Below are 57671 nucleotides of genomic sequence, written 5' to 3' on the forward strand. Positions count from 1 at the left end.
CACTCACATTAGTGCTCCAGGTCAAGGTGAAAAAGTATTTATGCGGCTGACCTATAAAGGAAAGCTCAAGCTATACTGGGACGAGTTTCGTGATTTAGATGGTGGATATGAAGTCCAAGTCCCCTATTTTAAAAAAGTAGATTCTGAAGAGATGGTTCGTGTTACACAGGGGATTTTTGGCTTCAAAAAGAAAAGGCTAGCTGAATTCTTTGTAGACTGTCCTGACTTGGTTGAGCGTTTATATGATGGTTTTTTTGACGGGCCAGACGAATTAGCGGAGTTTTACGATTCACATTGTTATTAAATCTTCCTTTTGATCCTAGCACCATTTTAAAATTTCAAATCTGAAAAGACCTTCTTACCTTTGATAAAAAACTGTTTAATCAGCGAATTAGGGTAAATCTCAGCATGTCTTAAGCCTGATACCTGGGCTTGTGTGTAAAGCTTTTTCATATGTTTAAAGTCCCGATGAGCTTTTAAAATAGCCTTGGCATTTCCTCTTTTCCCTTTCGCAATAAATTGCATGACCGCTAAAAGATCTAATCGCTTTCTTCTTTTTCTTATGCTTTTAAATTCTTCTTTGCTTAGGTTCTTATACATCAAGAGCCAATTATTCCTGAAATTAAGATAAGTCTTAAATGGACTCTCTGCTTTTAAAGTCCCTCCTCCTACATGATAAACGGTACTTTCGCCACAGTAAAAAACTTCCTTACCGCTATTTTTTGCTCTCCAACAGAAATCGATCTCTTCCATGTGAGCAAAGAAACGATCATCTAAGCCCCCTAACTTATGAAAACCATCAGCTCTCACGAACAAACAGGCACCTGTTGCCCAGAAAACGGACCTGTTATCATTGTATTGACCTAGATCTTTTTCTAAATGGGAGAATATTCTTCCGCGACAAAAGGGATAACCTAAATGATCAATAAAACCACCGGCTGCTCCTGCATATTCGAAGAATTCTTTATCATGATAAGACTTAATCTTCGGCTGGCAAGCAACAATATTTTCATTTTGCTGCATTAATTTAATGACTGGTGCTATCCAATTTGGTGTTGTTTCTACGTCAGAGTTGAGCAAAACGTAATAGTCAAACTGAATTTGCTTCAGCGCAAAATTATAACCTCCGGCATAGCCTAAATTTTCAGGGATTTCAATAAGTTGTATTTGAGGGAAATGAGTTTTAAGGTAGTCAACGGACTCATCGGTTGAAGCATTATCAGCCACTATGACCTGAGTGGGGTTAGAATTTTGAATTACATTAGGCAGGAATTTCTCTAGAAAATTCCTGCCGTTAAAATTAAGTATGACTACTGCTACGCTATCAGCCATTGAACATATTGCCTAAATCCATTCCTGGAATATTAGGAAGGACTCCATCAGTAGCTTTTCTCATTTCTTCCTTAGCCAAAACATCTACTTCCGCCATTGCCTTATTAACGGCAGCAACTGTTAAGTCTTGGATCATCTCTTTATCATTCTCATTCACTAATGAATCATCTATTTCAATGCTCACTAATTGCTTTTTACCGTTTACCTTAGCCTTCACCATTCCTGCTCCGGCTTCACCTTCTGCTGTGATGTGAACTAAATTTTCCTGAGCTTCTTTAACTTTGCCCTGTACTTCTTTAATCTGCCCCATCATTTTCATCATGTCAAACATATCTACCTTATTAAATTAAAAACACCACTTTTATAATATTCTTCTCCGTATTTATCTTTTACACGCACAGTGTAACTGTAAGTTCCTTCAGGAGCTGGACGAGTTGTTAAATAACCATCCCATCCTGCATCTAGTGATGTGCTTCTAAAAATTAAGGTCCCCCATCTGTTGTATACGCTAAATTCAACATCTTGAATAAATTTCCCCAAGACTTTGATTTCTTCATTTTGACCATCCTCGTTTGGGGTAAAGCCAGTTGGCACAAAGAAACTTGACGGAATTTTATATCTTATAAGGTTGGAAGAAGCCACTAGACCGTTTTCAGAAATTGCCTCAAGCTGATAAAAAGTTAATTGATTATCGCTTTCTGCAATATTTTCACTGTAAAATGCTGTGGTATCTACGTTATTCTCACTTAGCAAATTCATGTTATCATCATACTTTTTCAGTACATAACCCCTTAAGAGAGGACCAAAACCAGTAAACGAATTCCATTTAAAACTAATTACTGATTCTTGTTGGCTTAAGGTTAAGAGAATGTTTGGAGCAACTGTTTGAACGGGCGAAATACCACCGCAAAGATTCAAGTAAGCAACTGAATAATAATAAACTCTTTCATTGAGCGCGGGTGATTCATCAATATATGAAGTAGTGCTAGTCGTGTCCAACCTAAAAAAATCTTCATCTTCATTTCTCTTTTTGTAAATAAGAAATCGATCTGGTTGTAATCCTGCCGGGAGATCCCAAGTGATTTCCACCTCAGTATCAGATAACACCCTAGTGGCAATTTGGCCAATCGGAACGGTAGGACCGGCTGTATTTGCCGCAAGATTTCGAGCTAAAGAAACGACTTCTACTCCACTTGCATCCGTTGCGATTATTTGATATTCATCGACTTGTCCGCAAAAGACGTTCTCATCTAAATAAGGTGCATTTCCTGAAAATATAAGCTCCCCATTCTTCAAAACATCAGAATTCTGAAAATTAGCATGATTCCAGTCAAGTAAATTACCACCTAATTCTACGGTAGCCGATAACCTTATTGTACATACCTCATTTGAAATCAATTGTTGACCATTGCACCTGCTAGTGCTAATTAATCGAGCGCAATAAAAATCAGCATCTAGATCTATATTTTGAAAAGTGTACGAACCACTTTCAGTAGCTACAAATGTAGTGATGCTTTGGAAATCGCCATCTTCATTCTGCTTTAATTGCAGTTGATATGTTTGATTAACATTGAGTTCATAATCAATCTCAAAGCTGTTACTTGACAACATATCAAGCCGAGTTATTGAAGCCGGCTCTTCCGTTTGATTAGCTGGTATAAAAGTTTTAGAAAATTGATTGTTACTGCAATTATTGTTTCCACTAGTATCAAATGAGCCATTTACAGTTAATGTACTCTCCTGCGTAGGATTAGCGTATTGATACGAGAATGGAAAATCGTCAATGGAATATTCTTGTACAGCACTTCCATCTCCAAAATCAACTGTATATATATCAAAACTCTCCTGTTCTGAATTTACATCTAAAACTAATCCCTGATCACATGAAGACAGTGCTACGAAAGGAGTAGCAGGATTTAGAATTTCAATGCTAATGCTATCGTAGACCTGAGAATTGGTTAATTGTCTTAAAAACAATATGTCATAAACTCCGGGTTCTGTATAAGTAAATCTAAAATCATCAGCTGATTGTGCTGGCTGTCCGAAACATGCATTATTTACACCTATATCCGATAAATCAGCATCAAAGCATAGGAATGGTGTTCCAGTGCCGTTTTCTGGTGTAACTTCAATTTGAGTTCCTGAGCAACCTTTTAAATAATTCACAGTAAATAAGCCATTCTCACTAGGAAAACTTCCTTGTGCTGAAAGGATATATGAACTACCAAAAAGTAATAATATGAGTATTGATCTTATCAAGCTTTTTGCGTTTTAATAAAATGTACCGCTTTGACTATATCCTTATGCAGAATTCTGTCTTCCTCTATTAACGGTACTTGTTGTCTAAAATTACGAATTATTTCTTCTAAATGTGAACTTGTCTTTAACGGCCTTCTAAATTTTATAGCTTGTGAAGCATTTATCAACTCTATAGCTAGCACTTGATAGGTATTCTCTACTATTTTGTACAGTTTGGTAGCTGCATTTGCTCCCATGCTCACATGATCTTCTTGCCCATTGGATGAAACTATGCTATCCACTGAAGCCGGAGTACACAACTGCTTACTTTGACTCACTAAACTTGCTGCGCTGTATTGGGGGATCATCAAGCCAGAATTTAATCCAGGATTCATCACCAAAAAATCCGGTAATCCACGACTTCCTGAAATTAGCTGATAAGTCCTTCTTTCCGAAATATTACCTAATTCTGCTAAGGCAATAGCTAGAAAATCTAATGAAATCGCTAGCGGTTGCCCATGAAAATTACCTCCAGAGATAATCTCACCTTCATCAGGGAATATGTTTGGATTATCTGTTACTCCAGCAAGTTCCTTTCCTACAATAGTTTTTACATAATCAATGGCATCGTAGCTTGCTCCGTGCACCTGCGGAATACAACGAAAACTATAGGGATCTTGCACATGAACTTTGCTTTGACTAATAATTTCAGATCCATCAAGCAATTCCAAAATCTTCTTTGCTACTAACTTTTGTCCATGCTGATTTCTAATCAAGTGGATTTTAGAATCAAAAGGCTCCGGACGGCCATCAAAAGCATCTAATGATAAAGCACTGATTGTATTGGCCCAACTAAACAGATCTTCTGCAGCCAATACTGCATGCACCCCAAATGCATTCATGAATTGTGTTCCGTTCAATAAAGCCAATCCTTCCTTTGCCTTTAAATGAATTGGCTCCCACTGCTTTTTGACTAATAAGTTTTCTCCGGTCATCTGCTCACCTTGGTAGTAGACTTCTCCCTTTCCTAGTAAAGGCAAGGAGAGATGTGCTAAGGGTGCTAAATCTCCTGATGCTCCCAAAGAGCCGGTTTCGTAAATTACTGGAAGAATATCCTCATTAAAAAAATCTAATAAGCGCTCCGCTGTTGCCAACTGGACGCCACTATGACCATAGGCCAGAGATTGAATTTTCAATAAAAGCATAATCTTTACAATACGACTGCTAATCTCAGGTCCGGTACCACAGGCATGAGACATCACCAAATTAGATTGTAATTGCTCAAGATCAGCTTTTGAAATATTGCGACTATATAAGGACCCAAAACCAGTATTTATCCCATAAATAGGAGCTTCGGAAGACTGAATGTGTTCGTCTAAAAATTTCCGACAATTTACAATGGCGCTTATGGCCTTATCTGCCAACTTTAGCTTCTTATTATCCGCTAAAATTATTCTGATTTCAGCTAGACTAAGGTCATGTTCGCCAAGTACAAAAAAATTACTCATATCCTAAAAATCGTTTTAAAATGCTCTCAGCATTTAAATGTTCCTGCGTCCCTTCTTTCATATTCTTGAAAGTTAGATCACCAGTTTTCATTTCTTCTGAACCCACTAAAATAACGTATGGAATTTGCTTATCATTAGCATATTTCATTTGCTTTTTCAATTTAACAGGTTCAGGGTAAAGCTCGGCTTTTACGTTTGCAGTTCTTAACCTATGCAACACTTTCAAACAGTATTTCCAACTTTCCTCATCAAAGCTCACCATCAATACTTCAGTAGTGCTCTCAGCATTATCAGGATACAGTTCCAACTCCTCCAAAACATCATAAATCCTGTCAACACCAAAAGAAATTCCAACGCCCGACACATCCGGCAAACCAAAAGTATCAGTCAAGCCGTCATATCTTCCACCCCCACATATACTACCCATCTGTACATTTTTGGGCTTCACCTCGAAGATTGCGCCTGTATAATATGAGAGGCCGCGAGCTAATGTCACATCCAATTCTAATTGAGGAACTTTGGCACCAAAAGACTCCAAAATCTCCAATACCTCGGTAAGCTCTGTTATTCCTTTCTGACCTACTTCAGAATCTTTTAGAAAATCTTTCAAAAAAGCTATCTGATTATAATTATCTCCAGTCAATGAAAATAATGGCGATAATTTATCAATCGCAGACTGAGCAAAACCTCTTTCTGACAGTTCCTCTTTAACTTTTTCTTCCCCTATTTTATCCAATTTATCGATTGCTACTGCAAAATCAGTTTCCTTTCCTTCTGCCCCCAGCACTTCCACAATACCCGATAGAATCTTGCGATTGTTAATTTTGATAGCGTAATCCAAACTGTTAGCTTTCTTTGCTTGCAAGTTTTTGAAAACTTCATGAATCATCAAGACTATTTCAGCCTCACAAAGCATAGAATTAGTACCAATTGCATCGGCATCGCACTGATAGAATTCTCTATACCTGCCCCTCTGCGGACGATCCGCTCTCCAAACCGGCTGTATTTGATATCGTCTGAAAGGGAAGGTTAGTTTGTGTTGATTCATAACCACAAATCGAGCAAATGGAACTGTAAGGTCATAACGCAGTCCTTTTTCAGAGATCTTTGGCTGTAAAACCTTAGAATCATTCCGATCTACTTCCTGGGTTTTAGAAAGAAAATCTCCCGAATTCAATATTTTAAAAAGCAGTTGATCACCTTCATCCCCATATTTCCCTTGCAATACGCTTAAGTTTTCCATTGCAGGGGTTTCTACAGGTTCATACCCATATTTTTGATAGACCTTTTTGATGGTATCCAGAATAAAATGTCTTTTGGCCATTTCAGCTGGTCCAAAGTCACGTGTTCCTTTAGGGATAGAAGGTTTCTGTTTGCTCATTTTTTACTATTTATTTTGGGGCAAATCTACAAATTTTTATGGATAGGTCGGCAAATTGAAAGCTTTACATCTTACCAAGTTGATGTAAGCCTAAAATGAAATAATGGTGCATTTAAAAATTAATATTAATAGAGAAATATCAGAATCGAGATCCTTAAACTACTACTAGAAATTCTTACTATTTCCAATATATGATTCTCTTTTCTATGTTCTATACTCTAGATTCTAAGATCTAGAATAGACTAAAGGTACTTAGCTGATCTATAAAATGCATAATCACACCCGGCCAGATAGCTATGGTTATGATGACGCCATAGAGCGCTCCAAACAAATGGGCATCATGGTTCACATTATCTCCCTGCTGTTTACCTTTATAATAAGAGTAGATTACATAGATAGCTCCGAAAATAAAACCAGGTAAACACAATAATCCATACAAACATAAATCTGTCATAGGATTAAAGAGAATACTACTGAAAACTACTGCTGAAACCGCTCCTGAAGCTCCTAATGCGTTATAATTAGGGTTTCCCTTATGCTTTAAAAGGCTAGGAATATCGGAAACTACAATCGCTGATAAATAAAGACCCACGTAGAGAAAAGTACCGTAGTTAGTTAACTGGTTAAAATAATACTCTACTGCATCTCCAAAGAAATAGAGTGTGAGCATATTGAATATTAGGTGCACATAGTCTGCATGCAAAAAACCAGAAGTAATCATTCTGTAGTATTGCTTTCGATGTAAAATCTGATAGGGATTGAACATCCAAGCATACATTCTGGAAGGATTGTTGAAAGCAGGAATACTTACAATACAAGTGACGATAATAATGATTATGGTAGTACTCATTACTGCTCTCTATTAATAAGGTAATTGAAAAAATCTTTTATCATGACCTTCTTTTCTGAAGGGGCATCTAAGTCAGCTAGATTCTTAAATGCTTTATCGAAATACTCATTCATTTTAGTTTCCGTGAGCTGCTTTATGTTGAGATCATCATAAATGGCTTTTACAGCCGCTACTTTTTCATTTTTATCAAAATTCTTGGCTTTCAGCCAGTGATTAAGTTTGCTAGCGTTTTCGCCAGAAGCCAATTCATTCGCTTTTATCAGTAAGTAAGTCTTTTTGTTGGCCAAGATATCTCCTCCCACCTGCTTTCCAAATTTATCTTGATCAGCATAAACATCTAGTAAATCATCCATCAACTGAAAGCCGATACCCGCATTTACACCCATTTGATATAACAAGGCTTGATCTGCTTCATTATCCATCGCTAAAATCCCTCCGAACTCAAGGCTAAAACCTAACAATACTGCTGTTTTCAAACGGATCATTTCAATATAATCATCTTCATGCACCTGCTCCTGCTCCTCAAAATTCATGTCAATTTGCTGTCCTTCGCAAACCTCAATTGCACATTGATTAAATTTCTGCAGAATTTCTGTGAGCTTTTCTTTAGGGCAGTGTGCAATTACCTGCTGATATGCTTTGACTAGCATCACATCTCCTGAAAGAATAGCCACGGGATTATTCCATTTTTCATGTACTGTTTTCTGACCTCTTCTTAAGGGTGCATTGTCCATTATGTCATCGTGCATCAGGGTGAAATTATGGAAGATTTCCATAGCCAAAGAAGCGGGAATCACATCTTTATAATTCTCTTTGTATAGCTGATAAGATAATAAACTTAAAAGTGGACGCATCCTTTTTCCCCCTAGTGACATAATGTATCGGATAGGTTCATAAAGTTCCTGAGGATTCTCTCCAAAATGTTCCTTTTCAACAGCGGAATTAATGGCAACTATATACTCTTTAATGGATTGATTCATTATAAAATTAAATTAGATGCTTAAAGATATGGCTTTAAAAAGGGATATAAAAAGTAATTTTTAAAAGTGGGCAAGCAAGATCCCTAAGGCGCATTGCAAATAGATAATATTGATATCACTATTGCAAATATCAATGGAAACTTTCACGCTCACCGTTGCTAATAAAACTTATGAAACTTACCTTTGCAGTTTAGTTACAGTTGATGAGACAATTTGTCCAAAAAACAACCATCGGGGCATCTTTTGGAAGTTTCTCATAACTTTTAGGTATGAGCGAAATTAATTCGTGTACGAAAAACATCAATTGTATTTATACGTTATATAAAGTAGGATCGAAGAGAAGTTAAATAAATTTCAATTAATAATTAAAAAATAAAATATGTCTTTAGTAGGAAAAAAAGCACCATTATTCAAAACAGGAGCAGTAATAAACGGAGAAGAGATTGTAGATGAGTTCTCTTTAGAACAATACATCGGGAAAAAAGATGTGATGTTCTTCTTTTACCCAAAAGATTTCACTTTCGTTTGCCCAACTGAGATATTGGCTTTCCAAGAAAAATTAGCTGAGTTTGAAAAAAGAGGTGTCGCTGTAATAGGTGCATCTACTGACACAGAAGAAACTCACTTAGCATGGTTAATGACTCCACAAGAAGAAGGTGGAATTGAAGGCGTGATATACCCTTTAGTTGCTGATGCTTCTAAAACTATTGCCAACAACTTTGGCGTATTAGCAGGTGACTGGAACTATAACGAAGAAGGTGAATTAATCTTCGAAGGAACACCAGTAGCATATAGAGGCACTTTCTTAATCGATAAAGAAGGTGTTGTTCGTCATGAAACGATCAACGACTTACCATTAGGTAGAAATATCGATGAAATGTTAAGAGTTGTTGATGCATGGCAGCACGTTGAAAAATTCGGTGAAGTTTGTCCTGCAAACTGGGAAGAAGGAAAAGAAGCAATGGAAGAATCAAGAGAAAGCGTTTCTTCTTACTTAGCAAAAAACAAGAAGTAAGCACAAACAAACGTGCATTTTAAAAACCTGCCCAGGAAATTGAGCAGGTTTTTTTTATGTAAAGCATTATAACCACGAAATTTTGTAATCGTCAAATTCATCTCCACCAGCAACTGATTTGATGTATTCTACTTTAGGGCTAACTACTTTCGTTTTTCTTATAAGTTCATCAAGTAAGCCAAATTGCAGAGTGCTATTGAATGTCTGCGTTCTACGCATGACAATATGCTTTGGTCCCGATTCTACTATTTCCCAACCTCTTTTTTCTGGATCTTTAATCATCATAGAAGCTACTTTCGCTAGGCCTTCCATCATCTGTTTCGGATTGGCATCACTTGTTATAAGCCCATTTGCAAGCATGCCAGAATAAGCTGTCGCCCCAATTCGCCTACCTAACCTTTTGGTGTTCACTTGACCGATTTGAGACTCAATCCAGTTGCACATTGAATTGTAAATATCCATTGGCACAAATTTCATAGCACTAGTTAGATCGAGCCCATCTGCCATTCTTTTCAGTTCCTTTTGAAATGACTCTTTTCCTTCGTATAAATCAATTACATCTTTAACAAATGCTGATGACAACGTTACCCCTTGTGTTGAATTATTCATAACATTTCTTTTTTTAATTTAAAATTGAAGTAATAATTTAAATTAATAAAAAAATAATTACGTATTTTAGGTAAGTAATTTTACTTATTTTAAGCTTTTGTATAACTATTTTGCAAAAAAACATAATTTAAGTTAAACAAAAAAAGGAAGCTCCTAAGAACTTCCTTTCCTTTTTGATTGTAAAATTCAGTTTAAAGTCTGTTCATTTCCTGCTTGACAAAAAGCATCAATTCACTAATATTCTTCTTGCTAAAATCAAATTTGATATCTGCTGCAGCATACACTTCAGGGATCGATTTGGTATAACCCATCTTCAATGCTTTCATATAGGATTCCAATCCCTTTTTAGGGTTCTCTTTATAGTTCTTCCAGACTGCAACTGCTCCAAGTTGGGCCATTCCATATTCAATATAATAGAATGGGACCTCATATAGATGCAGCTGCTTTTGCCACATATTATCTTTGAAATCCTCAAGGCCTGACCAATCAGTAATAGAATCTGAAAAATCCTCTAGTATATCATTCCATGCTTTGGTTCTATCTGCTACTGTATGCTTAGGATTTTCATAAATCCAATGTTGAAATTTATCGATTGTTGCTACCCAAGGAAGCGTTTCAATAATTCCTTGTAAATGCTCAGTTTTAGCCCTTTTTAAGTCCTCCTCATTATCAAAAAAGATATCCCAGTGATCTAGAGTAATTAACTCCATACTCATGGAAGCCAATTCTGCTACTTCAGAAGGCGGATTCTTAAAATCATTCAATTCTAAGTCATTCATTAAAAATGAATGCACTGCGTGACCGCCTTCATGTAGTAATGTCACCATATCTCGTAAAGTAGAGGTTGCATTCATAAAAATAAATGGAACTCCTGTTTCGGATAGTGGATAATTATATCCTCCTGGAGATTTACCTTTTCTGGAATCTAGATCCAGATGCTTCATCTCAACCATTTTGCTAAGGCAACTTCCTAAAAAAGGATCCAGTTTGTTGAATACTTTAATAGTTTTATTGGTTAAATCTTCTGCTCCTTCAAAAGGTGCGAGTGCTTCTTTACCTGAAATATCTACTGCTTTATCCCATGGCCGTAGGGTATTTAAGCCAAGCTTTTCCTTTCTTTCTTTGGCAATTTCGTTTTCCAAAGGAACTACCTCAGTTTTAACGGATTCATGGAAATCAAAACAGTCCTGAGGAGAGTAGTCGAATCGGCCCATAGAGGTAAACATATAATCTCTATAATTATCAAAGCCAGCATTCTTTGCTACTTTCGTCCTCAATTTCACTAATTCAGTGAATAAATCATCAAGTTTCTTTTTATCCTCTAATCTTCTAGATGATATTTTGCGATATATTTCTTCTCGGAGCTGTCGATCAGTAGATTGTAATTTGACTGCGGCTTGTTGTAGTGTAAGCTCTTTCCCTTCGTGCTCAATGTCCATAGCACCTGAAATGCTACCATATCGCTGCGAAAGACTTGCAATTTCAGTTTCTAAGGGGATATTCTCCTCTCTGAATATCTTCACATCTTTCTCCATTTCACGAATCATGATATCATATCCTTCCTTCTCTTTTATACTTGCTAGATAAGGAGATGCTAGCGCCTTTCTATTGAGTTTATCACTATATGGAGCAATATGAGGTTGAATATTGCGCACAAAATCCTCAAAAGATTCAGCTAATTGCTCATCTGTGGTGTCGCAAGTCATTTTGATGTAGCGCCATGCCATATCCTCAGACACTACAGCCTCTAATTCACTTAATTTCGCAAACCAATTTTTTAAATCCCCTGCTGAATTGAATTCCTCACTTAATAGTTTTTCAAAATAAGGCTTTAAGGTTTCCCAATCCTTTACTTTAAAATCTTGAGGTAAAAACTGTCTTTCTTTTATTTCAAATTCCATAATTTCTAATTATTCCAATAAAAAAGGAGGACCACGTCCTCCTCTTACTTTACTGATTTAAAGAATGATTGTTACCCAATTTCAATCTTCACATCTGAAGAAGTAGGATGACCTACGCAGTTTAGAACAAAACCTTCCTCTTTTTCTGCATCTGATAAGCCCTCATCTTCATCCATATGTACAGATCCTGATAATAGCTTACCTCTACAGGCCGTGCATAAACCACTTTGACATGAAAAAGGTAAATCAATATCTAGATCTAGGGCTGTCTCCAATATGGTTTTCTCAGCAGGAACGGGGAATTTATGCTCTTCTCCATCAAAAAGGATTGTAACTTCATATTCTTCTCCTTGGGCCTCTGCTCCAACATTCTTTTCTGCTTTATCGATAGTTCCCTGAACAAAGCTCTCTTTATAAACGCTTGATTTATCAACACCAAAATTCTCTAAGTACTGCTCTACATTTTTCATCATTCCTTCGGGACCGCACATCAAATATTGTGTTTGATCTTTTCCCCAATTAGGAATTCTATCTAATATCTTTTTGAGCATCTCCTCATTCAGCAGTCCTGACTCCCCTTGCCAATTGATAGGAGCATCATCCAATACATGAATCAGATGCATTCTACCTTCATATTCATCTTCTAACTTATCGAACTCTTGTTTGAAGATTACTGAATCTAAATTTCTATTTGTATAAATTAAAGAAATAATGCTATCCGGCTCAGCATGTAGGATGGATTTTGAAATCCCCATCATTGGTGTAATTCCACTACCACCGGCAAACATAATCAAATGACGTTTATTATTGGCCTCCACTGTAGTAGTGAAATTCCCCATTGGCTCTAGGACCTGTAATTTGTCCCCAGCCTTAAGATTATCATTCAAATGATTAGACATTCTGCCGTTTTCCACTCTTTTGACTGTAACCGCAGGATATTCGTCCACGAGAGGGGAAGTGCATAAAGAATAAGCTCTTCTTACACTTTCACCATTGATATCTGTAATTAGCGTCAGGAATTGTCCAGCAGTGTACTTGATTTCCCAATCAGGCTTCTCAAATTCAATCACAATAGCATCTGCTGTTGCATTGATCACTTGACGAACTGTCAATTCTTTATATCGACTAGACTTTTTTTCTTCTTTGTTCTCTTTCTTTTTGAAAAAATTAAATGCCATGCTTCTTAAATTTTTTATTTGAGATAACTCAACGTTTCCATAATAGTTAAGCAAAATTAACAAGCTTTAACAATTTATGCTCATTAATTCCGAAAATGCTTCTAAATTCCATCCATAAAGTAAACTTTCATAGGGAATAGATAGTTACAAAAAGAAAAGATAATTATGGCAAGACCCAATATTAAACTCATTAAAGCAATTAAAACGGCCGCCAGAAAGATTCAAGAGGGAACTCATTATCAATGGGGCCATATGGGCGGATGTAATTGTGGACATTTAGCTCAGGAATTAACTCCTTATAGTAAAAGAGAAATTCATGAATATGCTATGAGAAAATCAGGTGATTGGACTGATCAAGTAGAAGATTACTGTAGCACCAGCGCAATGCCCATGGATGAAATTATATCTAGCATGATGGATTCAGGCTTAGAAAGAAAAGATATGATGGAGCTGGAACGATTGAGAAACCAAGAAGTGAGAAGGTGTATGGGAAAAGCAGGTATGACACTATCTCACAATAGCAAAGAAGATGTGGTAGATTATATGTTCGCTTGGGCTGAATTATTGGAAGAAAAACTTTTGGCTGACATTAAGCTTCCTGAAAATATGGAGTTGGAAGCAGAAATTGTACTTAAATAGTACACACTCGATAAATAGTTCGTAAGTACTTTAAGCAAAAATAATAAAGGCTATCTTAAAATTAAGATAGCCTATTTTAATTTAGTCTTTTTCAAGTAGCTTATTAGGCCATTTGAGCATCAATTTTATCAGCTAACACTTGTTTCGGGACTGCACCTATTTGTTTATCCACTACTTCTCCTCCTTTAAATACTAATAAAGTCGGGATGCTTCTGATACCAAATTTAGCCGATACGTTGGGGTTTTCATCAACATTTACTTTTCCGATCACCGCTTTTCCATCGTAATCACCTGCTAATTCTTCTACTAATGGGCCAATCATTTTACATGGTCCACACCATTCTGCCCAGAAGTCAACCAAAACTGGTTGGTCTGATTTTAATATTTCTTCAAAATTGCTGTCAGTTATTTCTACAGTACTTGCCATCTTATTTTTCTATTTAATTAATTTCTTATTCTGTGTTTGAAAACGTAAAGATAGAAAAAATTGTTGCTACACACATTTCTATTTCAGTAACAAATGTCACATCTACGACTTATCTCCAGAAGATTCAGTCTTTTATCGTAAGAAAAGCCATTTCTAAAGCCAAAAAGCGATAATTCTTACATAATCAATTGATAAATTTGATTTACAGATCACTAAATTCTATTTATTTATAGCTCTTCTTGAACTTTACCACATTTTAGCATTTTATCACCAAAATAAGGATTTCGGATTTCTTTCTCGCTACTCAACCAAAAAGCACCTTCATTATTAAATGCCATCGGACAGAACTGTTTATATACTTTTTGCTCTTTGCTATGCTTATTCTCTTTAACTAAAATATAAACCTCCTGACTTAAGTCATCAAAACCAGATCGAATTTCTTCCACATCTTCTTTGTCATGCATCTCTTTCGTTAAGGATTTAATCTGCTCGAATTCAGAACCCACACTTTCCAACAACTTAGCTAAAGCAGATTTTGCTTCCTTTGCATCTGTATTCACTAATGCATCTTTCACATTAAAATAGGAAGACAGAATGCTCTTTAACTGCTCTGAACTAACTTCCGAAGTAGACGCCTGCATTACTTTCTCCTCCTTTGGAGTTTCTTCAGCTACTTGTTCTTCTGACTTTTTTTCTTGGCTGCATGCAAATGTTAGCACAGCTAGTGCCAATAAACTTACTATTCCTTTTTTCATTTTTATAAAATTTACTCTTGTTGCAAATGTAAAGTTAATTAATTGAAATTATTGTTATTTCAGATCGCTTAGTCCTTGTGATGATAACAATAATCTCGCGTTCCTTCAAGTAACCGAAAAATGAATCCCATTTAGGACACCGATAAAACGGGGCGCTTTTCTTATATAACACTTATGATACTTACTCAATTTAGAATCTTAAAATCTCTAACTAATATATAAATACTGAATACCAACACCTATAAGCAACCAAAGGTAGGCTACAAATGACAAGTATTTCAAAGTCTTTTCCAATAGAGGACTTTTGGGTGCCATCTCCTTGTGGTGCATGATGTTTTTACCTTTTACAAAGCCAAAGTAGATCAAAACACCTGACACAATAAAGAAGCCGATATTCATAAAAAGGGTGTAATCAACATTAAAAAACGATTGCTCCATAATAGAAACCGAGCTAGGATCCGGTAAAATATTTAAAAAATCAAATCCGTAATGAAGACTTAAAGAAGCAACTATTAGTGACGAAAATAAAAGGAAGAGTATGAAAAAACTCATCCGCCATCCGTAATACTTAGCATTAATTCTTAATACTGGAAATACTACTAAATCACTAAAAATGAAAGCCATTACTCCCGCAAAACTCACGCCCTTGCCAAATAGCAATGCAGCCAGTGGGATATTCCCCATAGAGCCAATAAACGTTAAAAATGCCGCTACAGGTCCAATCAAAACGTGTTCTACTAGCGTAAAAAAACTAAAGGATTCTTCACCATTTCCTGTATTAATAAACAAAGTTTGAAAAAAGCTATCCGGCACGAAGGCTGCGACTATTCCTGCAATTGTAAAACCGATCGTAACGTCTTTCCATACCATTTTCCATTCCATGAAATACTGCTTTCCTACTTTAGCCCACTCCTTCTGCGATTTAATTTTATCCTTAAAGCTCACTTTTTCAACATCCTCTTCCTCTGCAGAGCCTAAATTATCTTTAGCCTTCTTAATCAATTTAGAAGGCTTAATAAGTCGGACTAAAAGCCAGCTAAAGAAAATTAGAATTATTCCCCCTACATACTCTCCTACAACAAATTGCCAACCCAGAAAAATAGAGATCACAATACCCAGTTCTATCACCAAATTGGTCGAAGACAACATAAAAGCTAAAGATGAAATAAAGCTGGCTCCCTTCTTAAAAAGGGATTTAGCAGAGGCCAAAGCTGAAAAACTGCAGGAGCTACTAATAAAACCAAAAAATGTCCCCAAAAAAACCGATTTGGCTCCGCTTCCTCCCATCGTTTTCTGCATTCTCTCTTCTGTCACAAAAACCTGGATCATACTGCTCAACGCATATCCTAAAATAAATGCCCAAAGCGCCATCCAAAAAAAACCTATCGAGGTGTTGGCGGCTTCACCCCACTTTATTAAAAAATCGTTCATAAAAATTAATTTTAGTTCATAAAATTTATCTTTTTGAAAAAACGTATTGAATTTACCTCAATACAAAAAGTCTTGCAATACAACTTAATTTATCACCTTTTCGACCTCACCGCATGTTAGCATACTGGCTCCAAAATAAGGATTCACAATTTCTTCTTCCATACTAAGCCAATCTGCACCCCGGTCATTATCAGCCATGGGGCAATGTTGTAAGTACATCTTCTGACTAGTCGGACGAAAGGTCTCCGTCATTTCAATCATCCAATCCGAAAGTGCAATAAAATTTTTACGGAGACTTTCTATATCATTATGATGATGAATATGCTCCAACACTTTTTCCATCTTTACATGATAGCCCATCCATTTCTCATGAACATCATCCTGAAATGCCTGCATATTAATTTTTTGATAAACTGATCTCAATTCTTTTGCTTTTGCAGATGCAGTTTTAAAATCATCTACAGTTAAAGCATCTTTTAAGTCAAAATACAACTCATAAAGCGGTTTAAGTTCTGCTTTAGCTTTATCAGAAATTTGCAGACTTTCTTTTTTATCTGGACTCATCATGCTTGCTTTACCAGCAAGTTGTGCTGCAGCATCGATACTAAACACACCTTGAACAGCAATCTCCTCTCCCTCTTTCAATCCGCTTTCAATCACAAAAGCATCATTTAAAGGCAATCCCAACTCGACATTGCGCATGACAAAACTCACGCCCTTATCCGTTTTCTCCTGCACATACACCACCGATTTTTTACCCGTCCACATCACGGCTGATTTAGGCACAATAACTGCCAATTCAGCTTTATTCTCATAAGTAATATTTCCCCTCACTAACATCTCAGGCTTCAATTTGCCATCAGTATTCTGAATTTCAGCTCTTGCTTTTGCTACTCTGCTTTTTGCATCAAGAGTTGGGTCAATAAAATTGATTCTCCCTGAAAACTCCTGATTTGGAAAAGAGGCTACTGTAAAAGCCACTTCACTTCCTACCTCCACAAAAGGGATGTCTTGTTCATACACATCAAAAAGAACCCAAACTCTTGAAAAATTATTGAGTTCAAACAAGCTTTGCCCTAATTTCACATAATCACCTTCTTTGACCTTTTTTTCAGTTACATAGCCTGAAAAATCTGCTCTTAATTGAAATTGCTCTTTAGGTTTGCCTGAAGCAATAATACTTTCTATTTGAGCATCCGTCAATTTCCAGTTTTTCAATTTTTCTTTAGACGCTTCAAAAAGACTTGGCTGATTTTCTTTGTCTTTGTTAGCCTGCAACAATTCCTCTTGAGCTGTTAATAATTCAGGAGAATAAAGAAGTGCTACCACTTGCCCTTTTCGCACATACTCACCTTCGTAATTTACTTTTAAATCTTCTATCCTTCCCGCGAAATGTGCGACTTGTGAATATTTTAATCGCTCATCGGCTTGAATCTTGGCAGTCAGTCGAATATCCTTTTCAACAGCATTTCGCTCAACGATTGTTGTGCTCACCTGAGCCAACTCCATAGCAGTAGCAGACATGCTGACGGCCTCTGGATCAAGAACCGATCCGTCTGCTTTATTTACTGGAATTAAATCCATCCCGCAAATTGGGCAATCACCCGCTTCGTTTTGTCTCACAGAGGGGTGCATCGAGCAGGTCCAGACTTCAGGTGAGGATTTTTCGATTTGCTGATTATTCGATGTGCTGGTTTCTTGATCTGATGATGAGCTGATGAGGTAGCCAATAACAACACCTAGCACTAAACTTATCAGAATTGTAATGATTACAGATTTATTGATTTTCATGATTTCAATTTTTTGCTAGTGGAAATAATCTTTGTCAGTAACTTTTGAATAGAAAGTAACATTGCTTTCATTTCAATATTCGGATTTGGATATTTTTCTGCTTTTTCGCAGAGCAACAACCAATAATCAGTTTCTTCAGCTTCTTTATGTGAAATTTTTAATTTATGGATAAAGTCTGCCCTACTCTCACAACTTTGAGCTTCTCTTATATTTGCGCCTATACTTGTACCCGCTTTCAATAATTGTCTTGCAATAACATATTTTCTTCTCTCCTCAAGTAATTCTGAATAGTTTATAATCTGTAATGCAAATTCAAAACTTAGTTCTAATACTTCATTTCTTTTTTCCATAATTAATCCTTTATAAATCAAGCATTATATTTAAATGGACCTTACCGATACAGAACAGTTTAATCATCAACACATCAGCATATTGAAACATCATCTCATCTATTTATTAAATAATTATACTTTTCTATTTTAATATTAAATTCAGCTTCAGCTGTTGCTTTTAGCTTTCGATACTTTAGAAACTGCTGTTGTATGCGCAGCACTTCTTCAAAATCAGTACCTGATGCCGAATACGTTTTCCAAAGAATTTCTAAAGTGCTTTCTGTTTTTTTGACTTGGCGCTCATACAAATTCATTAATTCAAGCTGTTTCTTGATCTCAAAAAGAGTAGTTTCATAATCTGTATCTAACTGATTTTTTAGATTTTGCTTTTGCAACTCAAAGCTTTCCTGCATGAGCTGAGCTTCTTTTTTTTGAGCAGTATATTTCTTTCTAAAAATGGGCAAACTAATGCTGACCATTGGCATCAAAATATCTTTACCGTTGTCAGCCAAATCCATATCCTGTCTTTCTCCTACTATCACATAATCTAAACCAAGCCCAATCTTTGGTAAGCCTTGTTTCTGAGCTAAGCTTTCATTTGCTTCAGCTGCCTGCTTTTTATATTCCAGCATTTGAATCAAGGGGTGAAAATCAAATAATGAGTCTTTAACTAAGGAAGGCTCAAAATCAATTGCATTTAAGGTCTCGGGAATCTCTACTTCAACTTCTTTGTTGATGACATTTTGAAATGCCGTAATTAGTGGTTTTTCTTTCTGTTCCAGTATTTCAAGATTTGTCTTAGCGTCTTCCATCATAATATCTACTCTGAGCACATCTACCATCGTGCCTTTTGAGCTACTGAATTTTCGTTCAGCTAATGATTTATATGAATTGAGAATTTCAATATTCTCTTTTTCTATTTGCTGTAGTTTTCGCAGTTCATATAATGGGTAGTAAGCGGAAGCCACTTCCCAATACAATTTGTTGCGTACGTTCAGAAAAGACTGAAATTTAGATTCTGCTTCTAAGGCAACCACATTTTCCTGTGATTTCAGCGTACCAAACCAGGGGAACATTTGCGTTAAGCTAAAGCGTGCCAGTTGTGGTCCCACCCGAGTCTCCACAGGAGATACAAAATATCCGATGGATAAGTTAGGCTCTGATAGAGAAGATGCTTGAGGCAGCTTCTGTAGTGCTGCTTCGTAAGCTTTATATTCAGCCTGCAATTTAGGATTGTTTTCTACTGCGATTTTGAAAAAAGAATCTAGCCTATTCGTGCTATCCTGACCAATTGCGGAAAACGATAGCAATTGCAAAAAACAAGTCGATAGAAGTATACTGAAATATTTTAAAATATATAGATGTCTCATTTTTGCTTACTTTAAAGTTCTTTCTTTTGGGATTTTTTTATTTTAATTTCCTCCTTTAATGCATAAAGCACTGGTATCAAAAAGTATGTTAAAGATGCCATTAACATTCCACCAAAAGCCGGAATTGCCATCGGAACCATGATATCAGAACCTTTGCCAGTTGAGGTTAGAATGGGCAGCAAAGCGATAATGGTAGTCGTTGAAGTCATCACAGCAGGTTTAATCCGCTTTTCACCTGCTTCTATCACCGCCTGTTTAATCCCCTTGATATTATCTGTTTTGTTTTTATCAAAACTTTGATCCAAGTAAGTCGCCATTACCACGCCATCATCTGTAGCAATTCCAAACAGTGCAATAAATCCTACCCAAACTGCTACACTCAAATTAACCGTGCTGATTTGGAACAATGACCTGAAATCGATATCAAACCATTCAAAATTGAAAAACCAATCTTGCCCATAAAGCCAAAGCATGATAAATCCTCCACTGAATGCTAAAGCAATTCCCGAAAACACCATGAGGCTAGTCAGAACTGATTTAAACTGAAAATAAAGTATCAGAAAAATAACAAGCAGAACAATCGGCACAATTATAGATAACCTCTTCTCGGCACGCACTTGATTTTCATAGCTTCCAGAGAATTTATAATTGACACCTTTGGGTACTGTTAATTCGCCCGAATCAATTTTCTCTTGAATCAAATTGCGGGAATCCTCCACAGCCGTCACTTCAGCAAAACCATCCTTCTTATCAAATAAAACATATCCAACCAGAAAGGTATTTTCACTTTTTATCGCCTGCGGACCTCGTTCATACTCAATATCTAAAATTTGTCCTAGTGGTATCTGAGCCCCAGTTGAAGTAGAAATCAACATTCGAGAAAGTTCCTCTGGATTTGCCCGTAGCTCTCTTGGATATCTCACTCTTACAGGAAAACGCTCTCTGCCTTCCACTGTGTTGGTAATGGTCATTCCTCCTATAGCCGTTCCGATAAATTGTTGAACATCTTCTATCGTTAGGCCATAGCGAGCAATTTCTTCTCGATTAATGTCCAAGAGCATATAAGGCTTCCCAACAATTCTGTCCGCAAAAACTGCTTCTGATTTAACAGAAGGCACCTCTTTCAGAATATTCTCCAACTGCAATGAAAAAAATTCGATGGTTCTTAATTCAGGTCCAAAAACCTTGATACCCATTGGCGCACGCATACCGGTTTGAAGCATTACCAGTCGCGTTTCAATAGGTTGAAGCTTGGGAGCTGATGTCACTCCCGGGATTTTAGTAACCTGAGCAATTTCATCCCATATATCATCCGGACTCTTGATATGCTGTCTCCAGTTTCGGAAATATTGCCCGTCAGAATCGGGGATTAGATAACTTTCGAATTCCCCTCCAATTTGTTTTGCAATTTTATCCTCCAACTCTTTTTCAAAGACTTTTCCATCTCCATCGGTAAAATTTCTTTCCTTAGGATCAAAAAATATTTTCACTTCACTTTCCTCTGAACTTAAACCCAGTCCTGCTAATTTATCAGCAGTGTTGATGTGAAATTCATCACTTGAATTGACTTTGAATCTTTGCCTTTTTCCTTTCTGATTCAAAATGTATTCAGGCTTATAATTAATAACATTCTCAAACATGGAAACTGGCGCGGGGTCAAGAGCAGATTCCACCCTTCCCAACTTACCGACCGTAAGTTCAACTTCTGGAATATTGGTCAACATCATATCAAGCTGACCTAAGACTTCTCTGTTATATTCTACTCCAGAATGAGGCATTGAAGTCGGCATCAACAAAAAGCTCCCTTCATCTAAAGAAGGCATAAATTCCTCTCCTATTCCTGGAAAGGTCTCAGTTATAGATGTCCAGCCGCTTGTTTCACTTACATCCCAACCTACTTTCTCAAAACCTGAAGCTATAAATCCAAAAACAGTGCTAAAGCCTAACCAGATTACAATTCCTAAGAGAATAAAAAAGCTTGGAATGGCGAGGAAAGTCTTTTTATTATCTAAACAGAGACCTAAAATATTTTTATAATAGGTTTCAATTAAAATAAATAAAGACAAAATAATACCGACAACCACTGCTACAAAAATGAAATTGCTGATGAGCGACTTAGCAGGCCCCAGTGGCAGCCAGTACTTGGCCAGCAGCCATAAAACGGCAAATGTTGCGATGATTAAATCGGAGTGTTTTAAAATCCACTTAAGGAAATTAGGTGACTGAATCTCCTTTTTTACTACTATTTGATTTACTAATCCAAATAATCCGAAAAGCAGTACTACTACTCCTGCCCACGTATAGCTGAATATCAAACCTATTAATCCTACTAAAATCAAAGCAGGATTTGCGAATTTCTTCAACCACTTATTCTCAATCTTAAATCCAAAGAAAACATGAGCCAATGCTGGCAAGATTAATAAGCTTACGACCAATGCTGCCACTAAGGCAAAAGTCTTGGTAAAAGCCAAAGGACTGAATAATTTACCTTCCGCTGCTTGAAGGGTAAATACTGGAATAAAGCTGACAATGGTGGTAGAAACTGCTGTTAATATAGCACCTGAAACTTCTGACGCACCATTATAAATGGTATCAATTAGTTTTTGGTCTTTGGGGGCATCATCCAGATGTTTGATAACATTTTCCGTGAGGATAATACCCAAGTCGACCATGGTACCAATAGCAATAGCAATACCCGAAAGTGCAACGATATTAGCATCCACTCCAAAATAGCGCATAGCTATGAAAACCATTAATACGGCTATGGGTAATAATGAAGAAATCAAAATAGAGGCACGCAACCGGTAAACCATGATGGTAATCACCAAAATGGAAATCAAGATTTGCAAGGTCAGTGCATCTTCAAGCGTTCCTAGTGTTTCATAAATCAGTTCGGACCGGTCATAAAATGGGACGATAGTCAATTTACTAATTCTTCCATCAGACAAGGTCTTAGTAGGCAAACCAGGCGAAATTTCATCAATTTTATCTTTTACGTTATTGATTACTTGCAAAGGATTAGCACCATACCGGGCTACTACAACACCCCCTACTACTTCTGCACCGTCTTTATCCAGAATACCCCTTCGACTTGCTGGACCTATTGAAACTTTTGCAATATCTTTAATTCGGATGGGAGTATTATCGACCACAGCTACCACTGCAGCTTCTATATCTTCTATATTTTCAATATAGCCCAATCCCCTCACCAGATATTCCGCCTGATTGATTTCAATGGTTTTTGCCCCTACGTCACGATTGGAATTCTTGACAGCACTCATCACTTTCGTAAGCGAAATATTATAAGCTCTTAGTGCATCAGGGTCGACATCTACTTGATATTCTTTCACAAAGCCACCGATTGAAGAAACCTCTGAAACATCTTCAGCAGCATTTAAACCATATTTTACATAAAAATCTTGAACTGTACGAATTTCATGCAAATCCCATCCACCAGTAGGGTTTCCATCTTCATCCCTACCTTCAATGGTATACCAATATACCTGACCTAAAGAAGTAGCATCAGGCCCGAGCGTAGGCTGAACAGCTTCCGGTAAAAGACCGCTAGGAATTGAATTCAATTTCTCTAGAATTCTGGAACGAGTCCAATAAAATTCTTTACTCTCATCAAAAATGAGATAGATGCTCGAAAACCCAAAAATGGATGAACTTCTGATGGTCTTCACGCCGGGAATTCCCAACAAATAAGTAGTCAAAGGATATGAAATTTGGTCTTCTATATCCTGAGGAGAACGACCAGGCCATTCGGTGAATACGATTTGTTGATTTTCGCCATAATTGGGAATAGCATCAACAGGAACCGGGTCTGAAGGCAGCATATTTACATTCCAACCGAAAGGCGCCACTACAATACCCCATGCTACTAATACAGTTAAGAGTAAAAAAGTGACTAACTTATTATATAAGAAAAATTTGATGATTCGATTTAACATAAAAAACCATTGATTTAAACACAGAAATAGTAATCGAGGGAAGTATTCCTTCGATCAATCGTTTAAAACAATGGTAGTATTAAATCAAAAAGCTTTGGTACAGTACTTGTAGTGGTGCTTTATAGAGTGGGGGGCTATCAAATATCTGAATTGTTGACTGCGCCTGAGATTCTAATGGATTGGAAAATAAGTAATTTACCAAAACATATATTACAGAAACGAAAGAAGATCCTGTTTTTAAAATAGAGTTACTTTCTTTTTGTTGCTGAGCATCATCAACCGATACTTTTTGAGTTTCTGTTTTACAGCAATCTGCTTTGTCTGTTTCATGCTTATGGCAAGGAGGCATTTCTTTATCCTTTGCATGATGAGTGCAGTGTTTATCCTTTTCCGCAAAGGCTACTTCCTGAAGTACGTCACCACAATAATGTTTATACATTACTGCACCAAGACTGGTACTGAGTATCAGTACAGAAAGCAGAATATCTAATATGGATTTTTGTTTAAACACAATTTTCAGTTACGTTCGTAAATTTAAAAGGTTTTATCGGGAATAAAAAAATATAATCTATTGAATAGCAACAATCTACATTTTATTGATCATCTGCTTTACATGTTGATCAGCTGTAAACATATTTTCATATACCGCTTTAATTCTCTGTTCCTTATCCATCAAATAGGTGATCCTTCTGTTCATCCCAATAACAGGAATGGTAGCTTTATATAGTTTCGCCACTTTTCCTTTTGGGTCACTCAATAATTCAAATGGTAATTTATTCTCTTTTTTGAATTTCTGATGAGATGAAATGGTATCCTGACTAATACCGACCACCTTCACATTCAAATCTCTAAACTCTGAAAAAGCATCTCTAAATTCGCAAACCTCGGCTGTACAAACTTTGGTAAAATTTTTTGGATAGAAAAATAAGATAATCGGTTCACCAGATTGTTCTGTTAATTTAAAAGTATCTCCGGAAGTAGATGCTAATTCAAAATTCGGTGCTTGTTGTTGTTCTTTTAATGGCATAATAAACTTTTTATATCTACTTCAAACTATTTCAAGGGTAAATGGTTATACGGCAAAGTTATTTTAGATAATAATTTAGTTTTCATGTTCAATTAGGTTTGGCAACACGTTGAGAGACGTGTTGTTTTTTTTATGACCAATTTAATGGAGCATTAGATTTTTTGTCTAAATGATAAATGAATTATAAATTCGTATTCAATTGCGTTATGACTTTTTGAATCATTCTTTTTTTCTTTTGTCTTGAAGCTAAAGAAACAATAATTCAAGCCTTCATATATTTCTGACGCTATTGAGAATAAGTACCGATTCTACTAATAGATTACAGTATTGTCACTAAATCTATTATAAAACAGGCTTTTTTAGCGATTGCAAATTGTTTTGTAAGGACAATAGGTACATTTCTCCAACTTATCCGTTTGATTGAACGCTTGGTCGCTAATAAAGATTTCAGACAAAATCTCCTTTAAGCCCTTTTCAAAATCCTCCATTAATATTTCCGCATTATTTAACTCTTTACCAGCCAACTTCAATTTCTCCGAAAAGTCAGACTTGAATAAACCCTTACCATTATAAAGTCCCGGTACCACATTTTTCACCCCATCGTATTCTTGATTTTTAATGAAAAGGTAAGAATATATAAGTGTTTGCATGGCAGCACCATTTCTTTTATTATCGTCTCGATCAAATAGACTTTCAACATCTGGAAATTTTACTTCATCACCACCAGATTTATAATCTATTACGCGAACACTATCCTCTTTCTCATCCAATCTATCGATTGAGCCTTGCAAACGGATCTTATCACCATTTTCCAATGGAACAGCATATCCATATTCTCCTTCTACCTTTTTCACAGTGAATGGGGCCATTTTTGCATCATAATTCAAAATTTGAACTACCATTCGCTTTACTACATCTCTTATTATGATATTTCTACCTTCAAATTCAAAGGCCGATATATTATTTTTCTTACCATAAAGCTCAGCAAATTCTTCTATAATTAGATGGTCTATATTTTTCTTCAAAAGATAAATTCTGTTAACGTCTAAAACTTCTCCCAGAACCACTCCATATAATTTTTCCATTACATGGTGAAGGATATTCCCAAAGTCAGCCGCATCTAAATCTTCGCTTACCTCATCTCTTTCTTTCAAACCCGCTATGTAACGGAAATAAAATTGTAATCTACAATCCAAGTAAATCTTTAAAGCAGAAGCTGACAGAAATTTATCTGCATTGTATGATTTTAAAACCGCTCGAATTGCTTTATTTTTTTCAATCGTGATGGGAACTGGAGAAGCCGCTTGAGGATCTTGGTTTAGTCTTTGCAATTCCACTTTTTGTGACTGAATGCCCAATTCATATTGTAATTGCAAAAGGTAGCGGCTTGGTTCACCTCCTTTTCCTCCGCTATTATCACTATTATACATCAAATGTATTTGCTGACTGCGTTGCAGAAGCCGATTGAACAAATAGGCATAAATAGCATCTCTCTGCTCTAAAGTTGGCAAGCCATAAGCCTTTCTAATATTATAGGGTATAAATGATTGATTATTTGCGCCACCAGGAAAATTGTCTTCACTTATACTCAAAAAATAGATATGCTCAAAATCCAAATTCCGTGACTCCAGCACTCCCATAATCTGTATTCCTTCCAAAGGTTCCCCTGAAAATGGCACTCTGATAGATTGAACAATTCGATTAAATAATCGAATAAAAGCATTGTTATCCAATTGCAATTTGAACTCACTCACAATTTGCTCAAGCTGATCGATTTGCTTATAAATTTCCGCTATAAATTCCTGTTCGGTAGATTCAATTTGCTCGCTATGAACATACTGTAGAATAGTTTTTAAGTAGTGAAAATAATTAGCAGAACCATCTTTGAAAACAATATCTAATAATTGATTTTGCATTTCATTCTCGAAATACAAATCCTTCAACTCCAACCTAATGATATTATTCGTGTCAATCTGTTGAATTTTATTTTTCACCTCTTCCCCTAATATGTTTCCCACAAAAGGATGTTTTAATATTCTTAATACATCTCTATGATTGAAGCTTAGCTTATTTGCTTCCTCTCTTTTATTCTTTTGAAGGTATAGGCAGATATTCATCAATTGATAAATCGAGGCGAACCTCAGTGGATAACCCATCGTCACATTGACCTTATGAATTGATTCAGGAAGCGCATACAGTACCGGGAAAAGTAAGCTCTCATCCCCTAAAATAATGGCCGTTTTTTCTGGCTGTTCTAATGCTTGTTGGGAAAGGAGTTGACCTAAAAATTTTGCTTGTGCAATATTCCCCTTTATCTCTGTTATCTTAATTTCAGGGGTTTTTTCTAAAATTCTATTGGGCATCTTTGGTGGAAAGGTCTTACCTAAAACAGAATGTTTTGCATATTCCCGAAAGAAATTACCGGCTTCCTGCATACTATTTTCAGGAGATGCATAATAGGCGTCCATATCCCAGTAGACTTCCGCGCCTTCTTTTACCGCTTCCGATATAATGATTTCCTCTGTTTTGGTTAAGGCATTAAAGCCTGCAAAAATCAATTGGCTAGAGATTTTGGCTTGTCCAGACTTCAATTTATCAGCATAATCTCTGTATAACATGCCATTATAGGCTTGCTTTTCAGCTTTTAATTTCTTCCTGAAATCCTGATACACTGGATAAAGGATATTCCAATTCCGGGAAAATTTTTCTTGTGCATCTTTGGGCTTAGCTTCAAAGCTTTTCCAAAATTTTTCAATTAATTGAAGTTGTTCTTCGCTTAAGAAATCAGTGTCCGCAAGCTTTTTCCATTCCAACAAATTGGCAAATAGAGGTCGAGCATCTGCCATATAATGATCTACGTCATTGAAATCTTTCACAAGCATATCACCCCAAAAATAAAACTGCTCAAAATCTTCTTTAAAAGGGGCATGCTTTTGAAATACTTCATGTAAGGAAAAAACTAAACTCAATTGGTCTGGCACAGCAAAATCACTTTTCTGGCGTACAAAATCCTCGATTGCCATGGTTTCTGGAGCCCAAATGGGTTGGTCTATGAGCTTTCGAAGTGCATGGTTAAAGAATAATCCAGCCCTTCTATTCGGAAAAATGACGGAGTAGCTAGAAATGTCTTTTCCTAATTTGTTAAATAGTGATTGGGCTAGTTCTTCTAAGAATGTGTTTTGCATAATCTATTTATTGAGATAATCTAAGAAGTGATGTTTTAGCATTTAAAGCAAATACTGCGCAAGTAGATGTCGCCAATGCTTTTGTTCTGGGCAACTTGAAAATATTTAAAATCAAAAAAATCGTAAATCAGATTAATCTTATTGTGTTAATTTATCATTATCAGTCAAAACTACCAATACATTCTTTTTACTTGATTAAAAAGAACCAAAAAATCAAGAAAGTTTAATACTGATCCCCTCTAGTCCTTCGCTGGCTTGTCTGCACAAGCAGGCCCGCTAAACTTTCCTCCCTCCCACTTTTCCGAGTTCCTCGGAATTGGTCGCGTTAATTCTTTGATAACCATACAGCTTGATTTCAATTATCTACTTTCCTATCAGTTCTCAAACACAAGCATACCATTCTACAGCAGCAAAGAACTGAAAAGAATTTATGATATATGTTATTAAACTTCAATAATCTCCAATGGATTAAGATAAGCAATGTGGGCTGTCACTTTCTCATAACCCATTTTCTTTAAAGTATTTCTGTAAAAGCTGACTTGTTTATGATCCTGATCTGATTTCAAACCTGTTTTAAAATCTAAGATCTTGGCTTCGTGCCCATTAATTAATACTCGGTCTAATCGAATTAGGGAGCCATCTTCTAAAAGGACAGGAACTTCCGTTTTAACCTGCCAATCTGTTTCAAACCAAGGCAATAAAATACTGTCTTTTTCAAGATTGTCCTTCACCAATTTCTGAATAGCCTCAAAATCCTCCTTATTCAACATTTTCTCTGTCTTGACCTTTTCCAAAATCTCAGGAAGCTCTTGTAAATCATTTAATTTAGAAAATATATCATGCACATAAATCCCTAAATCTGTTTTAGATAAACCAGCATCTTGAGCCAATAAAGTAGATGAATGCTTAATCTTCAACTTATCATGCCAATTGTGACTTTCATAATAAGTCAGATTAACCGAACTAACAGGAAAAGATTCTGAGCTGACTTCTTTCTCTTTAGCCATTAAAGCAAAATCAGCTTCACTTCCCACAATCAACTTCATATCTGCTTCTTCCCATTGATCCTGCTCTTCAGCAAATTTCAAAAGTAGTTTCGAAATATAACCTGATTTAGCCTTTGCGTGAGAATTAAAGAAAAGGGCATCCCCAGCCCTTGTCATAGCCACATACATCAAATTTAAATTATCTAGATAACTCCTCACTTCCTCTTCCCAATAGGAAAGGGCAAAATCGGATTCTTTCAATGATGATGAATGTTTAATGGGCAGATATGGGATTTCAGAAAACTGGGTTCCTGTTGTTTTTACCCAAAGCGTTGGGGCCATCAATGGATTGGGACTTAAAGTCCAGTCAAGAAGCGGAATCATACAAATCTTAAACTCTAAGCCTTTTGATTTATGGATGGTCATCAATCTTGCTGAGTTTTCATCAGATTGTAATTTAATAGCATAAGAATGACTGTTTTCTTCCCACCATTCCATAAAATCAGGTATTCCTCCTTTATTTCCAAAGTCCAATAAAACATCCTGAAAGGCAGAGAGGTAGGCTTTTTCTTTTTTAATTTTCTTTAGCTGAAAGAGTTGAATTAATTGCTCACTCATTTCTAACAAACTCAAACTCATCAAATCTTTTTGGGAAGCTAAAAATTCAACTGGTAAAAAATCATCTGTACTGTTAAGCTTTACAATATCATGAATGAGTGATTCATCATTCTGAATTATTTTTTGGTAGTAGAATTTAATTTGAGAAAGGGCTATTTTATCTTCGGTATAGAGGTGTTGAAAACAGTTCAATAAGAAATTGACGATATGGGCACTCGATAGCAGCAAAGTCTCATCTGAAATGATGCTGTATTTATATTTCTGCAGCTTATGAGGATTACGGTTTTTATAATGCTCCAAGAAATCCTGTATTTCCATACCCTCTTTCTTTTTCCTGACTAAAATACCAACATCATTTAATTTTAAACCTGCATCTTGTAATCGTTCCAAATCTTGTACAAATTTTTCCAAAGCCTTAGTCTGCCAGCTAATTTTTTCGCCATCCTCATTTTCCTCTTGCTCAAAAAATTGAAGCTCTACAAATCCTTGATACGGATATTCTTTTTTCTTCTCTTGTACCACCTCCTTGTAGGCATCAGGAAGGTCTTGTAAAAGATACTCGACTTCTTGTGTGAAAGCATTAGAATCTTTATTCAATGCATTTGACTTCACCAAATTAGGCATAGCAGTGAATAGCTTATTATTAAAATCAATCACATTGGGTTTACTTCGAAAATTATGGCTTAATGCCTCTTCTTGATAAAAAGCAGGTGAAATATCTTCCTTTAATCCTTTTAGTAGTAATCTCCAATCACCTCCTCTCCAACGATAAATGGACTGTTTCACATCTCCCACCACCAAATTTTCATTTCCTTCAGCTAGAGAGTTTTCAATTAATGGCTTAAAATTTTGCCACTGTAAGGTAGAAGTATCCTGAAATTCATCAATTAGGAAATTATCATAAAAACTACCCATTTTTTCGTAAACAAAGGGACTTTCAGCTGGATCGGTTCCAATGATTTCATTTAAAAATTGAGTAGTATCAGACAGAAATTGGATACCCTCTTCCTTTTTATACTCTTGCATTCTTTGGTTAAACTGCTGGGTAATTCCTATTAAATAGATGTTCTTAAGGATATTCTCAGCAGAGCGGTATTGGCCTATATTCTTCTTAATGTAATCAATCACCTCTTGAAAATGATCCATCAAGCCAGCAGAAGCTGTTTGAAAAATCAGATCTTTCTTTTTCGAGGATTTTGAAGCTAAGGATTCACCGTCTGTTTCTATAGCAGTTTTTACTCTGCCTTTTACTAAATCAGTTAAATCATAATTTCTGGAATCTTTGTTGATCTTATTAAAAAAATTGATAGCCCCTGAATATCCATAACTAAAATCTGTAATTACCAATCCATTTGCCTCAATCAGCTGAAAAGCTTTTTTACTAATTCCATCCAAGGCATTTTCAAATTGAGCAATAATTTTGTTCAATTTGTCCTTAAAGGATTTTAGTTTTTCATAATTGCTGATTTCTTTATTGAGAGCCCTTTCTATCACCTTAAAATCATCCTTCATCAACTCCTCCGTAAAAGATAGAATATCTCTTCTTATATCCCATTTCCCCTTCTCTTCAAGTTTATTAATGGAGAAATCTATCACCCAATTTTTTAAGGCTGTATGCTTTGGATCGCTTATGTCTTCCATTAATAAATCTAAAACGGACTGCCTGACTTCATCTGTATTCAAAAGGAGCTCACCATCTCCTTGAATACTTAGCTCTCTAGCAAATGAACGCATTACATTTTGAAAGAAACGATCAATGGTTTGAACTGAAAACCTACTGTAGTTATGAAGGATCGAAATCAATAAATCTTTTGACTTACTTTTTAACTCATCATCTGAAAAATTCAATAATTCTTTTAGCTGCTGCGCCATTGCGCCAGAAGTATCTTCAGAAAATTCAAACAGATTCTGAATAATCCTCTCTTTCATTTCCTGGGTTGCCTTATTGGTGAAGGTAACAGCTAAAATTTTCTTGAAGTGATCGGGATTGTGAAAAGCTAATTTGAGATATTCTTTGGTAAGAGTAAAGGTTTTGCCACTACCAGCAGATGATTTATAAACTACAAACAGGTTTCCTTTGTGCATAAAGGAAAATTACGGGAAGTGCTAGTAAATTAAAAGGACTTAGTTCAATAAATTTACCACAATCACGGTACATGCGACAACACATTCAATACAGATGATCACGGCAGAAACAATATCGCCCAAAGAACTGGAATTTATCAATGATTTATATCTCGCTTTTACGTTCAAAACTTCTCCCCTAGTCATGCAATAAACTTACTTTAAAACAAATATAATAACATACATGACTCAAAAAAAAGAAGCCTATGCATTTATGTTTGTTTTACTACAATATTTAAATATTATATACCATTTATTATATATCGTATAGTAAATAGCGAAATTTATGACCCTATTAATCGCTTTTTATTACATCTCTTCAATACCGCTAACTCCTCCCGAAACGATGAATTTCATGGCATCAGTACTGTTGACATCCCACGGATGTACCAACTCATTTTTCACTACCAAAATATTTCCAGAAAAATTGTATGAATGTGGCATATACACCGAACAAAAACCCTCCATATTCACCTTACTTAAATCAGTACGTGTAATAAAACCTGGTTTAAAAATCTTCCCCGCCTCATCAAACTGAACCATGATCGGTTCATTAAATTTTTTCTTGTCCCCTACAAATGCCCCAACTAAATCTTTGATCGAGTTATAAATCAAGCTGAGCAAAGGTATTTTCTTAATCACCTGCTCGAACATCTCGAAAAAAGGCTTCATAAAATAAGTACTACCTAAATACCCCACCCCTACTATTGCTGAAATCAGAATTAAGATCCCTAGACCAGGAACATTGACAGGAAGCAATCCGTCCAGCCAATTAAAAACAGCTTGTATGACTAAAATTGTAAATGCAATGGGTGCTACAAACAATAATCCTCTGAAAAAATAACTGGCAATCTTAGTAAATATCTTCTGTCGCATATTTGTAAATAAAAGTCTTGAAATTATATAACGAAAAAAGCCTTGATGAAGTCCATCAAGGCTTGAGAAATATCAAATAAAAGCTTCTGCTAAATTGAAATACCCATAAAAGACATAAAGGCAATACCCATTAAACCTGTAATCAACATGGTTATACCTAACCCTTTCAATCCATCAGGAACGTTAGAATATTTCAACCTCTCACGAATAGCTGCTAAAGCAATAATTGCTAAGAACCATCCGATCCCTGAAGAGAATCCATAAACAGCAGATTCAGCCAATCCATAGTCTCTTTGATCCATGAATAATGAAGAACCTAAAATTGCACAGTTTACAGCAATTAGAGGCAAGAAAATTCCCAAAGAACCATATAAAGCTGGAGACGTTTTTTCAATCACCATCTCTACCAATTGTACCATAGAGGCAATAACAGCTATATACATAATAAAGCTTAAGAAGCTTAAATCCACAGTAGCTAAATCCTTACTAATCCACGAAAGAGCTCCTTCATTCAAGATGAATTCACTTAAAAGCCAGTTCGTTGGTACTGTGATTGTCAAAACAAACACAACGGCTAATCCTAAACCGAAAGCAGTGCTAACTTTTTTAGAAACCGCTAAAAAAGAACACATACCCAAGAAATAGGCGAAAACCATGTTCTCTATAAAAATTGATTTTATTCCTAAGTTAATTAAATCCATTGTCAAAAAATTTTAGCGATTAATTTTCTACGTATCCTGTTTTGTTCCTCTGCACCCAAATAATGAGTCCCAATATAAAGAAGGCACCTACGGGGGTTACCATAATACCATTTGCTTGGTAGTCCATTCCTACCCATCCATCAGATGAGAATCCGATTGCTTCAAACACTTCAAATCCGAAAATCGCACCTGAACCGAAAAGCTCTCTAAAAAAAGCAACAGCTAGTATTATCCACGCATAACCTAACCCACTCCCTAATCCATCAAGAATTGAATCATAAGGTTTATTCGCTAAAGCAAAAGCTTCCAAACGTCCCATGATGATACAGTTTGTAATGATCAAACCCACGAATACACTTAGTTCCTTATACATATCATAAGCGAACGCTTGCAGCACTTCGTTTACCAAAGTCACCAATGTGGCAATCACGGCCAACTGCACAATAATTCTAACTCTGTTAGGTATCAATTTCCTTATTAAAGAAATAGTTAAGTTTGAAAAAACTATTACAAAAATTACTGCAATTGACATCACCATGGTAGGCTTCATTTGCGTAGTTACTGCAAGAGCAGAACAAATACCCAAAACCTGAATGGTGATTGGATTGTCGTCATTTAATGGATCGGAAACAATTTTCTTCCTCCTTTTGGAAAGAAGTGCTTCTGATTCTTTCTTAACCGGTTTATCTACAGTTTCTGTACTCATATCTCTAATTTCTTTAAATTATAAGGTGGCAGTAGCTCCTTTTTTGTTAAAATATGACTGGTAATGTTTAAAGTAATTTTTCAACATAGCATTTAAGCCATTTCCTGTAATGGTTGCTCCAGACATTCCGTCTACATGGTGCTCATCCAATTTACTTTCAGGATTACTTTCACCCTTCAACATTTGTACTGATACCAATTCACCTTGATCATTATACAATTTCTTACCTTGAAATCTTGCTTGCACTTCATCCTCAGTAATTCTTGCACCTAAACCTGGCGTTTCACCTGCATGAGCAAATACTGCACCTTTGATGGTCTTGCCTTCTGTGTCTAGTGCGATATAACCCCATATATTATCCCATAAACCGTTACCGTACACTGGAAGGATATAAGATTCAATTTCTTCTCCACCTTCTTTACCGTAAAATTTAAACACAGGATAAAGTCTTTCTTCAGGATCTTTATCAAATTGCTTTTCAACATTAACATCCTCAGCTACAATTTTATTTCCTTCGCTATCTTCAGCAACAGTGTTACCGGAGTAATCCACCACTTCTGACTTTATTGCTTTAGAATAAGTTTCAATCACATCCATTTCAGGCGTGACTTCAACTACTGCACCCAAAATTTGCTTTTTGGTGTCCAACTCTATCGACTTTTGCTGAATAGGCCCTAGCCCTTCAGAAGTAGCTGCCAATAGTCCGCCCAATACAACAGTAAGAATGACGGAAAACAAGATTACATAATAATTAGACTGTCGCACGTTTTAACCTCCTATTTTTATTTGATTCAACAACATAATGATCGATTAATGGAGCAAACACATTCATTAAAAGAATGGCTAGCATGATTCCCTCAGGATAAGCAGGGTTAAAAACTCTGATAATAACCGTCAATATCCCAATTAAAAATCCATATATCCATTTACCAGTTTCTGTATGAGCAGCTGATACAGGATCGGTTGCCATAAAAACTGCACCGAAGGCCAAGCCGCCTATCACTAAATGATAATGAGCTGGCATATCCATGAACGCATTGTAACCAATAGCGTTAAATCCTAACCCCATTAGCCAAGCACCAGCGAAAACACTGAATATAATTTTCCAACTTCCCACTCCAGTTACTATTAGGATTAATGCACCTATTAGTACCATCAAAGTTGAAGTTTCACCAATTGAACCTGGTATTGCTCCTAAAAACATGTTTTTAAATGTGTACATTCCTTCAGCCCAATAGCTTGAAAAAGAACTCATTACAGTTCCGGTACCATTCAAGGCAGTATCATAAGCAACCGCTAAAGCAGTTGCTCCAGAATAACCATCCACAGCTGTTGCATCACCTAAATAGGTCCAAACCTCACCTGAAATATCAGTCGGATAAGCAAAATATAAGAATGCTCTGGCAGTCAATGCTACATTTAGTACATTCATCCCAGTTCCACCGAACACTTCCTTCGCAATAATCACTGCGAAAACTGTAGCTAAAGCCACTTGCCATAGTGGAATATTAGGAGGCATAATTAATGCAATTAACATACCCGTTACCAAGTATCCTTCATTGATAGGATGGTTCCGAATTACACAAATTGTAAATTCAGTACTAAGTCCCACTGCATAAGAAACAATTACGATTGGAATTGCCTGAATAGCGCCAACCCCAATTTTTTGGATAAAAGTAGCAGTTTCGCCTAAAGCTAGGAAATGCTGATGACCAATATTCCAGATACCAAACAATAAGCAAGGGATCATGGCGATCACTACTGTAATCATGGTTCTCTTTAAATCATTTGCATCTTTTATTTGGGCTCCTTTTTTCCCTGTAACTAGCTTAGGTCTGAAAAGGATTGTACGATGACCTTCATACAACGTATAGTACTTCTCGTATTTGCCGCCTTTTTCAAAAAGAGGCTCCACTTTATCGAAGAATTTTTGTATTGGATTCATATTTTATAGTATGATTATATTAACTGATATTAATCTCAAGGATTAACTACCTTATCCATTTATCATTAAATTGATTCCCTTTCTTAAAATGCCTTGAAGCTCATGTTTAGAAGCATCTATGAATTCACATAATGCAACATCTTCCTCAACCAGTTCGAAAATGCCTAAAGCTTCCATTTCGTCAAAATCTTCTGCCATAATAGCTTTGAACAAAAAATTGGGCAAAATGTCCATTGGTAGAACCTTTTCAAATTCTCCCGTCATCACAAAAGCTCTTTCTTCACCGTTTGTATTAGTATTTAATACATATTCCTTCTTCTTATTTAAGAAAGACAACAATCCAATTGCCCTGTGAAAACTAAGTTTTGAAGTAGTTGGTTTCAACCATCCTAACAATTCTTCAAAATCTCCTTCAGGAACAACTGTAATTTGCTCATCATAATATCCTAAATACCCATCTGCCTGAATTCGTTCCCCAGTTAATGGATTTCCTGAAATATATCTTACATGATCGCCAGAAATATTATCTTTAATGATATTCTTAATGGAAGCTCCCACATAAGTTTGGTAATACTGTGGTGTCTTCACCTCAGAACCCGTTAAAGCAACTTTTTTAGAGGCGTCATATTTACCTGTTAAGAAAAGTTTACCGATTTGAATAATACCATATGGCTTCACAGTCCAAGCTATATCTCCTTTATTAATAGGGTCAATGTGATGAATTTGTACACCTACATTTCCGGATGGATGCTTTCCTGAAAATTTATTGATTTGAACACCTTCTGCTTGGCTGAACATTTTTAACATCTCTTTATCTTCAGAAATGTTAATATGTACTTTTCCTTGAGTGAATTTTTTCATCACTTCAAGTCCAGCAGCAAAAGCTTCCTCTTCTTCTTTGTAAATGAAATTATAATCGGGAGCCAAAGGATGTGTATCAAAAGCAGAAACAAAAATTGCTTTTGGTGCATCTTCAGGATTAGCTACTATACCATATGGTCTTTGAATGATGTTAGGCCAAACTCCGCTCTTCATCATCGCTTCTCTGGCTTTCTCAACATCTAAAGATTTGATATCAGATTTCGAATGTTTACCAAAATCTAAAAATTCAACTTCTTTATCAGCTAAAATTCTTAGTTCTAATAACTTTCGCTTTTCTCCTCTTTTGACTTCTGCTACTTCTCCGCTTACTGGTGAACAGTAATATACATCTGGAGCCATTTTGTCATAGATGAGTGGAGTACCCGCTTTAACTGAATCGCCTTCTTCTACCAATAGTTTCGGCCTAGTAATAGCCGGGAAATCTGTTGGTTTAATGGCGAATGTTTCCGGTTTAGGTGCACTTGATATGTTATTATCAGCTTTTCCAGCTAAGTTAATATCAAAACCTTTTTTAAGTTTAATGGTATGAGACATGTCTTTTGTTAACAATGAACCCTTATTTGAAATTGAGGCAAAATTAAGAATTATTTTGCTAAAAAAAATCTTTTAATATAATAATACTGCAGTTAATTAAATCTATTCAAAACTTTTTGACTAACAGCTAAGAAGACTTTCGTGTTCAATATTTTCTACGAAATTTTTTACGTTCTCCATTAGCCACATAGGAGTTGAGGTTGCACCACATATTCCCACTGTCTTTTGCCCTTCAAACCAAAGCGGGTCCACCTCTTTTTCATTTTCAATAAAATAGCTATTGGGATTTTGAGCCTTGCATACCTGATAAAGTGCTTTGCCATTTGAACTTTTTCTACCGCTAACAAATAAAACCACATCGTGCTGATTAGAAAAATCAATTAATTTTGGCTCTCTATTGGATACCTGGCGACAAATACTATCATTAGCATTGAGAATAGCAGATTTTTCTTCCTTCAAGTCTTTTTCTGCCTCCTTTAATCGATTCTCTATTTTCTCTTTTATATCGTAAAAGCCTTTTGTACTCTTGGTAGTTTGACTAAACAAGGTGACAGGTCTTTTAAAATCAATTTTATCTAAATCAGCTTCATCCATTACGATAATGGCATTTCCATTTGTTTGTCCATCTAAACCAGTAACTTCCGCATGCCCTTTTTTACCATAAATTACAATCTGTCCTTTATCAGCACACATTTTATCATGGGCATTTTTCACTCTGTTTTGTAACTTCAACACAACAGGACAGCTGGCATCAATAAGTTCAATATTGTTTTGCATTGCAATCCTATAGGTCTCAGGAGGCTCTCCATGTGCTCTTATTAAGACTTTACAATCGCTAAGGTTCCTTAAATCATCATGATTGATCACCCTTAAACCTTTATTATAAAGTCTTTGAACTTCCATGTCATTATGAACAATATCGCCCAGACAGTATAATTTGTCGGAATCACTCATTGCGTCTTCTGCCATTCTTATGGCATATTCAACACCAAAACAATAACCAGAATCCTGATCTATGGTTACTTTAAGTTTACCCATCATATTTAATCATTTTTTCAGTTGCCAATTGCAGAACATATTCTACCTGCTCTGGCAATGTCAATTCACTGGTATCTACAATATATGCGTCATCCGGGATAATCAAAGGATTCTCTTCTCTTTCTGAATCCATTTTATCTCGAGCGACCAAATTCTTTTCGATTTCTGGAATGGGAATTAATTGATCTTTTTCAAGTAATTCTGCTTGTCTTCTCTCGGCTCTTACTGTCAAATCCGCTTTCATAAAAATCTTTAACTCAGCATCTGGAAAAACATTCGAACCGATATCCCGTCCGTCCATTACAACTCCCTTCTTCTTCCCCAACTTACGTTGTTGGCTCACCATATTTTTTCGTACTTCAGGTATAGCGCTGATTCTACTTACCTGCTCTGATATATACATTTTTCGAATTTCCCCTTCAACATTTAAGCCATTCAAATAAGTTTCGCTAAAAGCTTTTCTTTCATTAAAATTGAAGGAGATATTGATTTCATCAATCGCTTTTGATACTTCTTTAGGGTTATCAATGGTCACATAATTTTGATGAAAATACAAGGTGACAGCTCTGTACATGGCTCCAGAGTCGATATAGCTGTAGCCCAGCTGACTAGCCACTTCCTTGGCAGTACTACTTTTTCCACAAGCTGAAAATCCATCTATGGCGATAACAATTTTTCTCATTTCAACAATCTTTAACAGGGCAAGGCAGTGGCTTTTTCTTAGGCATTGATTTTCTACCACCACTATTAGCGCAGGAGGTTAAAAGAAAACTTAGAATGAGTAGAAAAATTAAATTTAGAAATATTGCCTTTTTAAGCATCAGTGGTTCTAATTCTGTTTCGGTCACAAATATAAAGGATAAGGAAGGAAAATCATGGATAATTCGATGAAATAGTCAATTATCATCAATTACTAATGCAGCTGGAAAAGATTCGCAATTTACACGCGTAACAACAATTAGGTGCTTGTCGTGTTAACTGTACAATCAATCGTAGAAATTATGAAAAAAGATTCAATTGAATATAATGGTCTTATTGGTGGAATTATCGTGTTTATCGGTCTTGTGGCTTACTTTCTTTTAATGAATGCTGTAGGATTAGAACACAATTTAGAACTGCGCGCTTTAAATATCTTCATAATGGGTGCTGGAGTTTTCTATTCCATCAAATCAATTAAGAAAAATAATAAGGATTTCGATTACTTTAAAGGTATTGGTACAGGAATGTTTACAGCTGTTAGTTCCTCTTTAGCTTTTGCCGTCTTTATATTTATTTATTTATTATCTAATCCCGAGTTTTTGCAGGAAATAAAAGATGTTGAGCCCTTCGGTAATTATCTTAATGCGTTCCTAATCTCTTTTATTATCATCATGGAGGGGTCAGGATCCGGATTTTTCTTAAGCTTTGGAATAATGCAGTGGTATAAAAAAAGGACTCCAGAAAAATTTCTCAATGAACAGAGGCACAACCAAGAGAGTAAATAAAGCATTTTTTAAAGGAGGTTGTATGGCGACTTTATCTTTTTGGACCGAAGTTTTTTATAAAAACAAATTAACTTCCGTACGAAATTTAGTAGTTTTAGATAAGCTAAATTTTTTAAAAGGATGAATACAAGGAGAGGTAAAGCTGAAGAGTTCTTTAGCAAAGCGGGTAAAAAAATAGATGATTTATTTTCTGAAATAAGCAAAAGTGACATTTCCGAAAAACTTGAATTGAAAGAAAGGCTAAGAGAATTAAAACGAAATAAAGAATCATTAGAAAAAGATTTTAATGATTTTACTGAAGATAATAAAGAGGTTTTTAGAGATATAGCTGATAGTTTTGAAGAGTCTTTTGAAGATATAAAAGATATCTTTAGGAAAAAGAAAAATCAAAATGGGTAGCCAATCCCGATGTTAAGAGCCGGGCCATAATTGGATCTTGTTCCTAGGTTCCATTCGTTTATGGTCCATCTTTCACCTTCGTCTCTTGCCGGGTCATAAAGCTTAAAGGCAAAATCGAAACGTAGAATTAAAAACGAAAAGTCAACCCTCAAACCAAATCCGGTACCAATCGCTATTTCCTTATAGAAACGATCTAGTTGAAAACTACTTCCGGGATCATCATTTTCGGAAAAAGACCAAACATTTCCAGCATCAATAAAAAGAGCCCCATCTAAAAATTGGACTAAATTTCGTCTTACTTCTAGACTAGCTTCTAAGATAATTTCCCCTGGTTTTTCTAAGTTATAAATAAAATTACCGTCCTCATCAGTTTCTACAAAACTTCCGGGTCCTAATCTTCTTGGTGCCCAAGCTCTAATACTATTACTTCCACCTGCAAAATAGTACTTTTCATATGGCAGTACGCCCTCTGAGAACTTCCCATATGGTTTAGCAACTCCTACGTTTAGGCGATAAGCCAAAGTACTTTCTTTTCCATAGGGTATATACGTTCTATAGTCCACTGATGCCTTTAAAAACTGAAAGTATGCTAAAGAATCTGAGTTAATATTTTCACTTACTGCATTTATATTCAGTAGATTTCCTCCCGTTTCTAAAAAGAATTTTATGTAACTTGCTCTGCTATTAGCTTGCCCGTAGTTATTGAAATTTTTAGAAATATTAATTGAACTACTGGAAACGAAGGAAGGTTGAAAAGTTCTGCTCAACTGCCTTCCAAAACGACTTTCTTCTCCTAAAGTACTGCTGAAGGTTGAATCCAATTCTGATTCTATCAAATTGATGTCTGCTAAAGTAAAGTCAAAAATCCACCTTTTTTTATTCTGCCAAGAGTAGCCAAAAGTTCCGTTTAAATTACCTCTTTCGTATTCTGGCCTTTTAGTATAATTAAATCCTAAACCCGTTTTAGTTTTGGGGTTCAATAACGCAAATCGTGACTTTAGGGTAGTTCCTAATGGGAAAAGAAAAGTAGGAAAAGTAAAGGACAAATTTGCTCTTGCTTCAGTGGCGGTAGTAACCTGTGTTTGATCTGATAAATTAGCCACTCCTTCGAACCCTAAGCGCCCTGAAAGCTCCATGATCTCAATTCCTCCAAATGGATTCCTATTTTTTAAGGATACATTGTAAAAGGGGCCAGGCAAACCGAAGGTTACATTAACATTCACACCAAGCTCATTGCTTAATTGGAATTTCTCCAGAGGACTTGTAAAAATGTTCGCCACAAATTTACTTCCAGCAGTATCATATTTGATATTTACAAACCGGAACATATCTAGATTCGCTAATTGCCTTTGAGTATCCAAGGTCTTCTCTAAACTATAATATTCTCCCGGCCTCAGAAAAACTCGCTGATCTAATATTTTCTTTTTGTAGGAACGCTTGTAATAGGAATAATCAATAGAATTGAATCTCTCAACTTCGCGTTTCGCTCCTCCTAACTGAGTGTTAACATCAGTGGTGAAATTCACCTTATCTAGCTTGTAACGTTTATGACTTTTTGCTCCTTGAGGCTTATTAATTAAGATCTCCAAAGCCATAGATGTGGTATCTGGATCCCTGTAGACATTATACTCGACAAATTGCCTCGAAAACGTATAATATCCCTTGTCTTTCATAATATTTTCGATTCTTTCGCGCTCTTCCGTTAATTTACTTTGATCATATCTATCCCCTGCTTCTATCAAACTATTTCTTCGAGCACCCACAAGAACACTCTTCATAACCTGATCACCTCCTGTATTATAAAAAACTGTATCGATTAAATAAGCGCTCCCTTCCTCGATTCGGTACGTTACTACAACACTTTCGTCTTTGATCCCTCTGAATTGTAAGTCATATTCTACGGTAGCATCAAAATATCCTTTAGATTCTAAGAAAAGCTGTATTTGATTTTTCGTATTTTCCGTGGCTCCAGAATCATAAACGGCCAAGGGTTCACCCCATCGCATTAATAAATTCCCTTCTTCCAGTTTAGTGGTATATTTCTGGTTTTTTTTATTTAATTTTCTTTCTAGCCTAGTAGCCCTATTAAACTTTTCTTCTTCTCTGGCTTTTTCTATTTTTTCAGTTAACTTTTCCTTTAACTCGTTCTTTTCTTTTTCTATTTCATCTTTATCATAATACTTTTTACCAATTTCATAGAAAGCAACATAAGGTGAGATAGGTAGCAAAATAATTCTCTTATTAGCTTTTTGCTTAAATAAATCATCTATCCTATCAGAAGAAATATTTTCATTACCTTTAATCTTTTGCTTATAGAGTAGTTTTTCATCATTTTTCAAATAACTTGTACCCACGCAAGACGTGAAAAAAATAATGCTGACCAGCAGAAAGAATTTTATTACTTTTACAATCAATTTCAGTGTTATCGAATAAATGCTTACTAAGAATAATACAAAGTTCATCAAATCTCTTCAATTAAAGAAATTCAGACAAAAAGAAGGGCTATTTATAGTTGAAGGAGCCAAAAATACCCTTGAATTATTAAATTCTTCCTATAAACTGAAATATTTAATTGTCAGCGAAGATTTTTTAAGTAGACATCAAAAGGAGATTAATAGTTCTGACATTGAGCCAATCATTGTAAAAGAAAAAGAGTTAAGTGCCTTGGGAGCTTTTCAAAGCAATACCGACACATTGGCTGTAGTGCATGAAAAAGCACCTTTAAAATATAATCCGAGTGGTTTTGATTTAGTTTTAGATGACATAAGAGACCCAGGAAATTTAGGAACTATTATCAGATTAGCAGATTGGTATGGCATTCAAAATATCATTTGCTCGGAAACCACAGCAGAATTTTACAACCCAAAAGTGATTAGTGCTTCCATGGGTTCCATTTTCAGAACTAATTTGTATCGAAGAGATGTGAAAGCATTCTTATCTGAAAATAATAGCAGAAAGGTATATGGTGCGCTACTGGAAGGTAAAAATGTCCATCAAGTTAAATTCGAAGCTAATGGAATTTTAGTGATAGGAAATGAATCGCACGGCATTCATCCCGACATTATTCCTTTAATAACAGACAAGGTAACCATCCCAAAAATCGGGCAAGCAGAATCATTAAATGCCGCAATGGCTACGGCTATTATTTGCGATAATGTATTTAGGAATTATTGATCTTAAGCATAAAAAACCGGACACCAAAATTACCAGCATAAACAATAATTAATCGATAAAACTCTAAAAAAAATAGCATCAGGAAAATTCCCGATGCTATCTAAATATTTTATTATAGTATGAGTACGGCTCGACATTGGAAGCTTAGAAGTATAAAATCAAATTACTCAGCAGCAGTCACTTTTAATGTTCCAACTATGGTAAGTTCAAGATCAAATATTGCTGGGCCACTAAAATCTGATTGTATTACATATTCAATTTTCTCTTTCTTCAAAATAGCGCTTTGTAAATCTTGAATGTCCTCTGCCGAAATGTTAACTTTTTGCTCGGCTGCCTCTAAATCCTCAAAATTTATGGGAGATCCACCCAGAGGCGAGTCTATACTACCTGGAGTACTTTGACCATACATCCATACTAAAGTACCAACTTGAGGTCTTTCCGTAACATTAACTGCTTTTATACGAAGTTCTGTAACATTCAATTCTTGAACCCTGTCTCCATATTCATCAATCGTTTCTTCGCTAGCTGTGAACTCACCGAGTAATTGAAATAACACGTTTTCTCTACCTTGTAATTCAAACAGTGAATCATACATTTGTTGCGTAACTTTCACTGGAATGATTTTTACTTCTTCAATAGCTACATCAATTGCAACATCCTCAAAAGAGTCTAGACATTCATTAGCCGTTAATCCAAAAAACAACACGAAAGCCAATGGGTAAACTAATACTTTTTTAATATTTTTCATCTTTTATAATTTTATATAATAATTCAAAAATACAGCTAAATATTTATAAAATTATCTCTACTTGATCAAACTTTCTAATTTTTCGATGAACTGTCCTAAATGATAGCCATCTACCAAAGAATGGTTGACGTGGACTGAAAACGGCATAAAGATTTCACTGCTTTCCTTATAAATTTTACCGGTTGAAATCTTGGGCATGCTATCATCAACCCCTAAATGGCGAGCATGAGAAATAGCAGTGAATTTGATCCATGGAATAGCCGTAAAATGAATGACATCCACCATGCCTTTCATCACATCCAAACCTGATTCAGATTTTATCCTATCAATTTCAGCCCTTAAACTTTGAGAAAACACAAAAAAATTTTCATCAAATATCATTCTGGAGTACCCGAATGTCTTATCATCTCGTAAAACGGTGGCTGAGGCATGGACTACCTCTACATCAAATATTTCATCCTCTACAATTCTGTATCGCATTTCAGGAATGGCATTCACGGCAATTAAAATTTTATGTAAATAATAATGATAAAAGGATATATCTTTCTGTTTACAATAATTATAGGCCTCTGTACATTCTAAGTTGATATTTACGCCATAAAAGGGCTCATCAAATGCCCTAAAGAAATTGAAATGATCTGTACGGGGGTGCTGTTTTAAATTAACTTTTTTCACATTAAAAATTTTTATTAGCTGCTTTCGTTTTCAGAACAAAAATATAGGTTTGCCACCAACTTATAGACTAATTTAAAATTTATATTAAATGTTTTTATAATACTATAGATTAGAGTACGTTTGTATTCAAATTAACTATCAACCCAATTGCCACTTAATGAAAAAAATATACCTACTATTAACTTTTACAGTTATTAGTCAACTTATCCATGCCCAAAACAGAATTAGCGGTTATATTAAAGACGCCAAGACTGGTGAAAATTTAATTGGAGCTAATATATGGCACCCTAGCACCAAAAAAGGAACCGCTGCTAACACCTATGGCTTCTACAGTTTAAACCTTCCTAGCGATACAGCCACATTAGAAGTTTCCTATGTCGGATATGCTACAATCAGAAAATTTGTAAAGCTAGAGGGAGACATAACCCTTAATTTTGAATTGAAGCTATCCGATGAATTATCGGAGGTCGTTGTAAAAGGAACACGCCCAGATTTAGAGCTCACCAAAATGAGCAGCATGAAAATCAGTGCGCAAGACATTAAAGCGATACCAGCCCTATTAGGAGAAGTAGATGTATTAAAAACCATTCAACTGATGCCAGGAGTACAATCTGGGTCAGAAGGAAGTAGTGGTATCTATGTAAGAGGCGGTGGACCAGATCAAAATTTAATTTTGCTCGATGGCGTTCCGGTCTACAATGCCTCTCATTTATTTGGCTTCTTTTCTGTCTTTAATGCCGATGCCATCAGCAATGTAGAAGTAATAAAAGGCGGATTCCCTGCCCGATACGGTGGCAGACTTTCCTCAGTTATCGATATTAATATGAAAGAAGGGAATATGAAAAACTGGCAAGCCGAAGGTGGTATAGGACTAATTTCATCTAGACTTTCAATTGAAGGGCCAATCAAAAAAGATAAAGGCTCCATTATTCTTTCTGGAAGAAGAACTTATATCGATATTCTGGCTAGACCATTAATTAGAGCAAGTACTGATGATGTTGACCTGGGCTATTTTTTCCATGACTTTAATGCGAAGGCTAACTATAAATTTTCTGACAAAGACCGAGTGTATTTGAGTGCTTATACTGGAAAAGACAAGTTTTATGCACGCGATGAATACGAATTTGACAATGGCGGTTCCATTAATGAGTATAAAGATGAAGCGGGAATACAATGGGGGAATTTCACCACAGCGGGAAGATGGAATCACTTATTTTCTAATCAGCTTTTTCTAAATACAATGGCTACCTACAGTCGATATAACTTTGATCTATTTAACGAAAGTTACTCCAGATATGCCACACCCGATGAGGAAACCGAGGAAAATTTCTATACCGAGTATAGTTCAGGCATTACAGACTATGGCTTGAAATTCGACTTTGATTATTATCTAAACAATGGGCATTCTTTAAAATTTGGAGCTAATTATATCTACCATATTTTTCAACCAGAAGCCTTTAATTTTGAAGCAGACTTCGAAACTGGATTTGATTCACCAGACACGAATCCCATTTATGGAAATGAATTTTCGGTGTATGTAGAAGATGAATTTGAACCGCTTCCGAAATTAAAAGTAAATGCTGGAATCCATGCTTCTGCTTTCAGGGTCAGAGAAGAATTTTATCCCTCGTTTCAGCCAAGAGTCAGCGCTCGCTATTTAGTCAATAACAAACTATCCTTTAAGGCTTCCTATGCAGAAATGGCTCAATTTCTCCATTTGTTAACGAATTCAGGAATTGGATTACCAACAGATTTGTGGGTTCCTGTCACCGATAAAATCAAACCACAATTTGCTCAGCAGACAGCCATCGGCATGTCCTCTTTGTTAGCGGACGGAAAATATGATTTGTCCATTGAAGGCTATTATAAAAACATGAACAACTTAGTGGAATATAAAGAGGGCTCTAATTTCCTAAATCTGGATGAAAGCTGGGAAGATAAAGTGGCTGTCGGAGATGGTTGGAGTTATGGTGCTGAATTTCTCTTCAGAAAGAAGGAGGGTAATTTTAACGGCTGGATAGGTTATACCTTATCCTACAACAACAGACAATTTGATGATCTAAATTTCGGCAGGGTATTTCCTTATAAATATGACCGAAGACACGACATAAGTGTGGTAACAAATTATCGACTAAATGATAAATGGGAAATAAGCGGAACTTGGGTGTATGGAACCGGTAATTCTATCACGCTACCTATTGCAAAAGTTCCTCCCCTATCAGAAAGCCCTAGAAATAATAATGCTAATTATTACGGAAATGATGAAGTTTACCAATATAGCGACCGAAATGCCTATCGAATGCCCTCCTATCACAGAGCTGACTTTGGTATTACTAGACACAAAGAAAAAGACTGGGGGAGTTCGAGCTGGACAATAAGCGTTTACAACTTATACAACAGGCAAAACCCTTTTTTCATCACTACGACCACTAATAGCATAGGCGAAACTTCTTTTAGTCAAATTAGCCTATTTCAATTAATTCCTTCTTTTACGTACAACTTTAAATTCAGACCTCATGAAAAATAGTCTAAAGCTTATATTTTCTTTTATTGTCATATTCTTTGGATGTGAGAAAGAGGTGGATTTAAAAATCGATGAAAGTGAATCAAAATTAGTATTAAATGCCTGGTTTAAAACTGAGCAACATCCTGTAGTAGAAGTTAACCGATCTACTTTTATTTTTGATAAAAGAGGAACGGACATCATTCAAAATGCTGAAGTAATCTTATTTGAAAATGATAAGGAAATTGGATTTTTGGAACACTTTGGAGGAGGTTTTTATCAGAATGAAAACATTGAAATCAAACCCGATACAGAATACAAAATCACTGCAAAAGTTGATGGTTTTGAGGATATTACAGCAATAGAAAAATCATTAAAGAAATTTACTGATAGTGAATATGAATTTGAATATGAATCGTTTCCGAACCCGTCTGGAAGTAATTATCAATCGCTATCAGATATTGAAATAAGGTTGAAAGATAATGGCTCATCGGAGGATATTTACCTTTTCCTAATAAAAGATACTAATAAAAGTTGGAGACATGAGACTTCCTCCGACACCCTCTACAATGAATTTATCATATATCTAAACTCATCAGATGCTCAAATCGAATATATCTATGCCCCAAATTTAGGGCAAATTCAAATTCTACGAGATGAATTGTTTAATGGCAAGGAGTACACGCTTAATTTCAGATCCAATGATTTGCGAAAATATGAATACAGTGATGAAGAACGCAGCTACATTTCTCAAAACGTAATAGAAATTCACAAGATCAGTAAATCCTTTTATTTATATTTAAAAAGCATTGAAAACAACCAATATCCTGATCCGTTTACAGAGCCGACTCAAATTTACACCAACGTGGAAAACGGATATGGAATTTTAGCTACATCAAGCGTAACTAACATACAAGTTGATGAAGTTGCTGAAAATAACAATGAATAGTAATCTGGGAAAATATTTAATCATAATTGGTGCCTGCATCATTTTAGCAGGCATCATTATCTATTTTTTCCATGACAAACTGCAATGGATTGGAAAATTGCCGGGAGACATCAGAATTGAAAAAGAAAATTTTAGGTTCTACTTTCCATTAACCACCATGCTACTGGCCAGCTTGCTTGTCTCCCTATTGATACGTTTACTCAAGCATTTTTAAATAGAATTTACAACTTGAATTTTCTTGTATAAGAAATAGTGGGAAAGGTAACAAAGGTTGAACCTGCATTATAACTGAAAGAATTCCAATCTGGTGAATTATAAGGAGATGGAATGTCTGAATTTACAATAAGCAAATGAGTCAATCCCAATTGCCAACTTACTAATTCATTACTTTTCCTAACAAAGCGAATACCGGTCAGACCGTACCAAATATTTCTACGTACGCTAAACTCACCTTCTTGAAAAATAAAAGTTCCATCTGGTAAGGAAGTAATTCTATCAGCCGTCTCTGTATTCTGAAAATTAAACAGATAATTTTCAGTTAAGAAATAAAAATATTTACCCGCTCTTAGGATACCGGATAGGTTGCCTACTATAGAAGAACTTCGTCCAGAATTGCTGTTACCGGGATCAAAATATAGGTGTCCTGCACCAATTGAAATATTGCTATGGCTATCACCATAAGTATAAGTCCCAAAAGCCAAATTTCCTAAGAAATTAGTCCCGTAAGTGCCTGCAACTAACATATTTCCAATAGCGAAATGTGATTTATCCTGAAGCGGGATACTGTACTTCGCAGTAAAATAAACGGGTAGTCCTATTATAGTAGTTCCCATTCCTACAGTCAAACGATCAGTCACACCATATTGGATATCATGCAGTAGAAAATATAATGAATTATAGTATAATTCGCTTTTTTTCAAAGGTAATGCTGTTGGGGCAAAGAAGTAGCGAGAATCATGTTCAGAGATCATCGAATCTGGGTGGATGTATTGCTCAGTTTTGAAATCACCTTTAAAATCATTTGATTGCGGTGCCGCGGGATTCTCAATTAAATCTATAATATTGTAAAAAATAATGACTGCTTTTTCACTAGCTGAGGCAGATTCAAGACTAGATCCAGCTGAGACTGATCCTAATAACTCATTATCGCAATTTTCAACTTCCATAAAATAAGTTCGATCACTTTTTAGAATAGAAGCAAAATAGTAATCACATTTATTTTTGAAATCGACAGAAGTTGTCAAATACAAATTCTTCTCCAAAAATTTCTTTTGGAGTAGGTTTTCTACCTCATCAGTCAGAACGGAAGTCCGGTCGTCAATTACAATTTTGCTTTGTGCTTGTGCGGATAATGACCAAGCAATAAATAAAATAAGGCTGCTAATTTTAAATAATAACTTCATAAAAAAGTTGATAGTTCTTCATGAAATTAAACCTTTAGTATTTTAAATCAAATAATTCCATACTATTTATTTTTGCTCCAAACTTATAGCTTTATACTTTTCAATCTCAAACTATTCAATACTACTGAAACAGAACTAAAGGCCATAGCTGCCCCTGCAATCATCGGATTCAACAAGAAGCCTGTGAATGGATATAGCAGTCCCGCAGCTAGAGGAATACCTATAATATTGTAGACAAATGCCCAGAAGAGATTCTGACGAATGCCTTTTATCGTTAATTGAGACAAATGAAATGCTTTTGGCAAATTTTGTAAGTCTGAACCTATCAAAGTCATCTTAGCAACGTCAATAGCTATATCAGATCCTTTGCCCATTGCGATACTAACATCTGCTTGAGCCAAGGCTTCTGAGTCGTTAATGCCATCCCCTACCATTGCCACAATTTTACCTTGGGACTGTAATTCCTTTACAAAATTAGATTTATCAGCTGGCATTAGATGTGCTTTCACATGTTTTATCCCGACTGCATCTGCGACTACTCCTGCTGTTTTTTCTGCATCACCAGTCAGCATATATACTTCCATCCCTCTGTTGCGCAACTGTTGAATACTTTGTCTAGCATTCTTCTTTATTTCATCAGCTATCCCGATAATGGCCAAAACTTGCGCATTAGTAGCAAAATAAATCACAGTCTGTCCCTCTATTTCCCATTCATCTGCTAGTTTCAAAATTTCGTTATTGACCTCAATTTTTTCTTCTTTCAAAAGCGCTAAGTTGCCAACATAATGATTTTGTTTTTCCAGTTTTGCCCTTACTCCCCTACCAGAAATACTTTCAAATGCATCGATCTGTACGATCGATTGCTCATCAGGCTTTAGATGGTTTAAAACTGCTTCCCCTAAAGGATGCTCACTTTTAGCCTCTATTTGGTATAAAATAGACTTTACATTATCATTTTCAGTGAACCATTTTTGATTTATCACTGAGGGCTTTCCTTCCGTAATGGTTCCGGTTTTATCCAGTATAATGGCGTCCGCTTGATAAGCTTTCTCTAGACTTTCTGCATCTCGGATCAATATATTATTTTCTGCTCCTTTCCCGACACCAACCATAATAGCAGTTGGAGTTGCTAATCCCAAGGCACAAGGACATGCAATCACGAGCACAGTTATAGCAGATAGCATTCCTTGCGTTAAGGCATTTTCCCCACCGAAAATTTGCCATAAGATGAATGTAACTACAGCAATTCCAATCACTGTCGGAACGAAGATCCCTGCAATCTTATCTACTAGTTTTTGTACTGGAGCTTTACTGCCCTGTGCTTCTTTTACTCTTTCAATGATAGAAGCTAATAAAGTATCTCCGGCAACTTTTTCGGCTGTGAATGTGAAACTCCCTTTTTGATTGATCGTGCCAGCGAACACTTTTGCTCCAGCTAATTTTTGAACAGGAACGGGTTCGCCTGTTATCATGCTTTCATTTACATAAGAATCTCCGCTTACTACTTGTCCATCCACAGGAATTTTATCTCCTGGCTTTACTATAATTTCAAAACCTTCTTTTACAGCACTAATTGGTATTTCTTCTTCTTTGCCCCCTATTAAAACGTTAAGCGTTTTAGGTTGCAATCCGATGAGCTTTTTCAAGGCAGAAGATGTATTCGTTTTAGCCTTTTCCTCTAAGTATTTTCCTAGTGAAATAAAGGTGATGATTACAACAGCTGCTTCATAATACACATGTGCTTCTAAACCTCTGTCGATCCAAAATTCAGGATAGAAAGTATTAAAAACACTTAAGGCAAAGGCTATTCCAGTGCTGAGTGCCACCAAAGTATCCATATTAGCTTTCCCATTCTTAGCTTGCCTCAAAGCCCCTTTGAAGAAATGTCCCCCAAAGTAAAATAAGACTACTGCTGACAATGGAAGGGAAATGTAATGACCCACTTGCCAATCCATGAAAAACATACCGATGATAAAAACAGGTATCGAAAGAATAGCGGAACCAATCAGACTTCTCTTAATTTCAAGAAATTGTTTCATCTGAGCTTCTTCCTGTTTTTCAGCAACATTTTCTTCTTCTATAATGGCGTCATATCCCACTCCTTGTAAAGCAGATTTTAAATCTGCTAATGAAACCTCTTCAGGATTGAAAGTTGCCCAAGCGGTATGGGTCGCAAAATTAACTTCTGCATCAGAAACACCCTTGGTACTTTTTAGTGTAGAACCCACGCTGGAAGCACAAGCTGCACAGCTCATACCAGTTACAGGGAATGTTTTCTTGATGGTGTCTAATTTAGTTTTTTCTGACATATTGATACTTCCAAAAAAGAATAATTAAAATCTTGAAAAATAATATATAAACATTTTTTCATATATTACGATATGAAAGTGATGGAAGTTCATAAATCTGAAAAGAAATTAGTTGCGATGGCAAAAGTTTTAAAAGCTGTTGCCAATCAAAACCGATTGAGAATCGTTCAGCTCTTGCTTAATGAGGGAGAAATGACAGTTAATGAAATATGCGAAAAGCTTGAAAATTGTGAGCAGTCACTTTTGTCTCACCATTTAGCGGCATTAAAAGAAGCTGGAGTAGTGTGTTCAAGGAGAGATGGTAGAAAGATTTACTATTCACCTGCAAAAAAGGAAATTGAGAATTTATTAAATTGTTTAGAAAATTGTTGCGATTAATATAATGAACGAAAAAATAAAGGAAGTACTTGAGAAGTCCCCATTTGAACCAGAGCTAAAAGATGAAATCTTGAAGTATGGCAGATTAAAAAAAGCAAAAGCTGGGCAAACTGTCATTACACCGGACGATGAAGCGCAAGAGATGCCTTTAGTGATGTCTGGTTTATTGAGGGTTATGCGTTCAGATGAAAATGGTAATGAAGTATTTCTGTACTACTTAGAAGGAGGCGAAACCTGTGCGATGTCTATTACTTGTTGTTTGGAAGGGAAAAGAAGTTCTTTTCACGTAGTAGCAGAAGATGATTCAGAACTATGGATGATGCCTGTCTCCAATCTGGACAACTGGATTACAAAGTATCGAAGCTTTAGAAGATTTGTTTTTAATTCCTACCAAACTAGATTTGATGAATTACTGCACACCATTGATAGCATGGTATTCATGAATCTAGATGAAAGACTGTATAATTACTTACTGGACAAAAAGATTGCAAGTGGTTCATTTGAAATCAAGAAAACGCATCAGCAAATAGCAAATGAGCTGAACACTTCTAGAGTGGTGATTTCGCGACTCCTTAAGAAACTAGAAAAAGAAGATAAGATAGAACAAAGAAGAAATTATATTGAAATTCTTTAGAAACAACTCATTTAAATAGATTGCGTGCTGATTTTTAAGAATCAGTAACCGATGTTACAATCCAGATTTGAACACTGCCGTATATTTGTGAGAAGTTTAAAAAGAAATTAATTTTGAATTATGAATATAGAACAGATTTATACCGGATGTTTAGCGCAAGGCGCTTACTATATTGAAAGCAAAGGAGAAGTTGCTATTATAGATCCATTAAGAGAATCAGCTCCCTACATTGAAAAAGCGCAAAAAGACGGAGCTAAAATTAAATATATTTTCGAAACACACTTTCATGCAGATTTCGTATCTGGTCATGTTGATTTGGCAGAAAAGACAGGAGCGACAATCGTTTACGGTCCTGGTGCTAAAACAGATTTCAAAATGCACGAAGCTAAAGACGGGGAGTTATTTGAGGTTGGAGACATAAAAATAAAAGTTTTGCATACTCCAGGTCATACTTTAGAAAGTTCTACTTTCTTATTAATAGATAAAGATGGAAATGAAAAAGCAATCTTCAGCGGTGACACATTATTTATTGGTGATGTCGGGAGACCTGATTTAGCCCAAAAAGCAGGGTCAATCACTCAAGAAGATTTAGCAGGAATGCTTTTTGACAGTTTAAGAAATAAAATCATGACATTGCCTGATGAGGTAGTGGTTTATCCTGCACACGGTGCTGGTTCTGCTTGTGGTAAAAATATGAGCAAAGAAACTACTGATCTTTTGGGCAATCAAAAGGAAAATAATTACGCACTTAGAGCGGATATGACAAAAGAGGAATTCATCAATGAAGTAACTGATGGCTTATTACCTCCACCACAATATTTTGCTCAAAATGTGGCTATGAACAAATCTTCCGAAACTTCTGGATTAGATAAAATCTTGGAAAAAGGTAACGTAGGCTTAGATGTAGAAACATTTGAAGCTATGGCGAACCATGAAGGTGCATTAGTCTTGGATACCAGACACCAAGAGCATTTTGCAAAAGAGCACATTCCTAATTCTATCTTTATTGGAATTGATGGAAGCTTTGCTCCTTGGGTAGGTGCTTTAATCCCCGATTTGCAACAACCGATAGTATTCATCACCGAGGAAGGACGGGAAGAAGAAATTGTCACACGTCTTTCAAGAGTTGGATATGATAATACTTTAGGTTACTTAAAAGGGGGAATTAGTGCCTGGAAAGCAGCTGGGAAAGATACTGATAGTGTACGATCTATTCCCGCTACAGAATTTGCGTCAGCATTAAAATCTTCAGAATTGACAGTGCTAGATGTGAGAAAACCATCTGAATTTCAATCTGAACATGTAGAAGACGCACAAAATTTCCCATTGGATTATATCAATGATCATTTTGATGAATTGGATAAAGATCAAACCTATCATCTGCACTGCGCGGGAGGATATCGATCAATGATTGCAGCATCGATCATGAAATCAAGAGGAGTTCATAAACTAGTAGATGTTGCCGGTGGCTTTAAAGCAATAACTGAAACTGACATTCCTAGAACTGACTATGTTTGTCCTTCAACATTGAAATAGATTTATTCTTTAGTTATAAAAAGGGAGGCTCGCTTAAATTTTTATGAGAGCCTCTTTTTTAAACCTCTTTTATATGAAATTTTATTCATATATATTGTTATTTATACTCGCACCTTTCGTACTAAGCGCGCAAAATAATCACCAACAATTTGAATCCATCGATTCTGTTTCGCACGGCTCTTTCAATCCTAATGAAGCTCACAGTTTTCATGAATGGTTTAAAAAAGGGCATGTAAGCGGGTTATTTCGTTCGAATTTTATTAGCACTTATCGACCCGAGAGTCAACACTTCAGCGGTGCGGCAGGACTTGGAGGCCGAATCTACTATCACAGTGCATACTGGCATGGATTCCAAATAGGGATAGGAGGGATCTATACCTACAACATTCTATCTACTGACTTAAGCAATACAACTGAAAGCTTTTACCTACCGAAATGGGAACGTCAGTTATTTGACTTAGAAGACCCCGACAATAAGCATGACTTAGATCGACTTGAAGAGCTTTTTATCAAATACCGCCATAAAGACTCTTATGTCAAAATAGGTAAGATGCTTCTAAATACACCTTTGGTCAATCCTCAGGATTCTAGAATGAAGCCATCCGCATTTCAAGGCATTTGGATAGATTGGAATGAGGGACACCGTTTTGAGATCAATGGTGGATTTTTCAATAAAGTGTCTCCCAGATCTACTACTGAGTGGATTGAAATAAGTGAAAGCATCAACCTTTATGATCACTTACTAGATCCTGATTCGAGTCATTATGTGATGGACACAAAGGGACTATTAATTGCTGGTGGTCATTATATTCCTAACGAAAAAATTAGCTTCCATTCCTGGCAATATCTCATTGAAAATATCAGCTTTATCACATTTAATCAAATAGAATATCAAGAAAGTAAAGTCAAGCTTGGACTGCAATACTACTTTCAAAATGCTGTAAATGAAAATCATTACTTAGATCAGGACCACATAGCACACAAAATATCTGGTCAGATCAAATGGACGGAGGACAAATGGCAATTATCCTACAATCAAACCGCCAATTTATCTGACTATGCTATGAAATTCCCTTCAGAATGGGGTGCTGAGCCATTTTATACCTTTATTAGCAGACACAGAATCATGGGCCTAGAGCAAATCAATAGTAGGGCGCTAAAATTGGATATTCAGCCATTCAATAACTGGGAATCACTTAACATCGGCCTCTATGGTGTTCATAGTTCCTTCAGCCAGTCTAAAGCGAGCAATTCAATGACACAGCTCAGCTTAGATATTCAAACTCATTTCAAAGGCAATTGGAAAGCACTAAAGTTGAGATTCTTAAATTCATACTTCATTACGGATGGCTTCTCAGAGAATGATTTTTTATATGAGTCCATTTATCATTCACAATTAATCTTAAATTATAGATTTTGATTTATGCCTTTGGTAATTTCAAAATCACAGCAGTACCCGTTTTCCCATCACTCTTAATATTGATTTTACCTTCTAATTTTTTGACAAATTCCATCACAATGGAAAAACCTAAACCACTACCCTTTTCATTGTCTGTCCCTGAACTACTGACCACATGCTTCCCTTCCAATACATTTTCAATTGCTTTTTCGGACATTCCTACTCCACTATCACGTATAGTAGTTTCTACAAAACTATTTTGATCGATTGCTTCTAATTTAACCTCACCTCCCCTTGGAGTGAATTTCACAGCATTAGAAAATAAATTTCTAAAAATTGTTAATAATGCATTTTCATCTCCCCATACATACAAGTCTCTTTCGATCAAATTTACTACCTGTAGGTCTTTTTCAGTCAGCTGGTACTCAAAAAGCTGGATTGATCTTTCCGATATTTCTCGTACTGACATCTTCTGAATATGAAAATTAAAATCTCCTTTGTTACTAAAAGTCCAAGAGAGTAATTGGTTGGTAAGTGCCGATAAGTTCTGTACTGATATGGTGAGATATTGAAAATATTCTATTTTTCTTTTCTCGTTTGGCTCTACATTCAACAATTGTAACATTGATCCAATATTTCCAATGGGCCCCTTCAAATCATGAGCAATAATTCCAAATAACTTGTCCTTGCTTCTAATAGTATTAATTAAAGTTTGCCTGACTTTATATAATCTAAAAGCTAAAAAAAGCGATATGATGAGAAATATAATAATTAAAACACCTATCGCATACTGCAACTGAATTAAATCTTTTTGGGCAGTGAGTTCTTTTTCTTTCTTAGTATTTTGAGTAATCAAATCCTCATTCTCCCTGTTTCTTCTCTCGACTTCATAGCGTGTTTTAATCTCTTCCAACTGTCGGCTTCTTTCTAAGGCTATCAATGAATCCTTTTCTATACTATGCAATTGATGATATTCATAAGCCATTTCAAACAGACCTTGTTCTCCGTAATTTTCAGCTATTAACCTATACACCTTTTCTTGTTCACGTGTTTCTGAAGTTTCCTCCATCATCTGCAAAGATTTATCATAATAGTACAAACCACTATCATAAGATTGAGTCAATGTATGAATTTCCCCAAGCGTATAATAACTGTAAATTAAAACGGACTTGTACTGATGTTTTTCTTGGAGCTTCACAGCTCTGTAAAGCAGATCTAAGGCTTCTTGATATTGACCTAGCTTCATTTTAGGTTCGGCTAGGTTCCCAAGGGTAATCGATAAATTAAAGGTATTATCTCGCTTTTCATTAATGGCTAATGACTTCTGATAATTAGAAATTGCCTCCTGATATTTCTCTTGAAAGCAATCTACAATTCCCAAATACTCAAAATTAGTTGCGATTTTTACAGAATCATTAGACTGAATAGCATATTCCAACATCCTCTGATAAATTGCTCGCGCATCTGCATATTTTTTGATACTTACATAGATACCACCAAGAATATTAGAGGCCTCTATAAAATTTGATGTATCCTGTAGCTGCTTAAAAATCTCAATCCCTTCCAAAATTTCTTCGATAGATTTTACATTATCTGTCATTCTCCATAAGGAATGTGCTATGCCAATCTGCGCCTTACCATGATAAAATTTATTTTGGTTTTGGACGGCTATTGATTTTAATACCTGATAACTCTTCAAAGCGACTGGATAATCTCCTGTTATGTAAAGTGCATCTGAATAATTGAGCTGATATTTCAACTTTTCATC

48 protein-coding genes (2 of these 48 running past the window's edge) are annotated in these 57671 nt (G+C 35.8%); 13 read left to right on the top strand and 35 right to left on the bottom strand.

What is annotated here, in order from left to right:
- Nucleotides 1–304: the 3' portion of a hypothetical protein gene (locus B9Y84_RS09010; protein ID WP_085516756.1), read on the top strand. 296 nt of this gene lie to the left of the window's left edge; the window shows 304 of its 600 coding nt (coding positions 297–600); the start codon falls outside the window, past its left edge; its stop codon occupies nucleotides 302–304.
- A 26-nt stretch (nucleotides 305–330) separates the two neighbouring features.
- Here the strand turns inward: B9Y84_RS09010 and B9Y84_RS09015 are convergent, their stop codons facing one another.
- From B9Y84_RS09015 to B9Y84_RS09045, 7 genes are all read right to left on the bottom strand, one after another.
- Entirely contained in the window at nucleotides 331–1332 is a 1002-nt protein-coding gene (locus B9Y84_RS09015) for a glycosyltransferase family 2 protein (RefSeq protein WP_085516757.1), read from the bottom strand.
- On the bottom strand, nucleotides 1325–1663 hold the full coding sequence (locus tag B9Y84_RS09020; protein ID WP_085516758.1) for a YbaB/EbfC family nucleoid-associated protein: 339 nt from the start codon (nucleotides 1661–1663) through the stop codon (nucleotides 1325–1327). The genes B9Y84_RS09015 and B9Y84_RS09020 overlap by 8 nt, the downstream gene beginning before the upstream one ends.
- Nucleotides 1664–1665: 2 nt before the next feature.
- Nucleotides 1666–3591 carry a T9SS type B sorting domain-containing protein gene (locus B9Y84_RS09025; RefSeq protein WP_085516759.1) on the bottom strand — a complete coding sequence of 642 codons (1926 nt, stop codon included), beginning with the start codon at nucleotides 3589–3591 and terminating at the stop codon, nucleotides 1666–1668.
- Nucleotides 3588–5078, bottom strand: coding sequence for a histidine ammonia-lyase (gene hutH / locus B9Y84_RS09030; RefSeq protein ID WP_085516760.1), 1491 nt, complete (start codon nucleotides 5076–5078; stop codon nucleotides 3588–3590). The genes B9Y84_RS09025 and hutH overlap by 4 nt, the downstream gene beginning before the upstream one ends.
- Nucleotides 5071–6459, bottom strand: coding sequence for a histidine--tRNA ligase (gene hisS, locus B9Y84_RS09035; protein WP_085516761.1), 1389 nt, complete (start codon nucleotides 6457–6459; stop codon nucleotides 5071–5073). The genes hutH and hisS overlap by 8 nt, the downstream gene beginning before the upstream one ends.
- 232 nt (nucleotides 6460–6691) lie before the next feature.
- Entirely contained in the window at nucleotides 6692–7309 is a 618-nt protein-coding gene (locus B9Y84_RS09040; RefSeq protein ID WP_085516762.1) for a rhomboid family intramembrane serine protease, read from the bottom strand.
- Nucleotides 7309–8289: a polyprenyl synthetase family protein gene (locus B9Y84_RS09045; protein ID WP_085516763.1), complete on the bottom strand. Its 981-nt coding sequence runs from the start codon at nucleotides 8287–8289 to the stop codon at nucleotides 7309–7311. Before B9Y84_RS09045 ends, B9Y84_RS09040 begins: the two co-directional genes overlap by 1 nt.
- A gap of 379 nt (nucleotides 8290–8668) precedes the next feature.
- Between B9Y84_RS09045 and B9Y84_RS09050 the strand changes: the two genes are divergently transcribed.
- Nucleotides 8669–9304 carry a peroxiredoxin gene (locus B9Y84_RS09050; protein ID WP_085516764.1) on the top strand — a complete coding sequence of 212 codons (636 nt, stop codon included), beginning with the start codon at nucleotides 8669–8671 and terminating at the stop codon, nucleotides 9302–9304.
- A 66-nt stretch (nucleotides 9305–9370) separates the two neighbouring features.
- On the opposite strand, the gene B9Y84_RS09055 is transcribed toward B9Y84_RS09050, so the two are convergent.
- The 3 genes from B9Y84_RS09055 to B9Y84_RS09065 form a co-directional block, all read right to left on the bottom strand.
- A complete protein-coding gene (locus B9Y84_RS09055; RefSeq protein WP_085516765.1) occupies nucleotides 9371–9913 on the bottom strand; it encodes a hypothetical protein in 543 nt (180 codons plus the stop codon).
- A gap of 191 nt (nucleotides 9914–10104) precedes the next feature.
- On the bottom strand, nucleotides 10105–11814 hold the full coding sequence (locus tag B9Y84_RS09060) for a M3 family oligoendopeptidase (protein WP_085516766.1): 1710 nt from the start codon (nucleotides 11812–11814) through the stop codon (nucleotides 10105–10107).
- Between the two features lie 71 nt (nucleotides 11815–11885).
- A complete protein-coding gene (locus B9Y84_RS09065) occupies nucleotides 11886–12992 on the bottom strand; it encodes a ferredoxin--NADP reductase (RefSeq protein WP_085516936.1) in 1107 nt (368 codons plus the stop codon).
- Between the two features lie 165 nt (nucleotides 12993–13157).
- Here B9Y84_RS09065 and B9Y84_RS09070 point away from each other — a divergent pair, with 165 nt between their 5' ends.
- Complete coding sequence (locus B9Y84_RS09070; RefSeq protein ID WP_085516767.1) at nucleotides 13158–13631, top strand: hypothetical protein; 474 nt, start codon at nucleotides 13158–13160, stop codon at nucleotides 13629–13631.
- A gap of 103 nt (nucleotides 13632–13734) precedes the next feature.
- On the opposite strand, the gene trxA is transcribed toward B9Y84_RS09070, so the two are convergent.
- The 19 genes from trxA to cmk all read right to left on the bottom strand — a co-directional run bounded on the left by trxA (nucleotide 13735) and on the right by cmk (nucleotide 38994).
- Nucleotides 13735–14058, bottom strand: a complete 324-nt coding sequence (gene trxA, locus B9Y84_RS09075; RefSeq protein ID WP_013453673.1) for a thioredoxin — start codon at nucleotides 14056–14058, stop codon at nucleotides 13735–13737.
- Nucleotides 14059–14285: 227 nt separating this feature from the next.
- Complete coding sequence (locus B9Y84_RS09080) at nucleotides 14286–14813, bottom strand: DUF3347 domain-containing protein (RefSeq protein ID WP_085516768.1); 528 nt, start codon at nucleotides 14811–14813, stop codon at nucleotides 14286–14288.
- Between the two features lie 207 nt (nucleotides 14814–15020).
- Entirely contained in the window at nucleotides 15021–16244 is a 1224-nt protein-coding gene (locus B9Y84_RS09085) for a permease (protein WP_085516769.1), read from the bottom strand.
- A gap of 84 nt (nucleotides 16245–16328) precedes the next feature.
- Nucleotides 16329–18035 (bottom strand): efflux RND transporter periplasmic adaptor subunit, encoded by a 1707-nt coding sequence (locus B9Y84_RS09090; RefSeq protein WP_085516770.1) that lies wholly within the window; start codon nucleotides 18033–18035, stop codon nucleotides 16329–16331.
- The gene (locus B9Y84_RS09095; protein ID WP_085516771.1) at nucleotides 18032–18385 is read right to left on the bottom strand and encodes a four helix bundle protein; all 354 of its coding nucleotides are present in this window, start codon (nucleotides 18383–18385) and stop codon (nucleotides 18032–18034) included. The genes B9Y84_RS09090 and B9Y84_RS09095 overlap by 4 nt, the downstream gene beginning before the upstream one ends.
- A gap of 95 nt (nucleotides 18386–18480) precedes the next feature.
- Nucleotides 18481–19737, bottom strand: coding sequence for a TolC family protein (locus B9Y84_RS09100; protein ID WP_085516772.1), 1257 nt, complete (start codon nucleotides 19735–19737; stop codon nucleotides 18481–18483).
- 11 nt (nucleotides 19738–19748) lie between these two features.
- Nucleotides 19749–23690 carry an efflux RND transporter permease subunit gene (locus B9Y84_RS09105; protein ID WP_085516773.1) on the bottom strand — a complete coding sequence of 1314 codons (3942 nt, stop codon included), beginning with the start codon at nucleotides 23688–23690 and terminating at the stop codon, nucleotides 19749–19751.
- A 79-nt stretch (nucleotides 23691–23769) separates the two neighbouring features.
- Nucleotides 23770–24201, bottom strand: coding sequence for an HYC_CC_PP family protein (locus tag B9Y84_RS09110; RefSeq protein ID WP_085516774.1), 432 nt, complete (start codon nucleotides 24199–24201; stop codon nucleotides 23770–23772).
- A 75-nt stretch (nucleotides 24202–24276) separates the two neighbouring features.
- Nucleotides 24277–24717, bottom strand: coding sequence for a peroxiredoxin (locus B9Y84_RS09115; protein WP_085516775.1), 441 nt, complete (start codon nucleotides 24715–24717; stop codon nucleotides 24277–24279).
- 359 nt (nucleotides 24718–25076) lie between these two features.
- Nucleotides 25077–27902, bottom strand: a complete 2826-nt coding sequence (locus B9Y84_RS09120; RefSeq protein ID WP_085516776.1) for a PD-(D/E)XK nuclease family protein — start codon at nucleotides 27900–27902, stop codon at nucleotides 25077–25079.
- A 443-nt stretch (nucleotides 27903–28345) separates the two neighbouring features.
- Nucleotides 28346–31591: a UvrD-helicase domain-containing protein gene (locus B9Y84_RS09125; protein ID WP_085516777.1), complete on the bottom strand. Its 3246-nt coding sequence runs from the start codon at nucleotides 31589–31591 to the stop codon at nucleotides 28346–28348.
- A gap of 348 nt (nucleotides 31592–31939) precedes the next feature.
- Nucleotides 31940–32506: a DUF502 domain-containing protein gene (locus B9Y84_RS09130; protein WP_085516778.1), complete on the bottom strand. Its 567-nt coding sequence runs from the start codon at nucleotides 32504–32506 to the stop codon at nucleotides 31940–31942.
- Nucleotides 32507–32595: 89 nt separating this feature from the next.
- Entirely contained in the window at nucleotides 32596–33207 is a 612-nt protein-coding gene (gene nqrE, locus B9Y84_RS09135) for an NADH:ubiquinone reductase (Na(+)-transporting) subunit E (protein WP_085516779.1), read from the bottom strand.
- A 19-nt stretch (nucleotides 33208–33226) separates the two neighbouring features.
- Entirely contained in the window at nucleotides 33227–33913 is a 687-nt protein-coding gene (locus B9Y84_RS09140) for an NADH:ubiquinone reductase (Na(+)-transporting) subunit D (RefSeq protein ID WP_085516780.1), read from the bottom strand.
- An 18-nt stretch (nucleotides 33914–33931) separates the two neighbouring features.
- Nucleotides 33932–34678 (bottom strand): NADH:ubiquinone reductase (Na(+)-transporting) subunit C, encoded by a 747-nt coding sequence (gene nqrC, locus B9Y84_RS09145; RefSeq protein ID WP_085516781.1) that lies wholly within the window; start codon nucleotides 34676–34678, stop codon nucleotides 33932–33934.
- On the bottom strand, nucleotides 34665–35858 hold the full coding sequence (locus B9Y84_RS09150; RefSeq protein WP_085516782.1) for an NADH:ubiquinone reductase (Na(+)-transporting) subunit B: 1194 nt from the start codon (nucleotides 35856–35858) through the stop codon (nucleotides 34665–34667). The genes nqrC and B9Y84_RS09150 overlap by 14 nt, the downstream gene beginning before the upstream one ends.
- Nucleotides 35859–35909: 51 nt before the next feature.
- Nucleotides 35910–37274: a Na(+)-translocating NADH-quinone reductase subunit A gene (locus tag B9Y84_RS09155; protein ID WP_085516783.1), complete on the bottom strand. Its 1365-nt coding sequence runs from the start codon at nucleotides 37272–37274 to the stop codon at nucleotides 35910–35912.
- Between the two features lie 120 nt (nucleotides 37275–37394).
- Complete coding sequence (locus tag B9Y84_RS09160) at nucleotides 37395–38315, bottom strand: 4-hydroxy-3-methylbut-2-enyl diphosphate reductase (RefSeq protein ID WP_085516784.1); 921 nt, start codon at nucleotides 38313–38315, stop codon at nucleotides 37395–37397.
- Nucleotides 38305–38994: a (d)CMP kinase gene (gene cmk / locus B9Y84_RS09165; RefSeq protein ID WP_085516785.1), complete on the bottom strand. Its 690-nt coding sequence runs from the start codon at nucleotides 38992–38994 to the stop codon at nucleotides 38305–38307. The genes B9Y84_RS09160 and cmk overlap by 11 nt, the downstream gene beginning before the upstream one ends.
- A gap of 319 nt (nucleotides 38995–39313) precedes the next feature.
- On the opposite strand from cmk, the gene B9Y84_RS09170 reads away from it, so the two are divergent.
- Nucleotides 39314–39796: a DUF4199 domain-containing protein gene (locus B9Y84_RS09170; protein WP_085516786.1), complete on the top strand. Its 483-nt coding sequence runs from the start codon at nucleotides 39314–39316 to the stop codon at nucleotides 39794–39796.
- A gap of 120 nt (nucleotides 39797–39916) precedes the next feature.
- Entirely contained in the window at nucleotides 39917–40195 is a 279-nt protein-coding gene (locus B9Y84_RS09175) for a hypothetical protein (protein WP_085516787.1), read from the top strand.
- On the opposite strand, the gene tamL is transcribed toward B9Y84_RS09175, so the two are convergent.
- The gene (gene tamL / locus B9Y84_RS09180; protein ID WP_085516788.1) at nucleotides 40183–42657 is read right to left on the bottom strand and encodes a translocation and assembly module lipoprotein TamL; all 2475 of its coding nucleotides are present in this window, start codon (nucleotides 42655–42657) and stop codon (nucleotides 40183–40185) included. The two genes, B9Y84_RS09175 and tamL, sit on opposite strands and share 13 nt — an antisense overlap.
- Between tamL and B9Y84_RS09185 the strand changes: the two genes are divergently transcribed.
- On the top strand, nucleotides 42629–43369 hold the full coding sequence (locus B9Y84_RS09185; protein ID WP_085516789.1) for an RNA methyltransferase: 741 nt from the start codon (nucleotides 42629–42631) through the stop codon (nucleotides 43367–43369). The two genes, tamL and B9Y84_RS09185, sit on opposite strands and share 29 nt — an antisense overlap.
- Nucleotides 43370–43532: 163 nt before the next feature.
- Here the strand turns inward: B9Y84_RS09185 and B9Y84_RS09190 are convergent, their stop codons facing one another.
- Together B9Y84_RS09190 and B9Y84_RS09195 are read right to left on the bottom strand one after the other, a co-directional pair.
- Nucleotides 43533–44117 (bottom strand): hypothetical protein, encoded by a 585-nt coding sequence (locus tag B9Y84_RS09190; RefSeq protein ID WP_085516790.1) that lies wholly within the window; start codon nucleotides 44115–44117, stop codon nucleotides 43533–43535.
- A gap of 57 nt (nucleotides 44118–44174) precedes the next feature.
- Nucleotides 44175–44792 carry a CatA-like O-acetyltransferase gene (locus tag B9Y84_RS09195; RefSeq protein WP_176223760.1) on the bottom strand — a complete coding sequence of 206 codons (618 nt, stop codon included), beginning with the start codon at nucleotides 44790–44792 and terminating at the stop codon, nucleotides 44175–44177.
- Nucleotides 44793–44949: 157 nt separating this feature from the next.
- Between B9Y84_RS09195 and B9Y84_RS09200 the strand changes: the two genes are divergently transcribed.
- The 3 genes from B9Y84_RS09200 to B9Y84_RS09210 are packed head-to-tail and all read left to right on the top strand — an operon-like array spanning nucleotide 44950 to nucleotide 48458.
- Entirely contained in the window at nucleotides 44950–47319 is a 2370-nt protein-coding gene (locus tag B9Y84_RS09200) for a TonB-dependent receptor (RefSeq protein WP_085516792.1), read from the top strand.
- On the top strand, nucleotides 47309–48244 hold the full coding sequence (locus B9Y84_RS09205) for a DUF4249 domain-containing protein (protein ID WP_085516793.1): 936 nt from the start codon (nucleotides 47309–47311) through the stop codon (nucleotides 48242–48244). The genes B9Y84_RS09200 and B9Y84_RS09205 overlap by 11 nt, the downstream gene beginning before the upstream one ends.
- The gene (locus B9Y84_RS09210) at nucleotides 48237–48458 is read left to right on the top strand and encodes a DUF2905 domain-containing protein (protein ID WP_085516937.1); all 222 of its coding nucleotides are present in this window, start codon (nucleotides 48237–48239) and stop codon (nucleotides 48456–48458) included. The genes B9Y84_RS09205 and B9Y84_RS09210 overlap by 8 nt, the downstream gene beginning before the upstream one ends.
- Before the next feature lie 7 nt (nucleotides 48459–48465).
- On the opposite strand, the gene B9Y84_RS09215 is transcribed toward B9Y84_RS09210, so the two are convergent.
- Both B9Y84_RS09215 and B9Y84_RS09220 read right to left on the bottom strand, forming a co-directional pair.
- Nucleotides 48466–49647 (bottom strand): hypothetical protein, encoded by a 1182-nt coding sequence (locus tag B9Y84_RS09215; RefSeq protein ID WP_085516794.1) that lies wholly within the window; start codon nucleotides 49645–49647, stop codon nucleotides 48466–48468.
- An 83-nt stretch (nucleotides 49648–49730) separates the two neighbouring features.
- Nucleotides 49731–51956, bottom strand: coding sequence for a heavy metal translocating P-type ATPase (locus B9Y84_RS09220; RefSeq protein WP_085516795.1), 2226 nt, complete (start codon nucleotides 51954–51956; stop codon nucleotides 49731–49733).
- 72 nt (nucleotides 51957–52028) lie between these two features.
- On the opposite strand from B9Y84_RS09220, the gene B9Y84_RS09225 reads away from it, so the two are divergent.
- The 4 genes from B9Y84_RS09225 to B9Y84_RS09240 all read left to right on the top strand — a co-directional run bounded on the left by B9Y84_RS09225 (nucleotide 52029) and on the right by B9Y84_RS09240 (nucleotide 55924).
- Nucleotides 52029–52334 carry an ArsR/SmtB family transcription factor gene (locus B9Y84_RS09225; protein ID WP_085516796.1) on the top strand — a complete coding sequence of 102 codons (306 nt, stop codon included), beginning with the start codon at nucleotides 52029–52031 and terminating at the stop codon, nucleotides 52332–52334.
- Nucleotides 52335–52338: 4 nt separating this feature from the next.
- Nucleotides 52339–52968, top strand: a complete 630-nt coding sequence (locus B9Y84_RS09230) for a Crp/Fnr family transcriptional regulator (RefSeq protein WP_085516797.1) — start codon at nucleotides 52339–52341, stop codon at nucleotides 52966–52968.
- A 120-nt stretch (nucleotides 52969–53088) separates the two neighbouring features.
- Nucleotides 53089–54504: an MBL fold metallo-hydrolase gene (locus B9Y84_RS09235; protein WP_085516798.1), complete on the top strand. Its 1416-nt coding sequence runs from the start codon at nucleotides 53089–53091 to the stop codon at nucleotides 54502–54504.
- A gap of 73 nt (nucleotides 54505–54577) precedes the next feature.
- A complete protein-coding gene (locus B9Y84_RS09240; protein ID WP_176223761.1) occupies nucleotides 54578–55924 on the top strand; it encodes an OprD family outer membrane porin in 1347 nt (448 codons plus the stop codon).
- Nucleotide 55925: 1 nt separating this feature from the next.
- On the opposite strand, the gene B9Y84_RS09245 is transcribed toward B9Y84_RS09240, so the two are convergent.
- Nucleotides 55926–57671: the 3' portion of an ATP-binding protein gene (locus B9Y84_RS09245; RefSeq protein ID WP_085516800.1), read on the bottom strand. It continues 177 nt past the right edge of the window; the window shows 1746 of its 1923 coding nt (coding positions 178–1923); the start codon falls outside the window, past its right edge; its stop codon occupies nucleotides 55926–55928.

The sequence above is a fragment of the Marivirga sericea genome, assembly GCF_900177665.1.
Taxonomy (GTDB): domain Bacteria; phylum Bacteroidota; class Bacteroidia; order Cytophagales; family Cyclobacteriaceae; genus Marivirga; species Marivirga sericea.

Excerpts from the sequence above, each read along its gene's own strand:
- B9Y84_RS09015 (WP_085516757.1), bottom strand. The coding sequence starts at position 1,332 with ATGGCTGATAGCGTAGCAGTAGTCATACTTAATTTTAACGGCAGGAAT.
- B9Y84_RS09020 (WP_085516758.1), bottom strand. The coding sequence starts at position 1,663 with ATGTTTGACATGATGAAAATGATGGGGCAGATTAAAGAAGTACAGGGC.
- hutH (WP_085516760.1), bottom strand. The coding sequence starts at position 5,078 with ATGAGTAATTTTTTTGTACTTGGCGAACATGACCTTAGTCTAGCTGAA.
- hisS (WP_085516761.1), bottom strand. The coding sequence starts at position 6,459 with ATGAGCAAACAGAAACCTTCTATCCCTAAAGGAACACGTGACTTTGGA.
- B9Y84_RS09040 (WP_085516762.1), bottom strand. The coding sequence starts at position 7,309 with ATGAGTACTACCATAATCATTATTATCGTCACTTGTATTGTAAGTATT.
- B9Y84_RS09045 (WP_085516763.1), bottom strand. The coding sequence starts at position 8,289 with ATGAATCAATCCATTAAAGAGTATATAGTTGCCATTAATTCCGCTGTT.
- B9Y84_RS09050 (WP_085516764.1), top strand. The coding sequence starts at position 8,669 with ATGTCTTTAGTAGGAAAAAAAGCACCATTATTCAAAACAGGAGCAGTA.
- B9Y84_RS09055 (WP_085516765.1), bottom strand. The coding sequence starts at position 9,913 with ATGAATAATTCAACACAAGGGGTAACGTTGTCATCAGCATTTGTTAAA.
- B9Y84_RS09060 (WP_085516766.1), bottom strand. The coding sequence starts at position 11,814 with ATGGAATTTGAAATAAAAGAAAGACAGTTTTTACCTCAAGATTTTAAA.
- B9Y84_RS09065 (WP_085516936.1), bottom strand. The coding sequence starts at position 12,992 with ATGGCATTTAATTTTTTCAAAAAGAAAGAGAACAAAGAAGAAAAAAAG.
- B9Y84_RS09070 (WP_085516767.1), top strand. The coding sequence starts at position 13,158 with ATGGCAAGACCCAATATTAAACTCATTAAAGCAATTAAAACGGCCGCC.
- trxA (WP_013453673.1), bottom strand. The coding sequence starts at position 14,058 with ATGGCAAGTACTGTAGAAATAACTGACAGCAATTTTGAAGAAATATTA.
- B9Y84_RS09080 (WP_085516768.1), bottom strand. The coding sequence starts at position 14,813 with ATGAAAAAAGGAATAGTAAGTTTATTGGCACTAGCTGTGCTAACATTT.
- B9Y84_RS09085 (WP_085516769.1), bottom strand. The coding sequence starts at position 16,244 with ATGAACGATTTTTTAATAAAGTGGGGTGAAGCCGCCAACACCTCGATA.
- B9Y84_RS09090 (WP_085516770.1), bottom strand. The coding sequence starts at position 18,035 with ATGAAAATCAATAAATCTGTAATCATTACAATTCTGATAAGTTTAGTG.
- B9Y84_RS09095 (WP_085516771.1), bottom strand. The coding sequence starts at position 18,385 with ATGGAAAAAAGAAATGAAGTATTAGAACTAAGTTTTGAATTTGCATTA.
- B9Y84_RS09100 (WP_085516772.1), bottom strand. The coding sequence starts at position 19,737 with ATGAGACATCTATATATTTTAAAATATTTCAGTATACTTCTATCGACT.
- B9Y84_RS09105 (WP_085516773.1), bottom strand. The coding sequence starts at position 23,690 with ATGTTAAATCGAATCATCAAATTTTTCTTATATAATAAGTTAGTCACT.
- B9Y84_RS09115 (WP_085516775.1), bottom strand. The coding sequence starts at position 24,717 with ATGCCATTAAAAGAACAACAACAAGCACCGAATTTTGAATTAGCATCT.
- B9Y84_RS09120 (WP_085516776.1), bottom strand. The coding sequence starts at position 27,902 with ATGCAAAACACATTCTTAGAAGAACTAGCCCAATCACTATTTAACAAA.
- B9Y84_RS09125 (WP_085516777.1), bottom strand. The coding sequence starts at position 31,591 with ATGCACAAAGGAAACCTGTTTGTAGTTTATAAATCATCTGCTGGTAGT.
- B9Y84_RS09130 (WP_085516778.1), bottom strand. The coding sequence starts at position 32,506 with ATGCGACAGAAGATATTTACTAAGATTGCCAGTTATTTTTTCAGAGGA.
- nqrE (WP_085516779.1), bottom strand. The coding sequence starts at position 33,207 with ATGGATTTAATTAACTTAGGAATAAAATCAATTTTTATAGAGAACATG.
- B9Y84_RS09140 (WP_085516780.1), bottom strand. The coding sequence starts at position 33,913 with ATGAGTACAGAAACTGTAGATAAACCGGTTAAGAAAGAATCAGAAGCA.
- B9Y84_RS09150 (WP_085516782.1), bottom strand. The coding sequence starts at position 35,858 with ATGAATCCAATACAAAAATTCTTCGATAAAGTGGAGCCTCTTTTTGAA.
- B9Y84_RS09155 (WP_085516783.1), bottom strand. The coding sequence starts at position 37,274 with ATGTCTCATACCATTAAACTTAAAAAAGGTTTTGATATTAACTTAGCT.
- B9Y84_RS09160 (WP_085516784.1), bottom strand. The coding sequence starts at position 38,315 with ATGATGGGTAAACTTAAAGTAACCATAGATCAGGATTCTGGTTATTGT.
- cmk (WP_085516785.1), bottom strand. The coding sequence starts at position 38,994 with ATGAGAAAAATTGTTATCGCCATAGATGGATTTTCAGCTTGTGGAAAA.
- B9Y84_RS09170 (WP_085516786.1), top strand. The coding sequence starts at position 39,314 with ATGAAAAAAGATTCAATTGAATATAATGGTCTTATTGGTGGAATTATC.
- B9Y84_RS09175 (WP_085516787.1), top strand. The coding sequence starts at position 39,917 with ATGAATACAAGGAGAGGTAAAGCTGAAGAGTTCTTTAGCAAAGCGGGT.
- B9Y84_RS09185 (WP_085516789.1), top strand. The coding sequence starts at position 42,629 with ATGCTTACTAAGAATAATACAAAGTTCATCAAATCTCTTCAATTAAAG.
- tamL (WP_085516788.1), bottom strand. The coding sequence starts at position 42,657 with ATGAACTTTGTATTATTCTTAGTAAGCATTTATTCGATAACACTGAAA.
- B9Y84_RS09190 (WP_085516790.1), bottom strand. The coding sequence starts at position 44,117 with ATGAAAAATATTAAAAAAGTATTAGTTTACCCATTGGCTTTCGTGTTG.
- B9Y84_RS09200 (WP_085516792.1), top strand. The coding sequence starts at position 44,950 with ATGAAAAAAATATACCTACTATTAACTTTTACAGTTATTAGTCAACTT.
- B9Y84_RS09205 (WP_085516793.1), top strand. The coding sequence starts at position 47,309 with ATGAAAAATAGTCTAAAGCTTATATTTTCTTTTATTGTCATATTCTTT.
- B9Y84_RS09210 (WP_085516937.1), top strand. The coding sequence starts at position 48,237 with ATGAATAGTAATCTGGGAAAATATTTAATCATAATTGGTGCCTGCATC.
- B9Y84_RS09215 (WP_085516794.1), bottom strand. The coding sequence starts at position 49,647 with ATGAAGTTATTATTTAAAATTAGCAGCCTTATTTTATTTATTGCTTGG.
- B9Y84_RS09220 (WP_085516795.1), bottom strand. The coding sequence starts at position 51,956 with ATGTCAGAAAAAACTAAATTAGACACCATCAAGAAAACATTCCCTGTA.
- B9Y84_RS09225 (WP_085516796.1), top strand. The coding sequence starts at position 52,029 with ATGAAAGTGATGGAAGTTCATAAATCTGAAAAGAAATTAGTTGCGATG.
- B9Y84_RS09230 (WP_085516797.1), top strand. The coding sequence starts at position 52,339 with ATGAACGAAAAAATAAAGGAAGTACTTGAGAAGTCCCCATTTGAACCA.
- B9Y84_RS09235 (WP_085516798.1), top strand. The coding sequence starts at position 53,089 with ATGAATATAGAACAGATTTATACCGGATGTTTAGCGCAAGGCGCTTAC.
- B9Y84_RS09240 (WP_176223761.1), top strand. The coding sequence starts at position 54,578 with ATGAAATTTTATTCATATATATTGTTATTTATACTCGCACCTTTCGTA.